We start from the raw sequence: 57671 nt of genomic DNA, 5'->3' as shown, positions 1-57671 counted from the left end.
GTTCTGCGGGACAGCGCTGGCCGTCGGTTCGAGCGCCAGCACCTGCTGATTGTCTTCGCTGTTTTTCTGCGCCTTGGCCAATACGGTTCTGGCTGCCGCTGGGTCAGCCAGCAGCTTTTCCACTTCGCCGGGTTGGCGCAGGAACATCACCGGCGCCCGACCCGAGCGCTCGGTAAACTTGAGCACCAGGCTCTGCTTCCAGTCGCTGACCTGGGCAGCGGGCAACCAGCCGTCACTGCGGCCATCGGTGGCGGCGCCGACGCGTACCCACGGGCTGCCATCCACATCTTTACGTTGGTACACATACAGCACGGAGAACGCTGGCAAGGCTTTGCCGGGCGCGGCACCGACATCGCTGGAAAGCTTGGCGCCGGGCTTGCTGAGCACGCGCTGGAACAAGGTCTTTTTGCCCGCCATCAGCAAGGGGCGCTGACCGCCATCCGCGTCGGAAGCAACAGCGGGTTTCAACTCAGGTGGCGGCGTTTTCGGTACGACGGCAGCGGGCGGCTCAACAGGCTTGTCGCCACCGCTCAACCACCAGTAACCGGCCCCGCCGATGGCCAGCGCAACCGCCACGGCCACCGCGGCCAACGCCAGCACCGGCCCTCGACGTTGTTCGCTGTGCGAGGTCGAGGCAGGCGTCACCACCGGTTGGCGGACGGGCTGAGGCGCTGCTGTCGGGATCTCAATGGACTCCGGGGTGATGCCGCCCAGATCGAAGTTCATCGGGATCGGCAAAGGCCGCACCAGCGTGGCTTCCAGCGAGTCCGCCGGCAGTTGGTCGAGCGCCAGCAGCAAGGCCGCCGCATCAGGGAAACGATCAGCCGGGTCCTTGGCCAACAACTTGCGCAGCACGCCTTGATAACGGCCATGGTGCACCGGCAGTTCCGGCAACGGTTCGGTCAGGTGCGCCAGCGCCGTGGAAAGCGCATCGGTGCCGTTATAAGGCAGTTTGCCGACAAGGATTTCATAGAGCACCACGCCCAGGGCGTACAGGTCGGCGCGGCCATCAATTTCCTGGCCACGCGCCTGTTCCGGGCTCATGTAGCTGGGTGTGCCCACGGCGAAACCGGCCTGGGTGAACTGGGTACGATCATCCAGGGACTTGGCGATGCCGAAGTCCGACAGCACCGCCGTGCCATCAGCGCGGAACAGAATGTTGGCGGGTTTGACGTCGCGGTGAACCAAGCCTTGGGCATGCGCATAGCCCAACGCCGAGGCGATCTGGCGGATCAGCGTCACACCTTGCTCCGGCGTCAGGCCAGCGGCAATGCGCTCCTTGAGCGTGCCATTAGGCAGGTATTCCATGGCCATGTAATACAGCTCACCGACGTTGCCGATGTCATGGATGGTCACCGTATGCGGGTGCGACAGCCGCGCCAGGGTCTTGCCCTCGCGCAGGAAACGCTCGCAAAAAGTCGGGTCGGCCGCCAGTGCCGCAGCCATCACCTTCAACGCAACCTTGCGCTCCAGCGAGCGTTGGGTCGCCAGGTACACGCTGGCCATGGCGCCTTCACCGATCTCGCCTTCGATGTCATAGCCCGGGATCAGGATGTTCATGGCGACACCTTAACGACGATGGTGGTGATGTTGTCCGGCGCACCCCGGTTAAGCCCCAGGTGCACCAGGCTGCGCACGATTTCGTCCGGCGCGTCATGCCCCAGCACTTCGCGGATTTCATGGTCTTCGACGGTTTTGTTCAGACCGTCGCTGCACAGCAGGTAACTGTCGCCGGGGGCGATCAACAGATCGACAATGGCCACCTCCAACTGGGCTTCCACGCCCACCGCGCGGGTGACGATATTGGCGCGTGGGTGCACGCGGGCGTCGGCTTCGCTGAGCAGGCCGCTGTCTTGCAGGTCCTGCACATAGCTGTGGTCGCGGGAGATGCTTTCCAGCACGCCGTCGCGCAGGCGGTACAGGCGACTGTCACCGGCCCACAAACACACGCCGCGCAAGCCGCGCGCGGCCAGCACCACCACGGTGCTGCCCATCATGGTCACGCCACGGTTGGCGGTTTCTTCGCGCACGGCGGTGTTGATGCGAATCAGGTCATTGCGCAATGCCGCCGAGTATTCATCGAGGGAGCGCCCCACCGGCACATGACGCAGGCTGTCGACAATCAGGCTGCTGACGTAGTCACCCGCCGCATGCCCACCCATGCCGTCGGCCACCACCCAGAGGCGGTTTTCCGGCAGGTCCAGGCATGCATCTTCATTGACCTGGCGCACCATGCCTACATGGCTTTTGCTCGCGGATTTGAACGTCGACCCCATCTACACCACACCTTCTTGTCCGAGCAGAAACTGCGCAAAATCGTCGGTGGCAGGCAAGCCCTGACACCGCAATAATCCAGGGGAAATACGTTGCGAACCGCGGCCCCACCAGAGGCTGGAACCGGAGCAGGCGTGTTCGGCGAGCGCGCTCATCCGGTCGTGAGGCTGCGTGGCGTTCATCCGCTGCAAACCGGCGAAACGAGTGTCTACCGCTCGCGGCTCGCTGGGCGGGAGGCCCAGGGTGTCGACGCCATCGTTGAAGCGCTCGAACGTGGCCTCGGCATCCAGGGTGCTGAGCAACAGCTCTTCGGTCTGCTCAAACCAGGTATCCGGCCCGCCTACAAGGGACGCAAGATTGGTGTCGTGATCCAGCAAGGCCACCACCGCCAACGGAAAATAACGCCCGACCCGATCGATACTCGGCATCACCACACCCGCCGCCGCATCCGGCCCGCACACGCCCGGTGCGAGCACAAAGCGCCACAACGGGCTGACCAGGTAGACGTTGAGCCAGTCGCCGCCCAGACTGTTCTGGCTGGCGAGCAGACCTGCCGCCAGCCAACCGTCCCACGGGCCGATAAAACTCTGGGGCAAGGCGCGGCTGACGAAGTCACCGCGGCTGGCCAACTTGCCGTAGAAACCCAGCGTGGTCATAACCGCTCCGGCAGGCTGAACCCGCTGAGCACGCGGCTCTTGAACGGGTTGAAAGCGCTGTTGGCACGCAACTCGTAGGCAATGCTCGCGCCGTCGACCCGCAGGCGCAGGTTGAAGCGGTCCGGCGAGTTGCCGGCCGTCAGGTCCGACTGCTCCAGCAAGCGGAACCAGGCCCACGGCCCATCCAAGGTCACACCGGAACGCCCAGTGGCCGACGGCGGCATGATGGAAATACGCACCACACCGATACTGCCGGGGTTAGGCCATTGCATCGCAACCGGGCGGCTGGGGCCATGGTCGTAGCTCAATTGCTGGCCGTCGAGGTCAAGCAGGAACTGGGTGATGGTCGGGTCCATCGACACCGGCTTGAGTTCGAAACGCACGATAGGCTGGGTGCCCCCGGCGCGGAAGAACGCATCCCGGATCGCCGCCGCGCGTTGGAAGGTTTGCAGCACACCCGGCGCAATCCCCAGCTTTTGTGCCGCGCCCGGCTGCCAGCGCCAGGTCTGGGTAGACGTGTCGACGTACGGCTGCAGGTACTTGCGGAAGTAGTTGTCCATCACCCCGCCCACGCCGAAGAACTGACCGAAGTCATCCAGGGTCGCATCACGCGCACTGCCCGGCGACATCGGGTATCGCCCGGCCAGAGACTGGCGATACACGTTGACCACTTCGCTGACCCAGGCCGCGTTCAGTTGGTTGCGCACCCCGCCCATCATGCTGTTGGTGGTGGAGTTGACCACAGACTTGACCATGCCCTGCACCAACGGCGGCTGGCGTTCGGCATTCAGGCTGACCCGCGTGGCCGCCGCAGCCGCCTGGTTCTTCGCCTCACCGAGCAAGGCGTCGCCACTGGCGCCGACCATGGCGCTGACTTGCACATACAGCGCGTTCATGTCCGCGAGCAGACCGTCGATGGCCGCCGGTTCGCCTTCGTTCTTGCTGACGATGCCGTTGAGTTCGGCAAAGTGCGCAGTCACCGGATCGTCCGCCACTTGCGGCTGGCTGGCCGTCTGTTGCTCCTGGCCGAGCAGGCTGCCCAGGCGCTCCTTGAGCTTGTCGACGCCACCTTCCACCGGCACACCTTTGGCCGCCAGCTGGCGCTCTTCGGCTTGCAGGTCGGTTTCCTTGGCCACCGCCACCAGCAACTTCTTCAATGGCGAGGTCGGCCCGGAAATCACCCGCAGTACATCAGCCGCCTGGGCCACGCTGGTGATCGGTACAAAGTCGATGTCCGCCAACAGCGCGTCCCACTGGCGCTGGTAATCCTGGAAATACAAGCGGCGCACGTCAGCGGCCAGGCTCACCACGTTCTGCTGATCGGCCTGCTCATGGCCCAACACCCATTGCTCTTCGGCGAGTGTGCCGGTCTGGTTCAGGCTGCTCAGCAAAAACGCCTGGCGATAACCCTTGGCGGTGAAGAAACCACTCAGCGGCTCGCCCAGCGGCTTGCCGCTCTTGCGACTGAATACCAGCGCCGCATCGCGACCGGCGGCTTCATTGATGCGGAAATCCGGGATACCGTCCGGCAGTTTCTGGCGTTTGACCCGGTCGTAGACACGCTGGGCCACCGGCAACTGTTGCAACTGGCGACGCAGGTCGTCGATCAGCCGCGGGTCGAGGCGCGCGCTCGGCGGATGGCGGTCAAACAATGCCTGCAAATGCCCGCTCAGTGCCTGGCGCTGATCGGCCGGCAAGTCACGTGGCAGGTTGCGATCCCAGTCCAGGGCGATCCAGGCCTTGATGAAGTCCGGGTCGTAGTGCTCGCTGTCGGCAAGCATCAGGTAAGCCTTGAGGCCTTCGTACAGGAAGTCGGAGTTACCACCACCGTGCAGTTGCTCTTCGATGCGCGTCACCAGACGCGGTGCGAACACCGCGATCAGCAGTTTGCGGTACACGCTGCTGGATTCGGCTTCGAGCATATCGCCCTGGTACAGGCCCAGGCCCTCGGCCCAACTGGGCGAATCACCGGCAAGGTTTTTCGTCGCGTTGAGCAACGGCAGTACGGCGAGCACTTCGCGCTGGGCCGGGCTCAGGTTCTGTACCGCCTGGCCCAGTGGCGCAACCTTCTGGTCGACCTGGGCGATATAGGCCTGATTGGCGCGATAACTCACCCACCACAAGCTGCTGACCACCACCACCAGGGCCACGGTGGCCGCCAGTACGCCGCGTGCAACCCACTTGCGCCGGCGCTCGACCTTCGGGTTCACCCCCACCAGCCCACGCTCGGCAAAAGCCACGGCGCTGAAGAGTTTTTCGATGAAGTAACTGCGCCCGGTACCGCTCTGGCGTGCCAACTGCTGTCGGTCCAGGTTCATGCTCTGGGCCATGGCACCGATCAGGCGATCAATCGGGCTGCCTTCCTGAGTACCGCTGGTGAAGTACACACCGCGCAGCAGCACGCGTTCTTCGAAGGCGTTGGGTTTGAACACACCTTCGAGGAAGCTTTGCAGGCAGTCCTTCAGGGCACCGAACTGCTGCGGGAAGCCGTAGATCAAGTCGCGCCGCGCCGGGTCGCGTTCTTGTTGCAGGCGCTCTACCAGGCGTTCGTTGAGGCGTTGTTCCAGACCTGCGAATTCGCTTTGCAGGTGCGCCAGCGGGCTGTCGCTGTTCTTGCCGTCGTCCAGGGCGAAGGTCATGCCCCACACCTGGGCGCGGTCTTCCTTGCTCAGGTTGTCGAAGAACTCCATGAAGCCGGGCACCAAATCGAGCTTGGTCAGCATCAGGTAGACCGGGAAACGCACGCCCAGCTGGGTGTACAGCTCCTGGATACGCAGACGGATCGCCGCCGCATGGGCGGCGCGCTCGGCCTCAGTACCGAGCAGTAAATCCGACAGGCTGATCGCAATGAACGCACCGTCGATTGGACGACGTGAGCGTTGTTTTTTCAGCAGGTCGAGGAAACCCAGCCACGCGGCTTTATCCACCGTGGAGTTGCTGTCCTGAGTGGTGTAGCGGCCAGCGGTATCGAGCAGCACGGCTTGATCGGTAAACCACCAGTCACAGTTACGCGTCCCCCCGACGCCACGCACGGCACCGGCGCCCAACTGGGCCGCCAGCGGGAAATGCAGCCCGGAGTTGACCAGCGCAGTGGTCTTGCCCGAACCCGGCGGGCCGATGATCACGTACCACGGCAGTTCGTAGAGGTTGCGCCGCTCATCGCCACCCAGCTTGGCTTTTTTCAGCAGTGCCAGGGCCTCGTCCATGCGCTGGCGCAGGGTGCTGAGTTCTTCGGCAGTGGCGACACTGTTGGGGTCGACCGGGGTTTGCGCCGCCAGGCTGCGCATCACTTCGGCGGCCTGCCGCCGCGCCTGGATAATGCGGAACACGCGGTAGGCGATCCACACCGCAAACACCAGGATGATCAGTGCCCAGCGACGTCCTTCCGGCATCAACACATCGAGCAACGGCCCGACAAACCAGATGATCAGGCTCAGGGCGATCAGGCCCAGCACCGGGATCACCCAGCGAATCATGAAACTGAAAAACGCCTTCACTCGACGCCCTCCGCCAATACGGTGATTTCAACCCGACGATTACGGGCACGGCCTTCGGCGGTGGCGTTGGTAGCCACCGGCTCGGTGTCGCTTCTACCCTCGGCGCTGAAGCGCTCGGCCTGGCCGGTCTTGGCGGCCAGGATCTCCAGCACCGACTTGGCCCGTGCTTCGGACAGCGCCCAGTTGGACGGGAAACGCAGCGTGGCAATCGGGCGGTTGTCACTGTGCCCGGTCACGCGCACCTGGCCTTTGACTTTGCGGATGGCGTCGGCGATGCGCAGCATCAGCGGCTGGTAGTCATCAACGATGCTGGAACTGGCCGATGCGAACAGCTCGTCACCGCGAATGGTCACTACGGAACGGTCGACTGCATCCTCCACCGCGACACGACCGGCCTTGATGTCTTCCACCAGGAAGCCTGCCAGGCGTGGGCGTTCGATGACTTTGGGCTGTGCCACCGGACGGTCGATCGCTTGCACCGGGATCTCTCCCAACGCATGGATATTCTTGAACACCGGCTCGGCATCCGACGCCAGCTTCAGGCGCAAGCCGAACAACAACGCCAGCAGCAGCGCCAGGCCGATGGCCACGGCAATCCACGGCGGCATGAATTGCGCCAGGCGATCCCGCGCCACGGTCACGCCGCGCCAATGCGGTGACAGCTCGCGTTCGTGTTCGCCACGGGCGCTGCGAATGGCTGCCGCGGTGCGTTCCCGCAAGGCGTCCAACTGGCTGCGCCCGTCGTTCATCACCCGGTAACGGCCTTCGAAGCCCAGGCACATGCACAGGTACAGAAGCTCCAGCAGGTACAGGCGTTCCCGTGGGCTTTGCAGGCAGTGGTCGAGCAGTTGGAAGACTTTTTCGCCGCCCCAGGCTTCGTTGTGCACGGTGATCAGCAGGCTTTGCTTGCCCCAGTCACTGGTGCTGCCCCATGGCGTGCTCAGCACCGCTTCATCCAGGGCGGTGCACAGCGCGTAACGCGCCAGCAGCACTTCGTTGCGCGGAATGCCGGCGGCTTCGGCACGCTCTTCGAACTGGCGCAGGTAAGCCAGCAACTGCGCGCGCAGGCTGGCCGGCGCCGGGTGAGCGATGGTGTTGCGCAGGCGCGTCAGCAGCGCCAACAAGGGGCCGGCGGCACTTTCCAGCGGGTTGAGGCCCTGGCTTTTGCCCGTGAGCATCGGCGCAGCCGGCATCGACAACGGTGCAGGTTCGGCACGCACAGGTTCCGGCGCCCGGCCACCCGGGCGCGGCATGAACTGGGTGCGGTCATCATCATTGGGATGCATCGCGGATTATCCTCGGATCGCCCAGAAGGCCAGGTTCAAGCCTGGGAACTGCCCGGCGATATGGAAGGCAAATCCACCGGAGTTGTTCAGTTGCTGCCAGTGCTCGCTGCCCCGGTCCAACTCGTAGTACGTACTGCCTGCGTGATAAGGAATCTGCCGTGGCGCCACCGGCAACGGCAGCAGGCCGATGCCCGGCAGCTGCAGGTTGACCATGTCACGGATGTGCTCCACCGAGCCGACCTTGCTCTGCTGGCCGAAGCGCGCACGCAGGGTTTCGCCGGGTACGTCGGCGCGCACCACCAGGATGAAGCTCGCGCTGTCGAGCAGGGTTTTGTCGGCAAGCATGGCCACGTGGATGCCATAGGCTTTTTCCACAATCGGAATCGGCGTGGCCTTGCTGTCGATCAACATCGACAGCGCTTCACGCAACGCCTGCATCACCGGGGCAAAGCTCAGGGCCAGGTCGTCATGCTGGTATTGCGGATATTCCTGGGGGCGACGGCCCGAGGTCGAAAAGGTCGAGAACTCGCCGGCCAGGCTCACCAGTTCGCTGAAGAAGCGCTCCGGGTGCAACGGGCTCAACTGGCTGAAATGCTGGAGCAGCGGCTGGGCGCGGTTGACCAGTTGCAACAGCATGAAGTCGGCGATCTCCGACGCACCCCCCGCACCCGAGGCGACCACGCGGCCAGCCAGGGCTTCGCCACGCTGGTGCAGCAGGCCCAGCAGCTCACTGCGAAAGGCCGTCAGCGGTTTGCTCGCGGCAACGTCGAGTACCGGCGGGATGTAAGTGTCATCCAGCACCAGGGCGCGGTCGGCGCGTTTTTCCTTAATGCGCACAAGGCCCACGGCGGCGTAATCACTGATGCCATCCTGGGCGGTGAGCAGGCGCAAGGCGCGAGAGCCGACAGCCACTGGCGCACGGTTCTCGAACGGGGCGTTGTCATCCCGCACTTCGCGCACCTGGCTTACATAACGCGCGGCTTCCAGGGCTTCGCCTGCCTCCACGGTATCGCGGGCACCGGCGCGCTTGAGCGGCAAGGCCAGGTACACCAGACCGTCGCGCAGGTTGTCGTCGATATTCAACGGGCTCGGCGCGAGGTCGTCCTGGGGGATATTGAACGGTGTGCCATCAGGCAACAGGCCGCGCGCCGAAACGATCGCCAGCTTGCCCTGGGCCAGCAGCCCCTGGTCGATCAGCAACTCGGAAAAGCCCCAGGCACCGGCATTCAACGGGCGGCTGCGGGCGTCGATCAGGTTTTCCAGGTAACGGTCATGCTGCTGGAAGTGCTGCGTTCCGATGAACATGCCTTCCGACCAGACCACGCGATTGTTCCAGGACATGGGGGCTCCGAGGGTTTCTTATTGGGCAGGGCTGGATGGGGGAACCACGACGTCGGCACGTACGGCGCGCACATCGAGGCTGATCTGATATTCGGTGTATTGGCGCGGTGGCACGTTGATCACCGTGCGCCATTGCGCACGGTCCAGCTCGCGATAGCCCACCAGCAAGCCGATCTGGCGCGTGGCAGGGTCGAGGTCGCGCTGGATGCTCAGTTGCTGGCCGGGTTGCACCATCACTTCGTCCTGGTCCAGCAGGTCGAGGCCGAGGGTCGATTGCGCACGATCCGCCAGGGCGAAGTAGTCGGAGCGCCCGAAGGTAGCGGCATTTTTCAGCTCGAAGATGCGCACCCGTACCGGTGCGGCCTGGCCGTTGGCGCCCGGGTTGAGCCCGGCTATGGCATGAAAGTGCAACTCGACGGCGGCGGTGTCCGCCTCCGTTTCGCCCGCTACTTCGGGTTTGACCGCGTCCTTGGCACACGCCGTCAACAGCAACGCGGTAGCGGCTGCGAGTAAAAACCTGGGAATCATCCTGCGTCCTCAATGACGTACTTAGCTATCCGTTAAATCCATGTACTGCGTGATCAGCGACGCTGTCGTGCGCTGTGTTCTTCGTAGGCTCGGCTGAATTCGCGGCCGAACAGGTCCTGGAAATCTTCCTGGGCCTCGCGGGAAATATTGCTGTAGAGCTCAGTGAACTGCTGCCAGTACTGGGCCTGGCGCGAGCCGTTGAACAGGCTCGATAACCCGGCGGGTTTGCCCATGCGCTCCTCCAGTTGCGAGGGTTCAAAGCGGGTCAGCAGGTGCTTGATCGCGGCCTCCACGCCTGCCATCACGGCCAGCTGGTGAGCGCGCAGATCGTCGAAACTGTCGCGCACGGCGGCGTCCGGTGCCATAAACGCCTGGTTGCCGTGGCGAAGCAGCAACAGTAAGGCTTCGTCGGCATTCGGCGCGAATTTCAACGGATTGTTTTCGGCCGGGCGGATCATGGTCTGTTGCATGCGGAACTCGCCTTTGAGGCTGGCGCGAGCACGCAATACGTCGATCAGGCCCTCGACCATCAAGCGGTAGCTGCGGCCGATGTTTTCCATCTGGGCGCAGGCGTCGGCTTTGTCGAGACGCAACTGCTCCAGGCCGGCGCCACGCAGGAACGCTTGCAGCAGGTCGGGCGATTGCAGGGTTTCGGCCACCGGGCGCGCCGGCTCCAGCACAGGCGGCGGCTGAATCACCGGCGGTGCTGGCGGTGCTGGCGGCGGCGGTGCGGCCGGTGCCGGTGTGTCGGCAAACAGGTCCCAATCATCGGGAATCAGCCCGCCGGATACCACGGGTTTTTCGACGGCCACCGGCGTCGGTGGCCGGAAATCGTGCTGCTCGGACGGCACATGATCCGCCACGGTCGGTGGTGGAACGGCCGTGGGGCTGAGGAAGTCGAACAGGTCCGGCAGGGTATCCATTGCCGAGGCGCCCTGGAACTGCGGCGCGATCACAGGCGCAGGCACAGGTGCGGGCGGGCTGGCGACGGCGCCCATCAGGGCTTCGAAGCTGTTGGATGAGTCACCGGCAAACGGTCGGCTATCCACGGCTTGCACATTGAAATCGATGCGCGCCTGGATCTCGTAGTCGCCGATGCGGATCAACTCACCATCCTGCAACGGCTCGCTATTACCGCGGCGCAAACGGATACCGGCGTGAACCAACTCCACCCCGTTCGTACTGTTATCGGTTAAATAATAACGGCCATCTTTGTACTGAATAACGCAATGCTGTGAAGAGACAAGACGCTCCGGATCAGGCAATACCCAGTCATTATCCGAACTGCGGCCAATAGCCATCACGCCCTGGTCCATGGACTTTTCCGAGCACTGCCCAGGGGTAATCTTGTGATAACTAGTGATAGTCAAACACAGCGACATCTTGCCTCCTTGCTGATTACATCGCGCGCGGTAGATCCCGGGTCTACGCTTCCCGGGAGATGCCCGCCAGGTCACACAAAATGACCCTGAATCTACCTAAACCCGCAAGATCGCTGATCTTAGCTGGCTTCCATGACAAAAATCCTGCTTGGCGGGCGCCGTTCGACCCACCAGTCGCGCAGGTTGTTAAACACCGCACATCTGTCACAGAGGACGAATAGCTTACCTTGACAAGGCATAAGTACTACACCAAAAATGCACAACTTCTTGAACATCACTGATGTCACAGTAGTGGCACTCTGACTATATGACCAAGAAAACATGCAAAGTTCCTCAGACAACTAATGCATGCATTGCCCGCCATCTATCGGGCTGATAAGGAGATCAAACTCAGTGGATGTGCCGTTGCTGCTCGCCGCCGTTTCCCCGAACTCGCCGTGTGGCGAAGACATGGAGTATGACGCGCAATTTCTCCAACTGGAGCGTGACGCCAAGGGCCAACCCGAGCGCAGCATGGGCGATTCGATCCTGCCCGCCGAACCGCCGGAATGGCGCAGCATCCAGCAGCAGAGCCTTGACTTGCTGCAACGCAGCAAAGACCTGCGCATCACCCATTTTCTGCTGCAAAGCACCCTTGCCCTGCAAGGCGTGGCCGGGCTGGCTGAAGTCCTTTCGTTGATCAACGCCCTGCTGCGCGACTATTGGACCGACCTGCATCCACGCCTGGATGCCGACGACGATAACGACCCTACCGTGCGCATCAACGCCCTGTCCGGCTTGACCAGTGACACAACCATTCGCCTGTTGCGCGAAAGCGTCCTCACGCGCTCGCGCACCTTCGGCCCCGTTACCCTGCGTGCGGCGCTCAACGCCAGCGGCCTGCAGATTTTTGCCGACGAGCAGCTCGGAGCCCAGCAACTGCACGCCGCATTCCTCGACAGCGACCCCGAGCACCTGCAAGCCACCCGCGACGCCTTGAGCGCAGCGCGTGCTGCCTGCGAGGCCATCGAACAGCAGGTCAATGACCAGGTCGGTTCAGCCCGGGGCGTGGATTTGAGTGCCTTGAAGCAACCGCTCAAGCAGGCGCTGCAGATACTCAATCAAGCGGTGCCAGGCACCGACAGCAGTGGCGAACCCGAGGCCGTCAGTGACGACAATGCCCCCTCGGTCGATTTCGCCGCTGCGCCCGCAGCACCACGCCCGGCCGGCGACATCGCCAGCCGCGATGACGTGTTGCGCAGCCTCGACAAAATCCTTGCGTACTACACCCGGCACGAGCCCTCGAGCCCGCTGCCGGTGCTGTTGAACCGCGCCAAGAACCTGGTGCACGCCGATTTCGCGGCCATCGTGCGCAATCTGATTCCCGACGGCATGTCCCAATTTGAAAACCTGCGCGGCCCGGACAGCGAGTAAGCCACCGGGCTATGCAGTAACAACACCGTCGCTCAAGCGACCAGGAGCAGCAACGTGGCGAAGCAAAGTTCTCAGAAATTCATTGCGCGCAACCGTGCGCCTCGAGTGCAGATCGAGTACGACGTCGAGCTTTACGGCGCCGAGAAGAAAGTCCAGCTGCCCTTCGTGATGGGCGTGATGGCCGACCTCGCCGGCAAACCTGCCGAGCCGCTCGCCCCCGTGGCGGACCGCAAGTTCCTTGAAGTGGACGTCGACAACTTCGACTCGCGCCTCAAGGCCATGCAGCCGCGCGTGGCCTTCCACGTACCCAACGAGCTGACCGGCGAAGGCAACCTGAGCCTGGACATCACCTTCGAGAGCATGGACGACTTCAGCCCGGCCGCCGTGGCGCGCAAGGTCGATTCGCTGAACCAATTGCTCGAAGCCCGTACCCAGCTGGCCAACCTGCTGACCTACATGGACGGCAAGACCGGCGCTGAAGAAATCATCATGAAGGCGATCAAGGACCCGGCACTGCTTCAGGCACTTGCCAGCGCGCCCAAGCCTGCAGGGGACCAATAATCATGACCGACAATAACGCCCGCGAAGGCAGCCAGATCCTCGGCACCCAGACCGAAGAAGCCAGCGAGTTCGCGAACCTGCTGCTGCAGGAATTCAAGCCAAAGACCGAGCGTGCCCGCGAAGCCGTGGAAACCGCGGTGCGCACCCTGGCCGAACAGGCCCTGGCGCAAACCGACCTGGTGTCCAACGATGCGATCAAATCGATCGAATCGATCATCGCGGCCATCGACGCCAAGCTCACCGCCCAGGTCAACCAGATCATCCACCACCAGGATTTCCAGCAGTTGGAAAGCGCCTGGCGTGGCCTGCACTACCTCGTCAACAACACCGAGAGCGATGAGCAGCTCAAGATCCGCGTGCTCAACATCTCCAAGCCGGACTTGCACAAGACCCTGAAGAAGTTCAAGGGCACCGCGTGGGATCAGAGCCCGATCTTCAAGAAGATGTACGAAGAAGAATACGGCCAGTTCGGCGGTGAACCGTACGGCTGCCTGGTGGGCGACTACTACTTCGACCAGTCACCACCCGACGTGGAACTGCTGGGCGAACTGTCGAAAGTCTGCGCCGCCATGCACGCCCCTTTCATCGCTGCGGCCTCGCCGACCGTGATGGGCATGGGCTCGTGGCAGGAACTGTCGAACCCGCGCGACCTGACCAAGATCTTCACCACTCCGGAATACGCCGGCTGGCGCTCGCTGCGTGAATCGGAAGACTCACGCTACATCGGCCTGACCATGCCGCGCTTCCTGGCGCGCCTGCCGTATGGCGCCAAGACCGACCCGGTGGAAGCCTTCGCCTTCGAAGAAAACACCGACGGCGCCGACAGCTCCAAGTACACCTGGGCCAACGCCGCCTACGCCATGGCCGTGAACATCAACCGCTCGTTCAAACACTACGGCTGGTGCTCGCGCATCCGTGGCGTGGAGTCCGGCGGTGAAGTGGAGAACCTGCCGGCCCACACGTTCCCTACCGATGACGGTGGCGTGGACATGAAGTGCCCGACCGAAATCGCCATCAGCGACCGCCGTGAAGCGGAACTGGCGAAGAACGGTTTCATGCCACTGCTGCACAAGAAAAACACCGACTTCGCCGCCTTCATCGGTGCCCAGTCGTTGCAGAAACCGGCCGAATACGACGACCCGGACGCCACCGCCAACGCCAATCTGGCCGCGCGCTTGCCGTACCTGTTCGCCACCTGCCGTTTCGCTCACTACTTGAAGTGCATCGTGCGCGACAAGATCGGTTCCTTCAAAGAGAAGGACGAAATGCAGCGTTGGTTGCAGGACTGGATCCTGAACTACGTCGACGGCGACCCGGCCCACTCCACCGAAACCACCAAGGCCCAGCACCCATTGGCTGCCGCTGAAGTGATCGTGGAAGAAGTGGAAGGCAACCCGGGTTACTACAACTCCAAGTTCTACCTGCGCCCGCACTACCAGCTCGAAGGGCTGACCGTGTCGTTGCGCCTGGTATCGAAGCTGCCTTCGGCGAAAAGCGCTTAAACATTCGGGACCGGCTCGTTCCTGCAGGAGCGGGCTTGCTCGCGAAAAACTTAAAGGCGCCGCGTTCATTCAGGATGTCAGCGTCAGCGTCAACGACCTTCGCGAGCAAGCTCGCTCCTACAGGGGTCGGGGACGTCAACACATTCTGTGGCTGAGACCACACAGGGAGAAAACATGGCTGTTGATATTTTCATCAAGATCGGCGACATCAAGGGCGAGTCCATGGACAAAGCCCACAAGGACGAAATCGACGTACTGAACTGGAGCTGGGGCATGTCCCAGTCCGGCAACATGCATGTCGGCGGTGGCGGTGGCGCGGGCAAGGTGAATATCCAGGACCTGTCGCTGACCAAGTACGTCGACAAGGCGTCGCCTAACCTGATGATGCACTGCGCCAGCGGCAAGCACATCGACAAGGTCAAGCTGACCGTGCGCAAGGCCGGTGGTGAAAGCCAGGTCGAGTACATGGTGATCAACCTGGAAGAAGTGCTGGTAACGTCCCTGAGCACCGGCGGTTCGGGCAGTGATGATCGCCTGACCGAGAACGTCACCCTGAACTTTGCCCAAGTGATGGTCGACTACCAGCCGCAGAAAGCCGACGGCACCAAAGACGGCGGCGCGATCAAGTTTGGCTGGAACATCCGTTCCAACACCAAGCGCTAATAGCCCTCGGGCCGTGGCCTCACGCCACGGCCCCCGGCACCCTGCCCCTCACGAAGCCCGTCCCTCTCACAACCCGTCCGTGGAGCTGCTTTGGTGGTAACTGAAATCGCTTCCCGCGACCGTCTGCAACCGTCCCTGCTGGACCGGTTGACCGACGACGACCCGACCAATCCCAAGGAAAGCGCCGACAAACGCGTGCTGTCCCTGACCCAATTGAAAGCCTCGGTACTACGCGACCTGGCGTGGCTGCTCAACACCACGTCGTTGCTGGACGCCGATGCCACGCTGCACACCCCAGCCGGTACGTCGGTGATCAATTACGGCCTGCCGGCACTGGCCGGGAACAGCGCTTCCAGCGTCGATATCAAAGCGCTGGAAGCCCTGATCTACCAGGCCATCGCCACCTTCGAGCCGCGAATCCTGCGCCACACCCTGCGCGTCAAAGCCCGCGTCAGCCACGGCGAGATGAACCACAACGCGCTGAGTTTCGAGATCGAAGGCGACCTGTGGGCCCAGCCGGTGCCTTTGCGTCTGTTATTGCAAACCGACCTCGACCTGGAATCCGGCCATGTGCGTGTGATTAACGCCGACCAGCGGAGACGGACATGAACCCGCGCCTGCTGGAGCTGTATAACCAGGAACTGCACCATGTGCGCGAAAGCGCCGCAGAGTTCGCCAAGGAATACCCGAAGATCGCCAGTCGGCTGACCCTGTCCGGCATGGACTGCGCCGACCCGTACGTCGAACGCCTGCTTGAAGGCTTTGCCTACCTGACTGCCCGCGTGCAGCTCAAGCTCGACGCCGAGTACCCGACCTTCACCCACAACCTGCTGGAAATCGCGTACCCGCACTACCTCGCGCCAACGCCGTCGATGACGGTGGTGCAACTGCAGACCGACCCCGATGAAGGCTCCCTGGCCAGCGGTTTTTCACTGCCCCGCGATACGGTATTGCGTGCGGCATTGGGCCGTGAAACCCAGACCTGCTGCGAGTACCGCACCGCTCACCCGGTGACGCTGTGGCCGTTGCAGGTGACCAACGCCGAGTACTTCGGCAACCCCGCCGCCGTGCTCGGCCGCCTAGCCGCCAGTGAGCCGAAGGCCAAGGCTGGTTTGCGCCTGACTCTGCGTACCGGCGCCGAGTTGCCGTTTAACAGCCTCGACCTGGACAGCCTGCCGCTGTACCTCAGTGGTGCCGACGAACAACCGTTCCGCCTTTACGAGCAACTGCTGGGTAACGCCTGCGCCGTGTTTGCACGCAAGCCGGGTGGTGACTGGGTCGAGCGCCTGCCGCAAGACGCGCTGCGCTCGCGAGGTTTTGATGACGCCGACGCCGCCATGCCGGTCGTGGCGCGTGCGTTCCAGGGCTATCGCCTGCTGCAGGAATACTTCGCCCTGCCCCACCGTTTCCTGTTCGTCGAGTTCGCCGAGCTGAGCCGTGCGGTCAAACGCTGCGACGGCCAGGAGCTGGAGTTGATCGTATTGTTCGATCGCCATGAGCCCAGCCTGGAAGGCAGTGTCGGCGCCGCACAATTCCTGCCGTTCTGCACCCCGGCCATCAACCTGTTCCCGAAACGCCTGGATCGCATTCACTTGTCCGACCGGGTCCACGAACACCATGTGATCGCCGACCGCACCCGACCGATGGATTTCGAGGTGCACTCGCTGAGCGGCCTCACCGGCCACGGCACGGGGCCAGAGCAGCCTTTCCTGCCGTTCTACGCTGTACGCGACCCGTCGCGCTACGGCCGCGACCAGGCCTATTACACGGTGCGCCGCGAGCCGCGGGTGCTGTCCAGCGACCAGCGCCGCAACGGCCCGCGCTCCACGTATGTGGGCAGCGAAACCTTTGTCAGCCTGGTGGACAGCAAGCAAGCGCCCTACCGCCACGACCTGCGCCAACTCGGCGTGACCGCGCTGTGCACCAACCGTGATTTGCCGTTGTTCATGAGCGTGGGCAACGGCAAGACCGACTTCACCCTGGCCGACAGCGCGCCGGTGATGGCCGTGCGTTGCGTGGCCGGCCCGAGCCGCCCGCGTGCCAGCCACGCGCATGACGCCAAGGCCTGGCGTCTGATCAGTCAGCTGTCGCTCAACTACCTGTCGCTCAGCGAACAGGGCCAGGGCGCGGGCGCCTTGCGTGAACTGCTGCGCCTGTATGGCGACAGCAACGACGCTGCCCTGCAATTGCAGATCGAGGGCCTGCGTGAAGTCAGCAGCAAAGCCGTGACCCGGCGCCTGCCGATGCCCGGGCCGATCGTGTTTGGCCGTGGCCTGGAGATCACCCTGGAATTCGATGAAAACGCGTTTCGCGGCACCGGTGTGTTCCTGCTCGGTGCGGTGCTGGAGCGCTTCCTGGCACGCTATGTGTCGATCAACAGTTTTACCGAGACGGTGATCCGTACCACCGAACGCGGCGAGATCATGCGATGGAAAGCCAAGCCCGGGCGTCGTCCGACCCTTTGAACACACTGGATGCGATGCATCAGGAACCCTGGGAATACGATTTCTTCCAGGCGTTGCGGCGTATCGAGTGCGAATCGCCCGACCTGCCGCGCCTGGGCCACTCCCTGCGCCTGGCGGATGATCCGCTGCGCCTGGGCCAACAAGCCGATTGCACTTTCGCCCCGGCCACCTTGGCCTCGGTCGATCCCGGTGGTGACGGTAAGCCGGCGCGCCTGGAGCAGTTCTTCTTCGGTCTCGGTGGCCCCAATGGCCCCCTGCCGCTGCATATCACCGAGTACGTACGCGAGCGCCAGCGCAACAACGCCGACAGCACCAGCAAGCAGTTCCTGGATGTGTTCCACCACCGCTTGCTCAGCCTGTTCTATCGGGCCTGGGCCGAGGCGCGGCCTACCGTCAGCCATGACCGCCCGGACGACGACTACTGGTCCGCCCGCCTCGCCGCCCTGAGCGGCCGTGGCATGCCAAGCCTGCTCAACCAGGGGCTGATTGCCGACGCCGCAAAGCTGCATTACAGCGGTCACTTGTCGGCGCAGACCCGCTACCCGGATGGTTTAAAGGCGATCCTCAGCGAGTATTTCGGCTTGTCGGTAGAGATCGAAGAGTACGTCGGCCAATGGCTGGAGTTGCCCGAACGCAGCCGCGTGGGCGTCAGCGCCAACCAACTGGGCGTGGACTTTTGCCTGGGTAGCCATGTCTGGGACCGCCAGCACAAATTCCGCATTCGCCTGGGGCCGCTCAAGCTCGATGACTACATGGGCATGCTGCCCGGCCACCCGCCATTCAATGAGCTGGTGGCGTGGGTGGCCGAGTACCTTGGCCACGAATTGGACTGGGACTTGAACCTGGTTCTGCAACAACCTGAAGTACCGGCGCTGCAACTCAATGGCCAGTTCCGCCTGGGCTTCAATACTTGGCTCGGCAAACCCGCGCACGACGCCAACGACCTAATCCTGGCCCGGCATTACGCCGATCAGGCCACCACCTCAAGGAATCCAGAGCATGGGTGAAATCAGTCGCGCCGCACTGTTCGGCAAACTCAACAGCGTGGCCTACAAGGCCATCGAAGCTGCCACCGTATTCTGCAAGCTGCGGGGTAACCCGTATGTGGAACTGGCCCACTGGTTTCACCAACTGCTGCAACTGCAGGACTCGGACCTGCACCGCATCATTCGCCAGTTCAACGTCGAACCGGCGCGCCTGGCCCGCGACCTGACTGAAGCCCTGGACCGCCTGCCCCGTGGCTCGACCTCGATCACCGACCTGTCCTCCCATGTGGAAGAGGCCGTGGAACGCGGTTGGGTCTACGGCAGCCTGATGTTCGGCGAAAGCCAGGTGCGCACCGGTTACCTGGTGTTGGGCATCCTGAAGACTCCGAGCCTGCGCCATGCGCTGCTGGGTTTGTCTGCCGAGTTCGACAAAATCAAGGCCGAGGCCCTGAGCGAACGTTTTGATGAATATGTCGGTGACTCGCCCGAAAACGCATTGAGCGCCAGTGACGGTTTCAACGCCGGTGCCGTGCCCGGCGAGGCCAGCGGTGCCATGGCTCCGAGTGCAATGGGCAAGCAGGAAGCCCTCAAGCGCTTTACCGTCGACCTGACCGAGCAGGCCCGTAGCGGCAAGCTTGATCCCATCGTTGGGCGTGACGAAGAGATCCGCCAACTGGTCGACATCCTCATGCGCCGCCGCCAGAACAACCCGATTCTCACCGGTGAAGCCGGAGTGGGCAAAACCGCCGTGGTCGAAGGTTTCGCCCTGCGCATCGTCGCCGGTGACGTACCGCCTGCGCTCAAGGATGTGGAACTGCGCAGCCTCGATGTCGGCCTGCTGCAAGCCGGTGCCAGTATGAAAGGCGAGTTCGAGCAACGCCTGCGCCAAGTGATCGAAGACGTCCAGGCGTCGCCCAAGCCGATCATCCTGTTTATCGACGAAGCTCACACACTGGTCGGGGCCGGTGGGGCCGCCGGCACGGGCGACGCCGCCAACCTGCTGAAACCTGCGCTGGCCCGTGGCACCTTGCGTACCGTGGCCGCGACCACCTGGGCCGAATACAAGAAGCACATCGAAAAAGACCCGGCCTTGACCCGCCGCTTCCAGGTGGTACAAGTGGCCGAGCCATCGGAAGACAAGGCGCTGCTGATGATGCGCGGCGTGGCCTCGACGATGGAACAGCACCATCAGGTGCAGATCCTCGATGAAGCCCTGGAAGCGTCGGTGAAGCTGTCCCACCGTTACATCCCGGCGCGCCAATTGCCGGATAAATCCGTGAGCCTGCTGGACACCGCCTGCGCCCGCGTCGCCATCAGCCTGCACGCGGTGCCGGCGGAAGTCGACGACAGCCGCCGCCGTATCGAAGCCCTGGAAACCGAGCTGCAAATCATCGCCCGCGAGCATGCTATCGGCATTGCGATTGGTGCACGGCAAACCAACACCGAAGCCCTATTGAGTGCTGAGCGTGAGCGTCTTGCGACGTTGGAGAACCGTTGGGCCGAAGAGAAAGCGCTGGTTGATGAGTTGCTCGCCACCCGTGCCACCCTGCGTGAAAAGGCTGGCGTGGTAGACAGTGGCAACGATGAATTGCGCGCCCGACTGGTCGACCTGCAACAGCGTCTCAGCGTATTGCAAGGCGAGACCCCGCTGATCCTGCCGACCGTGGATTACCAGGCCGTGGCCTCGGTGGTCGCCGACTGGACCGGGATTCCGGTGGGCCGCATGGCCCGCAACGAGCTGGAGACCGTGCTCAATCTCGATCAGCACCTGAAGAAGCGCATCATCGGCCAGGACCATGCCCTGCAGATGATCGCCAAACGCATCCAGACGTCCCGCGCCGGTCTCGACAATCCGAGCAAGCCAATTGGCGTGTTCATGCTGGCCGGCACCTCCGGCGTAGGCAAGACCGAAACGGCCCTGGCCCTGGCCGAAGCCATGTACGGCGGCGAGCAGAACGTCATCACCATCAACATGAGCGAGTTCCAGGAAGCTCACACAGTGTCCACGCTCAAGGGCGCGCCACCGGGTTATATCGGTTACGGCGAGGGCGGCGTGCTGACCGAGGCGGTGCGGCGTAAACCGTACAGCGTGGTGCTGCTGGACGAGGTGGAAAAAGCCCACCCCGACGTGCACGAGATCTTCTTCCAGGTGTTCGACAAGGGCGTGATGGAAGACGGCGAAGGCCGGGTGATCGACTTCAAGAACACCCTGATCCTGCTGACCACCAACGCCGGCACCGAGCTGATTTCCCACGTGTGCAAAGACCCGGCGAACATCCCCGAGCCGGAAGACATCGCCAAGGCGCTGCGCCAGCCGCTACTGGAGATTTTCCCGCCGGCGTTGCTGGGCCGCCTGGTGACCATTCCGTATTACCCGCTCAGCGACGAGATGCTCAAGGCAATCACCCGCCTGCAGCTCAACCGCATCAAGAAGCGCGTGGAAAGTACCCACAAGGTGGCTTTCGACTACGACGACGCGGTGGTCGACCTGATCGTCTCGCGCTGCACCGAGACCGAGAGCGGTGGCCGCATGATCGACACCATCCTCACCAACAGCCTGCTGCCAGACATGAGCCGTGAGTTTCTCACCCGCATGCTCGAAGGCAAGGCGTTGGCCGGTGTGCGGATCAGTAGCCGGGATAACGAACTGCACTACGACTTCAGCGACGCCAGCTGACGGAACGCCATTCAACTGTAGGAGCCGGCTCGCCGGCGATAGCGGCCTGACATTCAACATTGAGGTTGACCGGGCCACCACTATCGCTGGCAAGCCAGCTCCTACAGGGGGTTCGGTTCGTCAGGTACAACGACATTTACGGGTTAACCGATGCTATTCAACCAAGCCTCACGCCTGGCCAAGATCACCAGCCCCCTCGGGCCGGATGTACTGCTGCTCAATGAAATGGGCGGCGGCGAAGAGCTGGGCAGGCTGTTCAACTACGAGCTGCAACTGACGTCCCTGGACGCCAACATCGACCTTAACCAACTGCTCGGCAAGCCGATGAGCGTAGGCCTGCAATTGGCGGACGGTGGCGAGCGATACTTCCACGGCATCGTTGCCCGTTGCAGCCAGAACATCGACCAGGGCCAGTTCGCCAGTTACCAGGTGACGCTGCGCCCATGGTTGTGGTTGCTCAGCCGTACATCGGACTGCCGGATTTTCCAGAACCTGAGCATCCCGCAGATCATCAAGCAGGTGTTTCGCGACCTGGGCTTTTCCGACTTCGAGGACGCCCTGAGCCAGCCGTACCGCGAGTGGGAATACTGCGTGCAGTACCGCGAGACCAGTTTCGATTTCGTCAGCCGCTTGATGGAACAGGAAGGCATCTACTACTTCTTCCGCCACGAACAGGACCGCCATGTGCTGGTGCTGGCCGATGCCTACGGCGCGCACACCACCGTGCCGGGCTACGCGTCGGTCCCGTACTACCCCAAGGACGAGCAGCAGCGCGAACGCGACCACATGCACAACTGGCACCTGGCGCACGAAGTGCAGCCGGGTTCGCTGGAACTCAACGATTACGACTTCCAGCGCCCCAGCGCCCGTATCGACGTGCGCTCGGCCATGCCGCGCCCGCATACCGCCGGCGACTACCCGCTCTACGACTACCCCGGCACCTACGTGCAAAGCGAAGATGGCGAACACTATGCACGCACCCGCATCGAAGCCCTGCAAACCCTGCACGAGCAGATCGAGTTTGCCGGCAATGCGCGGGGCCTGGGTTCGGGCCATCTGTTCAGCCTCACCGGCTTCAGCCGTCAGGACCAGAACCGCGAATACCTGATCGTGGGTTGCCGCTATTACATCGTCCAGGAAAGTCTGGAAAGCGGCGGGGGTTCGGGTTCGGCGCAGTTCGAAAGCAGCCTCACCTGCATCGACGCCCAGCAAAGTTTCCGCCCAATGGCCAACACCCATCGGCCCATCGTCAAAGGCCCGCAGACCGCACTGGTGGTCGGCCCCAAAGGCGAGGAGATCTGGACCGACCAGTACGGCCGCGTGAAGGTGCACTTCTACTGGGACCGTCATGACCAATCCAACGAAAACAGCTCGTGCTGGATCCGTGTGTCGCAATCCTGGGCGGGGAAAAACTGGGGCTCGATGCAGATTCCGCGCATCGGCCAGGAAGTGATCGTCAGCTTCCTGGAAGGCGACCCGGACCGGCCGATCATCACTGGCCGCGTCTACAACGCCGAGCAGACTGTGCCCTACGACCTGCCGGAAAACGCGACCCAGAGCGGCATGAAAAGCCGCTCCAGCAAAGGCGGCACGCCGGCCAACTTCAATGAAATCCGCATGGAGGACAAGAAGGGGCTGGAGCAGTTGTACATCCATGCCGAAAGGAATCAGGACATCGTAGTGGAGGTGGATGAAAGCCACTCCGTCGGGCATGACCGCAACAAGAGCATCGGCCATAACGAGACGGTGACCATCGGCAACAACCGCCTGCGCATCGTCAAGCAGGAAGACATCCTCTCGGTGGGCCAGAGGAAGACCGACAGCATCAGCCAGAGCTACGTTATCGAGGTGGGCGAGAACCTGCGGCTGGTCTGCGGCGAAAGCATCCTGGAGTTGAACGCCAGCGGGCAGATCAACCTGAGCGGCGTGCAAATCAGCTTCTACGCCAGCGGCGATGCCGAGTTCAACACTGGCGGCGTGCTGCACCTGAACAACGGCGGCGGCCCCGGCGCCACGCCCGATGGCCAAGGCGTGAAAGCCAGCATCGACGCGAATATCAAAGCTGCGTTCCCCGCGCCTAAAAGCTCCTGACGAGACCTGTTTCCATGACGTACCGAATCAACGAATTCCAGTTCCAACTGCCGGCCGCCGAGCTGCAGGACGCGACGATCAATATCCTCAAGTTCCCTGAATTGGGCACTTCCCTGATTGTCAGCCGCAGCCTGCTCGCCGAGGGTGAAACCCTGCACAGCAACTTCAATGACCAACTCCAGCGCCTGGAAAAACAGGTGCAGGATTTGCGCTATCAACCGGGTGTTGACGTGCGCCTGGGCGCAGCGCAAGAGGTAGAAGGGATCGAGCTGCGCAGCCAGTTCAACAAGGGCAATGACAAGGTGTTCCAGTACCAACTGGCACTGGTGATTCCGGGCACGCGCAAGATGCTCGCCTTGAGTTACGTGAAGGCCGACAAGCTAGGGGATGCCGAAGCGGCGCACTGGGCGTTGATCAAAAACTCGCTGTCGTTCGACGCTATTTCCTGATGAGCAACTTGAATGTCTGACGCGTTATGGGCGGCCCGGATGGGCGATGCGCTGTCCCACACCTCGATGATGGCGGACATCCTTGGCGGTGTGCTGGAAGTGGCGGCCAATATCGCGATCACCGCTGTGGCGACCGCTGCCGTGGTGGCTGCCACCGGCATTACCGTGGTCACCGGCGGGCTCGGCTGCTTCCTGCTGGGCGCGGTGGTGGGCACGATTGTCGGCCTGGCCATGAGCAAGAGTGGGGCCGATAAGGGCCTGACGAAGTTATGCGATGCCTTTAGCAACGCATTGTTTCCGCCCACGGTACAGGCAAACATTCTCACCGGATCCACCAACACCCTCACCAACAATATCCCCGCTGCCCGCGCCGCCGGGGCTATCAGCTCCCATGTCGCGCCAGCTGGCACCGAGCTGGAAGAAACCAAGCCTGAACCCGACCCCAGTTACCTGGATATGGCCGAGAGTTTCTTCTCGCAGATGTGGCGCCCTACGGTCGCGACGCCCGCGCCGGGCGCCGTGCCCAAGCCGTTGGACATGGTCGTGTGCATGAAGCACCCACCGATGCCGCCACAGTTTCTGGCCGAGGGCTCGGAAAAGGTCACGGTCAACGGTCAACCGGCGGTGCGCAGTGGTGACCGTAGTACCTGCGATGCGACGGTGGTGTCATCGGGGCTGATTTCCTCCAATGTCACCATTGGCGGCGGCTCGGTAGTGGTGCGTGAAATTCGCAGCGGCAAGACCCCGGGCGTCGGGCTGGCGGTGACGGCGCTGCTGATGCTCAAGGGCGGCAAGGGCAAGTTCTTCAGCAAGTTGCCGTGCATGTTGATTGGTGGGGCGACCTCGATGGCCGTCAGCAGTGCGATGGGCGCGCTGGCCAACGCGGCGCTGGGCTCGTCGAACCCGGTGCATGCGGCGACAGGCGCGAAGGTGCTGGGCGATGTCGAGGAGCTGGATTTCGTACTGCCCGGCACTCTGCCAATCGACTGGCAGCGCTTCTACAACAGCCGCGATGAACGCCCGGGCACACTGCTCGGGAAAGGCTGGAGCGTGGCCTATGAAGTGTGCGTCGAGATCAGGCCCCATCCGGAGGGCGGTGAGACGCTGATTTATACCGATGAGCAAGGCCGGCCCATCGACATGGGCTCCATTCCTTTAGGCGGCGCAGTGTTCAGTGCCGGTGAAGGGCTCGCGGTGCGACGCCGCCTCAATGGGCAGTTGTTGATCGAAAGCGATGACGGGCTGTATCGCCTATTTGAACCCTCTGCCAACCCATCATTACTGCGTCTTAGCCAACTCGGCGACCGCAATGACAACCGCATCCATGTCGACTACGACGAAGCCGGCCATCTGGTACGGCTGCGCGATACGTTCGATCTGGTGCAGGTTGAGTTGATCCGCGATCAAGGCCACCTGGTGCGGATCGAACGCCTGTACCCCGATCAGCGCCGCGAAACGCTCGTCAGCTATGGCTTCGATGCGCAGGGAAACCTCGCCGAAGTGCGTGATGCCACTGGCCAGGTTCAGCGGCGTTTCGCTTACGACAGTGGTCGCCGAATGGTGGAACATCAACTGCCCACCGGATTGCGCTGCTTCTATGAGTGGGCTTTGGTTGAAGGTCTGGAATGGCGTGTGGTGCGACATTGGACCGATGAGGGCGACGCTTACCAGTTCGAGTATGACTTGCAGGCCGGTATCACCCGCATCACCGATGGCTTACAACGCGTCAGCACCCGGCACTGGAACAGTCAACACCAGATCATTCTGTACAGCGACAATCTCAACCATAACTGGCTCTTCGAATGGAATGATGAACGCCAGTTGCTCAGCGCCACTGACCCTCAGGGTGGGCGCTTCGAATACAGCTACGATGAGGCCGGCAACCTGATCGGCGAAACCGACCCATTGGGCCGCAGCGACTCGACCCTGTGGCTGGAACACTGGGCGTTGCCGCTGGTGGAGACCGATGCCGCCGACCACAGTTGGCAGTACCGCTACGATCCGCGCGGTAACTGTATCGCCGAGACCGACCCACTGGGCAACATCACTCGCTACCGGTACGACGCCCACGGACAGGTCGTGGAAATCATCGACGCCACCGGCAAAAGCAAAAAGCTGCGCTGGAACCCGTTCGGGCAACTGGTCGAGCATATCGATTGTTCGGGTTACCCAACGCGGTTCAGCTACGACGAGCGCGGTTATCTGCAGGTCATTATCGATGCGCTCGGTGAGCGCACTCAATTCAGCTACGACGCCCAGGGGCGTTTGCTCACCACTCAATTGCCGGACGGCCGTACCGAGCAGTACCAACGCGATGCAAGTGGGCAACTGGTCGGTTACACCGACCCGGCAGGGCACACCACGCTGTATCAGCACAACCGTCGCGGGCAGGTACGCCAGCGCATCGACGCCCATGGCCGGCAGGTGCAGTTCGGCTATGACAGTTATGGGCGGCTGCAAGCGTTGATCAACGAGAACGGCGAGCGTTATCGCTTCGCGTGGGATGCCGGCGACCGTTTGGTCGAGCAGCAAGACCTCGATGGCAGCGCCAGGCGCTACGGCTACGATGCGTTGGATAACATCACGACGGTGACAGCTGTACCCGCGCCTTACGGCAATGGCCTGGCCCTGGTACCCGACACGCCGCCCGATCCTATCGTGCATCGACTGGAACGCGATGCGGTCGGTCGACTGGTGGCCAAAACCACCGACGATGGTCGCACCGATTACAGCTACGACGCGGTGGATCAGCTCACCGCTGTAACCTTCACCGACCTGCAAGGCAATACCCAGGCGCTGGGCTTCGCCTACGACGCCCTTGGCCAGTTGACTGCTGAACACAGCGCTGCAGGTGCCCTGCAACACCACTACGACGAACTGGGCAACCTGATCCAGACTCAGTTGCCGGACGGCCGCTGGCTCAACCGCCTGTACTACGGCAGCGGCCACCTGCACCAGATCAACCTCGACGGCCAGGTCATCAGCGACTTCGAACGCGACCGCCTGCACCGCGAAGTGCTGCGTACCCAGGGCCAGCTCAGTACCCGCAGCGAATACGACCGCAGCGGCCGCCTGCGTTCACGCCAACGCCGTCTCGCCAGCCAACCCTCATTGATGCCGGCAGCGGCGCAAAAGCAGTTCGAGTACGACCCCGCCGACAACCTGATCGGCAAACTCGACCAACAACCCGCCGCGCAACATCGCCAACTGCTGCACTACGACGCCACCGGCCGCATCATCGCCAGCCAGGACAGCCTGCACGGCCAACGCGAAACCTTCGCCTACGACGCCGCCGCCAACCTGCTGGACGGCCCGCAATCCGGCGCCGGGCTGGTGGTGCACAACAAGCTGCTGACTTATCAGGACAAGCGTTATCGCTACGACGCCTTTGGCCGCACGATTGAAAAACGCAGCGCCAAACGGGGCATACAGCGATTTGCCTACGATGCCGAAAGTCGGTTGGTTGAAGTGCGTAACGACGACGGCAGCGTAGTGCGAATGACCTACGATCCGCTGGGCCGACGCATCGGAAAAACTGAGCATGGCAGTGATGGATATCCACTGGGCGAGTCTCGGTTCACATGGGACGGCCTGCGATTGTTGCAGGAGCATAAACACAGCCAGACCAGCGTCTATGTTTATGACGATGAAGGCTATGAACCCATTGCCCGCGTCGACGGCATGGGTCCGTTGCAGAAGATTCGCTATTACCACAACGACCTGAACGGATTGCCCGAGCAACTGACCGAGGCCGACGGGCATAACGTCTGGCGCGCTACGTATCAGGTCTGGGGCAATACCGTTGAGGAAGTGCGTGAGCCGTATTACATCGAAGAGCAGAACCTGCGGTTTCAGGGGCAGTATCTGGATCGGGAGACGGGGCTGCATTTCAATACGTTCAGGTTTTATGATCCGGATGTGGGGCGGTTCACGACGCCGGATCCGATTGGGTTGCTCGGTGGTTTCAACCTCTATCAGTACACTCCTAATCCATTCACATGGATGGACCCGCTCGGGTTAAGTTGCTCGAGCGATGCGAAAAAACTTGGAGGACGCCTCGGTAAAGCCCCAAGCAAAGACTACCGTGCCCACCACATTGTGATGTCCAACTCGAAAGACTTACGTATGCGCTGGTTGAGAAGACGCATGGACAGACTTGGTATAGATATAAACCAAAAAGAAAATGGAATCTGGCTACCTGCCAATTCAAAATCTCGCCTGCCAAATACAAAAGCCACCGCTCATGCTGGAGAGGGCGTCCATGGCAACGCATACAAAAAACATGTATGGGAGACTTTAAAAGGTGCAAAAACAAAATCCGAATTCGAGCAAGGACTAAAGACACTCAACCTCGAACTTAGCGGCGGCAAAACCTTTCCGTTGGCCAAATAGGACACTCTAATGAAAGACCTTTTGCTCTCACTACTTGATGAATACAAGGATAAATATTCCGAGCTCATATCTTTCGTAGAGCATGCCCACAAAACAAAGCAGTGGGGCATGGGTATCATGCCCTCATACAATCCAGCGCCTTATACCTGCGAGCTACAAGGTTGTAAACCAGGCCGCTTGCTTAAAAAGGACTGCGAACCGGCTAAAGACAGGCAATGCTATTTTTTTGATGAGCACAAAAAAATAATTGGTGAAGTTCAATACGCCAAGCATGTGAAGTTTAAAAACCAATGGATTATTTATAGAAGATTTTTTCTGAATAAACCAGACAGCATCATAGAGTTGATATTCGGTAGTGACCTCGAAGGCGGCAGGGAGGCTAATCTTGACTCGGTCGCTATCACGGTGTTCGAACTCGACCAAGCGACAGCCCACTACAGCTTGCTCAATACCGGCGAGTACTTTGAAACGCTGTATCAGTACAAGGCTAAAAAAATCGCCTCAGTCACAGAGAATATATGGCGAGAGACTTTCACAACAAGACACTATGAAATACAGCATACGGATAATGACACTACTATATTTGAAGTGCTTCCGGACAATAATAAGATAGTAATTTTCCCGGAAAACTGAGACGGCGTCAGAAACGCGTGGGCTGGTTTGATAACAACATTTTGTTCCACAAAATCACTATCGGCAATTCGACGATATTATGGAAGTCTGATTCTTATCCAATAAAAATGGGCACCCGACCCAGTCGACGTACCCATTTTCTTACCAACCCGCCTCCCTTCAGACGGCCCCGCGATTAAGGGTTGACGCTGTCTTTGAGCGACTTGCCCGGCTTGAACGCAACGGTGTTGCTCGCCTTGATTTTCACCGGTTCGCCGGTTTGTGGGTTTTTGCCGGTGCGGGCGCCGCGGTGGCGTTGCAGGAAGGTGCCGAAACCCACCAGGGTGACGCTGTCCTTGCGGTGCAGGGCGCCGGTGATTTCTTCGAGAACGGCGTTGAGGACGCGGTTGGCCTGTTCTTTGGTGAGATCCGCTTTTTCAGCGATGGCGGCTGCGAGTTCTGGTTTACGCATATGTGAAGCCTCTTTGACGGTTTTTTGTTGTTATGTCCGTGCTGCTCTCTTACGGAGCAGCGCCCAAGGCGCCGCAGGCTCTACTCTGCGGCAGACGGGAGTGAGGATGGCATGCCCTCGAACGCCGCGCCAGCCTCGCAGCGACCTTTCTGAGGGTAGGAATGTGCTGATTCCGACAGAACGACCGCCATTTACGCCAACAAAGGCGGAAGTTCTTTGTTGAGGGCCAGTTTTTCCATGACTGCGCTGCCGGTCAGCGCGTAACCCAGCAGGCGACCGTCGGCATCGCGGCACAACGCCTTGATGTCGGCGCCTTCGCCTTCGACGCTCCAGGCACCCTCGCTGCCCCGAGGCGGTGGCGACACCACCAGCGGGCAGATCGGGGTTTTCACGGTAATCGGCATCGGCCCGTAGCTGACGGCGGTGGCGTTGCCGGCCAGGGTCTGGGCCAGGGCGCGAGCGCAGCTCATCAGCGGCATCACGTACAACAGGTTCAGCCCATCGACCTCGGCGCAGTCGCCCAGGGCGTAGATGTTGGCGTGAGAGGTCTTGAGATAGCGATCCACCATGATCCCGCGGTTGGTCTGCAAGCCGGCGGCGGCGGCCAGGTCGACCCGCGGGCGCAGACCGACGGCCGAGACCACCAGGTCGCAGTTGATCACTTCACCATCCGACAGATGGGCTTCCAGGCCATCTGCCGTGCGCTGCAGGCGGGTGAGCACCGGACCCAGGTGGAAACGCGCGCCGAGACCTTCCAGCCCAGCCTGCACGGCGGCGGCCGCCGCCGGGTGCAGCAGGGTCGGCATGACTTGTTCACACGGCGCCACCAGGTCGATTTCATAGCCGCCAAGGATCAGGTCGTTGGCGAATTCACAGCCGATCAGGCCCGCACCCAACAGCAGCACGCGGCGCTTGCCGGCGGCGGCGGCGCGAAAGCGTGCGTAGTCTTCAAGGTCGTTGATCGGGAAAATCATATCGGCCGCATCGCCTTCGACAGGCACACGCACAGTCTCTGCGCCCCAGGCCAGGATCAAGTCGCGATAAGCCACCGCTTCCTCGCCGATCCACAGGCGCTTGTGGCCGGGGTCGATGCCGCTGATGCGGGTGTGAGTACGCACCTCGGCCTTGAGTTGCTCGGCCATGGCGCCGGGTTCAGCCATGCTCAGGCCATCGGCTTCCTTGTTCTTGCCAAAGCCGGTGGAGAGCATGGGCTTGGAGTAGGAGCGCCCGTCATCCGCGGTGATCAGCAGCAATGGGGTCTCGCTGTCGAGCTTGCGAAACTCTCGGGCCACGTTGTAACCGGCCAATCCTGTGCCGATGATCACGACAGGTGCGTTCATTCCTTTCTCCTAAGTCATACATTGCTTAAAAATTCAGATCAGCCGATTTCGATCATCTCGAAATCCATCTTGCCCACGCCGCAGTCCGGGCACAGCCAATCTTCCGGGACGTCTTCCCAGCGGGTACCCGGCAGGATTCCATCATCCGGCCAACCGTCTTTTTCGTCATAGATCAGGCCGCAGACTACACATTGCCACTTCTTCATTACTTACTTCCTCAGGGTCCAGGCATCTTGGCCGACGGTCGATAGACCAACGTTGCCGTGCGGCTCACGGCGTTTTGTACTGATCGGGGCCGGCAGATGCAAGCATGATCGACGCACAAGGCCGGTTCACCCCGGCAAAAGTTCAGGACGCCATGGTAAGCTCGCCGCCTCTTTTGCTGCCAATACTGACTCACCGTGCCGCACTCAATCGCCCTTCCCGATGCTTGCCAATGGCTGCCCCAGAGCCTTCTGAGCCCGTTGCCCGAGCCCCTGATCCTCAATTGGCTGTTCAATGAAGACTCGCTGACACGCCGGCTGACGCGACTGTCCAACGACGGCTTCAGCGTTACACCGTTGTTCGAGGGCTGGCAGCCGTTGCGCGATGATGAATGCGTGGCGCTGGGCTTGCCTGCAGCCACCGTCGGCTGGGTGCGCGAGGTGTATCTGCGCGGTGATGGCCAGCCGTGGGTGTTTGCCCGCAGCGTGGCGGCACGCAGTGCCCTGCAAGGCGATGGCCTGCATATGGATGAGCTGGGTAGCCGTTCCCTGGGGGAATTACTGTTCTGCGACCACGCTTTCGTCCGTCAGGCCATCGAAGTGTGCCACTACCCCAGACAGTGGCTACCCACTGCGCATCAGGCCGATGGCCTCTGGGGCCGTCGCTCGCGCTTTGATCGCGGGCCACTGAGCGTGCTGGTCGCGGAAATTTTCCTGCCCAGCGTCTGGCATGCGCTGCATGATCATCCGGAGAACCGCTGATGTATCAACGTCTGCTCAAATCCTTGAACCACCTGAACCCCAGGGCCTGGGACTTCATTCAGTTGACCCGCATGGACAAGCCCATCGGCATTTACCTGCTGCTGTGGCCGACGTTATGGGCGCTGTGGATCGCCGGCAAGGGCTCGCCGTCCTTTATCAATATTGTGATCTTCGTGCTGGGCGTGGTGCTGACTCGCGCTGGCGGCTGCGTGATCAACGACTGGGCCGACCGCAAGGTTGACGGCCATGTGAAACGCACCGAGCAACGCCCGCTGGTGAGCGGAAAGATCAGCTCCAGGGAAGCGTTGGTGTTTTTTGCCGTCCTGATGGGGATCAGCTTTCTGCTGGTACTGCTGACCAATGCCACCACCATCCTGCTGTCCCTCGGTGGCCTGGCACTGGCGGCCAGCTATCCGTTCATGAAGCGCTACACCTATTACCCGCAAGTCGTGCTGGGCGCGGCGTTTTCGTGGGGTATGCCGATGGCGTTCACTGCTGAAACCGGCCACCTGCCTGCCACCGCGTGGTTGCTGTACATCGCCAATCTGCTGTGGACGGTGGGTTACGACACTTATTACGCCATGACCGACCGCGACGATGACCTGAAGATCGGCGTGAAGTCCACGGCCATCCTGTTCGGCGATGCCGACCGCGTGATCATCCTCACGCTGCAGGGCCTGTCGCTGGCCTGCCTGCTGCTGGCGGGTGCCAGGTTCGAACTGGGGGGCTGGTTTCACTTGGGATTGCTGGCCGCGGCGGGCTGTTTTGCATGGGAGTTCTGGTACACCCGGGACAAGGACCGGCTGAAGTGCTTCAAGGCGTTCCTGCACAACCACTGGGCAGGGTTGGCGATTTTTGTGGGCATTGTCGCGGACTATGCGTTGCGCTGAGGTTGTTGTGGCGGCTGCCCCGCCGCCATCGAGGACAAGCCCGCTCCCACAGTTGCAATGTGTTCCCCTGTGGGAGCGGGCGATTTCAGCGGCCCCGCGTCATCAAGGCTTGATCACGTGCCACGCGCCGCCCTTGCCATCCCCGGCCTTGTCACCCGCCTTTTTGTCGTCCTTGTAGGTGTACACCGGCTTGCCTTTGTAGGCCCATTGGCTGCTCTGGTCATCACGGGTGATCACCGTCCAGTCACCCATCGACTTATCGGTGGACTCAGCCTTCAACGGTGGCCAATTGGTCGCGCACTGGTCCTTGCACACTGACTTGCCGTCGGCATCCTTGTCGAAGGTGTAGAGCGTCATGCCCTTGTGGTCGACCAGCATCCCGTCTTTGGTCATCGCCGGTTCCGCCGCGAATGCCAGCGTCGGCAGCGTCAGCGCAGCCGTGACCAGCAGGGCTTTCCAGGAAAACGTACTTTGAGTCATCGGAACCTTCCTTTTGTGGTTGTCAGGATTCGGTCCCAAAGCGTAGCCCAGAGCGACGCAAATTGCCCAAACGACTAAATTACTGTCACACGACTGCAATAATTCCGTTATCTAATGCGGCGCAAGACAGTTAAATGACAAGAGGATTTAGGCATGGTTGGCAGGAGCATTCTGATCGTCGACGACGAAGCGCCCATCCGCGAGATGATCGCCGTTGCGTTGGAAATGGCCGGCTATGACTGCCTGGAGGCGGAAAATTCCCAGCAGGCCCATGCCATTATCGTCGACCGCAAGCCGGACCTGATCCTGCTGGACTGGATGCTGCCCGGCACCTCCGGTATTGAACTGGCCCGCCGTCTCAAGCGTGATGAGCTGACCGGGGATATCCCGATCATCATGCTCACCGCCAAGGGCGAAGAAGACAACAAGATCCAGGGCCTGGAAGTGGGCGCTGATGACTACATCACCAAACCCTTTTCCCCACGGGAACTGGTAGCGCGCCTGAAGGCCGTACTGCGCCGCGCCGGCCCCACCGATGGCGAAGCCCCGATTGAAGTCGGCGGCCTGCTGCTGGACCCGATCAGCCACCGCGTGACCATTGACGGCAAGCCTGCCGAAATGGGCCCGACCGAATACCGCCTGCTGCAGTTTTTCATGACCCACCAGGAGCGCGCCTACACTCGCGGCCAATTGCTGGACCAGGTGTGGGGCGGCAACGTGTATGTGGAAGAGCGCACCGTGGACGTGCATATCCGCCGCCTGCGCAAAGCCTTGGGCGATGCCTACGAGAATCTGGTACAAACCGTGCGCGGCACTGGCTATCGGTTTTCAACCAAAGGTTGAGCTGCAAGCCCTCAGCCAGGAGCGGCAAGATAACAGCCGCACCGCTCTAACTTGAAGCTTGCAGCTTGAAACTTGCTGCTTTGAAGGATTCAAAGTGAACCAAAACTGGCATGGCACCCTGATCCGTCACATGCTTTTGCTGATCACCGGCTGCCTGCTGGTAGGCTTGATCAGCGGTTATTACGGCTGGAGTCTGGCTGTCGGTCTGGGCCTGTATCTGGGCTGGACCCTCAAACAATTGCTGCGTCTGCATGAGTGGCTGCGCCAACACAAACCCGACGAAGCACCACCCGACGGCTATGGCCTGTGGGGCGAGGTGTTCGACAGCATCTACCACCTGCAACGCCGCGACCAACGGGTGCGCGGGCGACTGCAAGCGGTGATCGACCGGGTGCAGGAATCCACCGCGGCGCTCAAAGACGCGGTGATCATGCTCGACAGCGATGGCAACCTGGAATGGTGGAACCGCGCCGCCGAGACTCTGCTGGGCCTCAAGACGCCTCAGGACAGTGGCCAGCCGGTCACCAACCTGGTGCGTCATCCCCGCTTCAAGGAATACTTTGAGCAGGACAATTACGAAGAAGCCCTGGAAATTCCCTCGCCCACCAATGACCGTGTGCGCATCCAACTGTACTTGACCCGCTACGGCAACAACGAACACTTGATGCTGGTGCGCGACGTGACCCGCATCCACCAGTTGGAACAGATGCGCAAAGACTTCGTCGCCAATGTCTCCCACGAGCTGCGCACGCCGTTGACGGTGATCTGCGGTTATCTGGAGACGCTGCTGGACAATGTCGACGAGATCAACCCGCGCTGGAACCGCGCCCTGCAACAGATGCAGCAGCAAGGCTCACGCATGCAGACCCTGCTCAACGATCTGTTGCTGCTGGCCAAGCTTGAGGCGACCGATTACCCCTCGGACAACCACCCGGTGACCGTGCAGAGCCTGTTGCAGACCATCAAGAATGATGCCCAGGCTCTCTCCGGCGAGCGCGGCCAGCACATCACCCTGGAAGCCGACCCGTTGCTGCTGCTCAAAGGCAGCGAAGGCGAATTGCGCAGTGCGTTCTCCAACCTGGTGTTCAACGCCGTCAAGTACACCCAGGACAATGGCAATATCCGCATCCGCTGGTGGGCCGACGAACACGGCGCGCACCTGAGCGTGCAGGACTCCGGCATCGGTATCGACGCCAAGCACCTGCCACGCCTGACGGAGCGCTTCTACCGTGTCGACTCCAGCCGCAACTCCAACACTGGCGGCACGGGGCTGGGCCTGGCCATCGTCAAACATGTGCTGCTGCGCCACCGCGCACGACTGGAAATCAGCAGCGTACTGGGCCACGGCAGCACCTTTACCTGCCATTTCCCGCCGGCCCAGGTGACCCGCTCGCGAGCGATCGGCGCAGATGAATAACCTGAAAACGATGCTGGACTGAATGTGGGAGCAAGCCCGCTCCCCTACTGAGTCTGCATCGTCCAGGATTGCCTTCCTTATCCCGCCCGGCAGCGGGTACTAGGCAAGCGCCCCGTCAGCCGCTACATTGGCCGACTTGCGCCGACCTTTGCGGCTCACCTTTCACCTCTTATTGAACACACGGAACCTGCAAAACTCCATCATGGACCCTTCCCCTGGTATCACCCTCGCTTCACTCTTCGCCGACTTCGGCATGATTCTTTTCGCACTGGTCCTGGTACTGCTCAACGGTTTCTTCGTTGCGGCGGAATTTGCCATGGTCAAACTGCGCGCCACCCGGGTCGAGGCCATCGCCCACAAGAACGGTTGGCGCGGGCAGATCCTGCGCACCGTGCACAGCCAGCTCGACGCTTACCTGTCGGCCTGCCAGCTGGGTATCACCCTCGCCTCCCTGGGCCTGGGTTGGGTCGGTGAGCCGGCCTTTGCGCATATCCTTGAGCCGTTGCTGGATGCCGTGGGCGTGCAGTCGCCAGAAGTGATCAGGGGCGTGTCGTTCTTTGCGGCCTTCTTCGTGATTTCCTACCTGCACATCGTGGTCGGCGAATTGGCCCCCAAATCCTGGGCCATCCGCAAACCCGAGCTGCTGTCGCTGTGGACAGCGGTGCCGCTGTACCTGTTCTACTGGGCCATGTACCCGGCGATCTACCTGCTTAACGCCAGCGCCAACGCCATCCTGCGCATCGCCGGCCAAGGCGAGCCCGGCCCGCACCATGAGCACCATTACAGCCGCGAAGAGCTCAAGCTGATCCTGCACTCCAGCCGCGGCCAGGACCCGAGCGACCAAGGCATGCGCGTACTGGCCTCCGCCGTGGAAATGGGCGAGCTGGAAGTGGTGGACTGGGCCAACTCCAGGGAAGACATGGTCACCCTGGACTTCAACGCCCCGCTCAAGGAAATCCTCGCACTGTTCCGCCGCCACAAATTCAGCCGCTACCCGGTGTACGACGCAGTGCGCAACGAGTTTGTCGGCCTGCTGCACATCAAGGACCTGCTGCTGGAATTGGCGGCCCTGGACCACATCCCCGAGTCGTTCAACCTCGCCGAGCTGACTCGACCATTGGAACGCGTGTCGCGGCATATGCCGCTGTCGCAGTTGCTGGAGCAGTTCCGCAAAGGCGGCGCGCACTTTGCCCTGGTGGAAGAAGCCGACGGCAAAGTCATCGGCTACCTGACCATGGAAGACGTGCTTGAAGTGCTGGTGGGCGATATCCAGGACGAACACCGTAAGGCTGAGCGCGGCATCCTCGCCTACCAGCCCGGCAAACTGCTGGTGCGCGGCGATACCCCGCTGTTCAAGGTGGAACGCCTGCTGGGTGTGGACCTGGACCACATCGAAGCCGAAACCCTGGCCGGCCTGATCTACGACACCTTGAAGCGGGTGCCCGAAGAGGAAGAAGTGTTGGAAGTGGAAGGCTTGCGCATCATCATCAAGAAAATGAAGGGGCCGAAGATCGTGTTGGCCAAGGTCCTGCTGCTGGATTGATCCCTCAATTGCCCAACGCAAAGTTGGGCAATGTGCCTACCGGCTGGTTGAACTCATAGGGGATCGACACCAGCCCCGCCTCGGTAGCGCGCTGCACCACGAAATGCAGATGCGGCCCGCTGCTGTTGCCGGTATTGCCCGACAACGCCAGCGGTGTGCCCAGCCCGACACGCTGCCCGACCCTGACACTCACCGAGCCTTGCTTGAGGTGCAGGTATACGCCCTCGGTACCGTCATCGTGTCGCACCCGCACGAAATTGCCGGACGCGTCGTTGCCGCGTCCGGCCTGGTTGTTTTCGGTCTTCACCACGACTCCGCTACGCGCTGCAATGATGGACGTGCCTTCGGGCATGGCAATGTCCATGGCGTAGCGACTCTTGGCGTCGGTGTGGCTGAAGCTGCCGTTGGGGCCCTGCGACAGGCGAAACGGACCACCACGCCAGGGAAAAGGGTAACGGTAGGCCTGCTGTGGATAACTCGGCATAGGCAGTTCCCGCACAGGCCGCTTGACCCGCTCGATCCGGCGTTCCTGGATTACGAACGCCTGGGCGCCGGGGGTGTGCCGATCACTGAAAAACACCTCGCCATTGGCATCGGTGGATTTGTAGAGGGTCATGGCCTGGGTCGACAGGGCGACCGTTGCCAGCCCGCAGCAAAGCAGAAAGCGCATGATCATCGCGTGAACCTGCCGGAATGACTGATCGGCAGGCTAACAAGCGATCATGACAATGCTGTGTGCCGCGATGAAAATCGAATGCCTCGGGTTGCTCTCGATGCGGGGCGTCAGGCACTGGATGAGTTGACGGGTACACCCTCATCCAGCAAGCCCTTCCACACAGGCAGGTGTAGCCCGGTCAGCTACGCACCTGGCACAAAGTGCTTCTGCGCCGTGCCCCGGGCGATCAGGCGCGAGATGTAGTCGAGCTTCTGCGCATCCTGGTCGATAAACCGAAAGGTCAGTTGCAGCCAGTCACTGTCGGGCTTGGGCTCGTAAGCGACGATCGCGTGCAGGTAGCCGTTCAAGCGGGCGACCTCGGCGTTTTCGCCTTGTTCAAGGTCGAGTACCGCGCTTTCCAGTACCTGAGGCAGGATCTCGCCGCGACGCACCACCAACAGCGCTTCCTTGATGCTCAGCGCCTTGATCACGCACTGCTGGCTGCCACTGGACAGTCGTAGTTGGCCCTGGCCGCGGCTACCGGTCGGCGCGGCTGCAGGCGCCTGTACAGGCGGGTTGTTGAGCAAGCCTTTGCTCGGGGTGGCGACGGCGGCGGCGACGGGAGAGGCACGCGTGGCCTCAGGTTTACCGCCGGTCAGGGCGCTCAGGGAGTCGTTGCCGAACGCCGAGCTCACTTTGGTCGGTGCGCTGGCGATCAACGCGTCGAGACGGCCGACCTTGTGCAAAGCCTGCTTGACCTTGTTCAGCAGTTGCTCGTTGGTGAAGGGTTTGCTGACGTAGCCGGAAACCCCCGCCTGGATCGCCTGAACCACGTTTTCCTTGTCGCCACGGCTGGTCACCATCACGAACGGCATAGCCTTGAGGTGGGCCTGTTCACGGCACCAGGTCAGCAGCTCAAGGCCGGACATTTCGGGCATTTCCCAGTCGCACAGCACCAGGTCGAAGGTCTCGCGCATCAGGATGGATTGCGCCTTTTTACCGTTTACCGCGTCTTCGATCTTGATCCCGGGGAAGTAGTTGCGCAGGCACTTCTTCACTAGGTCGCGGATAAACGAGGCGTCGTCCACCACCAATACACTGACTTTACTCATCGACCCTTCATCCTATAAAAACTTCGGCACGCAAAACGCCTGACTGGTGGCATTTTGCCAAAACTCGCGGGTCACAGAAGGACTTTATTACTCCAGCTGTGCAAAAAATTCGAGGCCACAAACAAAAACGCCCGACCAAAGGCCGGGCGTTAATTTCTCGGGCAACCTTACTTATCGTCAGTTTCGCCTGGAACATTAGGGATTTGATCAACAGTACCTTCAACTTCGGCTTTCATGCGTTTGAGGCCCATGTGCCGTACGTCGGTGCCGCGTACCAGGTAAATCACCAGTTCCGAGATATTGCGCGCGTGGTCGCCGATACGCTCCAGGGAGCGTAGCACCCAAATGATGTTCAAGACCCGCGAGATAGAGCGAGGGTCTTCCATCATGTAGGTCGCCAGCTCGCGCAGCGCCGTCTTGTACTCACGGTCGATGACCTTGTCGTACTGCGCCACCGACAACGCCAACTCGGCATCGAAGCGCGCAAATGCGTCGAGTGCATCGCGCACCATGTTGCGCACCTGGTCGCCGATGTGGCGCACTTCCACGTAACCGCGTGGCGCTTCACCCTCTTCACACAACTGAATGGCGCGACGGGCGATCTTGGTGGATTCGTCTCCGATGCGTTCCAGGTCAATCACCGACTTGGAGATGCTGATGATCAAACGCAGGTCGGACGCCGCCGGCTGGCGACGTGCCAGGATCCGCAGGCATTCTTCGTCGATATTGCGTTCCATCTGGTTGATCTGTTCATCGATCTCGCGCACTTGCTGGGCCAGGCCCGAGTCGGCCTCGATCAACGCGGTGACGGCGTCGTTGACTTGTTTCTCCACCAACCCGCCCATCGCCAGCAGGTGGCTGCGCACTTCCTCAAGCTCGGCGTTGAACTGCGCAGAGATGTGGTGGGTTAAGCCTTCCTTTGAAATCATGGTTTTGCTCCGCAAAAGCTGTAAGCCGCAAGCTACAAGCTGCAAGCTGATGTGTGTCGTTGATCAAACTGCTTTGACTTGCCGCTTGAAGCTTGCGGCTTGCGGCTAGGGCTAGCCGTAACGGCCAGTAATATAGTCTTCGGTCTGCTTCTTCGCCGGGTTGGTGAACAGGGTATCGGTGTCGCCGAACTCCACCAGCTTGCCCATGTACATGAACGCGGTGTAGTCGGAAACCCGTGCCGCCTGCTGCATGTTGTGGGTCACGATGACGATGGTGAACTTGGACTTGAGCTCGTAGATCAGCTCTTCGACCTTCAAGGTCGAGATCGGGTCGAGAGCCGAGCACGGTTCGTCGAGCAGCAACACTTCCGGCTCCACGGCGATGGTACGGGCAATCACCAGACGCTGCTGCTGGCCGCCGGACAGGCCGAGCGCCGAGTCGTGCAGGCGGTCCTTGACCTCGTCCCACAGGGCTGCGCCTTTCAAAGCCCACTCAACCGCTTCGTCGAGGATGCGCTTTTTGTTGATGCCCTGGATGCGCAGGCCGTAGACCACGTTTTCGTAGATGGTCTTGGGGAACGGGTTCGGCTTCTGGAACACCATGCCCACGCGACGGCGCAACTCGGCCACATCTTCGCCCTTGCGGTAGATGTTGCTGCCGTAAAGGTTGATGGCGCCCTCCACACGGCAGCCGTCCACCAGGTCGTTCATGCGGTTGAACGTACGCAGCAGCGTGGACTTGCCGCAACCGGACGGGCCGATAAAGGCAGTCACGCGTTGCTTGGGAATGTTCATGCTGACGTCGAACAGCGCCTGCTTCTCGCCGTAGTACAGGCTCAGGCCCGGCACTTCGATGGCTACGGTCTCCTGGGCCAGGCTCAGGCTCTGCTTGTCGCGACCCAGGGCCGACATGTTGATGCCGTGGGTGTGGGTTTCGTGTTGCATGGTCTCACTCCGTTCGTAGCTGCCAGCTTCTAGCTGCAAGCTGCAAGATTTGGGCAAAAGCGGCTTGTAGCTTGCCGCTCGTGGCTAACAGCTTTAGCTATCCAACGCTTTGTATTTTTCGCGCAGATGGTTACGAATCCACACCGCCGACAGGTTGAGCGTGGCGATCACCAGCACCAGCAGCAAGGCAGTGGCATACACCAGCGGCCGCGCGGCCTCGACGTTCGGGCTCTGGAAGCCGACGTCGTAGATATGGAAGCCCAAGTGCATGATCTTCTGGTCCAGGTGAAGGTACGGGTAGTTGCCATCCAGCGGCAGCGACGGTGCCAGTTTCACCACACCGACCAGCATCAGCGGCGCCACTTCACCAGCGGCACGGGCCACGGCGAGGATCATGCCGGTCATCATTGCCGGGCTGGCCATCGGCAGCACGATCTTCCACAGCGTTTCCGCCTTGGTCGCGCCCAGCGCCAGCGAGCCTTCACGCACGGTGCGGGGAATCCGCGCCAAGCCTTCTTCGGTGGCCACGATCACCACCGGCACCGCCAGCAGTGCCAGGGTCAGCGAGGCCCAGAGCAGGCCTGGCGTACCGAAGGTCGGAGCTGGAAGGGCTTCGGCGAAGAACAAGCGGTCGACCGAGCCACCCAATACATACACGAAGAAACCGAGGCCGAACACGCCGTAAACGATGGCCGGTACGCCCGCCAGGTTGTTCACGGCGATGCGGATCACGCGAGTCAGAGCGTTTTGCTTGGCGTATTCACGCAGGTACACCGCCGCCAGCACGCCGAACGGCGTCACGATCATCGCCATGATCAGGGTCATCATCACGGTGCCGAAGATCGCCGGGAAAATCCCGCCTTCGGTGTTGGCTTCCCGTGGGTCATCGCTGAGGAATTCCCAGACCTTGCTGAAGTAGAAGCCGATCTTGGTCAGGGTGCCCATGGCGTTCGGCTGGTAGGCATGTACCACTTTACCAATGCCGATTTCGACTTCCTTGCCGTTGGCGTCGCGAGCGGTCAGGCTGTCGCGGTTGAACTGGGTGTGCAGGTCGGCCAGGCGTGCTTCGACTTCTTTATAGCGATTGTTCAGCTCGGCACGACCAGACTCCATATCAGCCTGGGCCGTGGCGTCGAGCTTGCCTTCCAGCTCCAGCTTGCGGCCGTGCAGGCGGATGCGCTCCAGGCCTGCGTTGATCGCGCCGATATCAGACTTCTCCAGCGTCTTGAGCTGGGCAGCCAGCTTGTTGACGCGCTCGACACGGGCTTGCAACTCAGGCCACGCCGCCTCGCCTTCGGCAACAACTTTGCCATCCTCCTTGACGTTGACCAGAGTGCCATAGAAGTTGCCCCATTCACGACGCTCGATGGCCATCAGGTCGACCGGTTTGGTCTGGTCCTTCAACCAATCGCCGACGATCCAGGTGAAATCGTTGCCGTTCAGGTCACGGTTGCCGACCTTGATCAGCTCGCGGGTCATGAATTCCGGGCCCTGGTCGGGCACCGGCAAGCCGGCGCTTTTCAGACGCTCGCGGGGCACTTCTTCCTTCTGCACCACTTCGCCGACGACGATATGGTTTTCCTGGCCGGGCACGCTGTAGTTGGCCTGGATCAGGTCCGCCGGCCAGAAGTGGCCCAGGCCGCGCACCGCAATCACGGCCAGCAAGCCAATAGTCATGATGACCGCGATGGACACCGCGCCACCGCTGATCCAGACGCCGGGGGCGCCGCTCTTGAACCATCCATTCAGGGAGTTCTGTTTCACAGACTTCTACCTTTCTTAAAGCGACGAGTATTTCTTGCGCAGACGCTGACGGATCAACTCGGCGAGGGTGTTCATGATGAAGGTGAACAGCAGCAGTACCAGCGCCGAGAGGAACAGCACGCGGTAATGACTGCCGCCCACTTCAGACTCCGGCATTTCCACTGCGACGTTGGCTGCCAGGGTGCGCAGACCTTCGAACAGGTTCATTTCCATCACCGGGGTATTACCGGTGGCCATCAGCACGATCATGGTCTCGCCTACGGCACGGCCCATGCCGATCATCAGCGCCGAGAAGATACCCGGGCTGGCGGTCAGGATGACCACGCGAGTCATGGTCTGCCATGGCGTGGCGCCCAGGGCCAGCGAACCCAGGGTCAGGCCACGCGGCACGCTGAACACCGCGTCTTCGGCGATGGAGTAGATGTTCGGGATCACGGCAAAGCCCATGGCCAGGCCGACGACCAGAGCATTACGCTGGTCGTAGGTGATGCCCAGGTCGTGGGAGATCCACATGCGCATGTCGCCGCCGAAGAACCAGGTCTCCAGGTAGGGGCTCATGTACAACGAGAGCCAGCCCACGAACAGGATCACCGGGATCAGGATCGCGCTTTCCCAGCCATCCGGCACCCGCAGGCGCAGCGATTCAGGCAAGCGGCTGAAGATGAAACCGGCGACCAAGATGCCAATCGGCAACAGCATCAGCAGGCTGAAAATACCCGGCAGATGCCCTTCAACATAGGGTGCCAGGAACAGGCCGGCGAAGAAGCCGAGGATCACCGTCGGCATAGCCTCCATCAACTCGATCACCGGCTTGACCTTGCGGCGCAGGCTCGGCGCCATGAAGTAGGCAGTGTAGATCGCAGCGGCCACAGCCAGCGGTGCGGCCAGCAACATGGCGTAGAACGCCGCTTTCAGCGTACCGAAAGTCAGCGGCGCCAGGCTCATCTTGGGTTCGAAATCGGTGTTGGCAGCGGTCGATTGCCAGACGTATTTAGGCTCGTCGTAGTTTTCGTACCAGACCTTGCTCCACAACGCGCTCCACGACACTTCCGGGTGCGGGTTGTCCAGCAACAGCGGTTGCAGTTTGCCGCCGGCTTCGACGATCACATGGTTGGCGCGCGGCGACAGGCCGAACAAGCCTTGGCCATCAACCACCGGGTCCACCAGCAGGGTGCGGTGGGCAGTACTGTGGAACACGCCGAACTTGCCGGAGGCGTCGAGGGCGGTGAAGCCTTTGCGGCGCTCTTCAGCAGTGATTTCCACGATCGGCGCGGTGCCCATCTGGAAGGTGCGGATCTGTTTCAGGCGCTGTTCGCCATCCGGGTCGCGGGCCATGAACCACTGGGCCAGGCCACCCTTGGAGTCACCGACGATCAGCGAGATGCCACCCACCAACTGCGTACTGGCAGTGATTTCGGCGGTGCCGTCTTCAAGCAGCTTGTAGCGCCCGTTGAGGCTCTTGTCGCGCAGGCTGAACACATCGGCCAGGGCGCGACCGTTGACCACATACAGCCACTGCTGACGCGGGTCGATGAAGATCGCCTTCACCGGCTCAGTCATTTGCGGCAGCTCGATGCGCTTCTGCTCGCTGGTCACTTCGCCGGTCATCATGTTTTCTTCGCGGCTCAGGCTCAGCACGTTCAAGAAGGAACCCGCGGAACCGGCAACCACCAGCGTAGAGTCGGTAGCGTTGAGCGCGACGTGCTCCAGTGGGCGACCTTGATCGTCGAGGACAATCGGCGTTTCACCGTAAGGGTATTCCACAGCCGGGTTGATGGTTTTCTTGCCGTCCGGGTAAGACACCTTATAGGTGTGGCGGAATACCAGGGCCTGGCCATTGGACAAACCGAGGATCACCAACGGGTTGCCTGGCTGGTCTCGACCGATAGACACCACTTGGCTGCCGGCCGGCAGCGGCAGGTCGACACGCTTGAGCTCGGCGCCGGTCTGTACATCGAAGAACAGCGCCTGGCCCTTGTCGGAGACCCGCATGGCGACTTGGTTCTGTTCTTCGATGGCGAACATCAGCGGCTTGCCGGCGTCCTGCATCCATGCAGGCGTCAACGCGGCTTCCTTGGTCAGCGAAGCACCTTGGAACAGCGGCGCAACAACGTAGGCCAGGAAGAAGAAAATCAGGGTAATGGCGCCGAGGACGGCGAGACCGCCGACCAGTACGTACCAACGGGTCAGGCGATCTTTGAGCGCGCGAATGCGGCGCTTGCGTTGCAGCTCAGGCGTATTGAAATCAATGCGCTTGGGGGGGGAAGTCGTCGTCATGGTGGAATTGGCCAGATCATTCATGCGCACACCCTAGCGATCCTGTATGACAGAAAGATGACAATGCAGTGACGCAAGAAATCCGCCGCGTAGCAGGGCTTGCAGCGGATTAAAAATTGGGAGGCGAGGTCCAGGTCTTACAGACCTCGCCTGGGCCTTGAACCGTGGAGCGAGCCCGGTTCAAGGCAGCTTTACCGAAGGCTTACTTGGCGCCTTCTTTCAGACCCAGGTCAGCCAGGGCCTTGGCGGCAACTTTGGCTGGCAGTGGGATGTAGCCGTCTTTCACTACAACTTCCTGGCCTTGCTTGGACAGCACCAGCTTCACGAACTCAGCTTCCAGCGGAGCCAGAGGCTTGTTCGGGGCTTTGTTGACGTAGACGTAGAGGAAGCGCGACAGCGGGTATTTGCCGTTCAGGGCGTTTTCTTCACTGTCTTCGATGAAGTCGGTGCTGCCTTTCTTGGCCAGCGCAACGGTCTTCACGCTTGCAGTCTTGTAGCCGATGCCCGAGTAACCGATGCCGTTCAGCGAGGAGCTGATCGACTGCACGACCGAAGCCGAACCTGGTTGTTCGTTCACGTTTGGCTTGTAGTCGCCTTTGCACAGGGCTTCTTCTTTGAAGTAACCGTAAGTGCCGGACACCGAGTTACGACCGAACAGTTGCACTGGCTTGTTGGCCAGATCGCCGGTCACGCCCAGGTCGCCCCAGGTTTTCACGTCGGTTTTAGCGCCGCACAGACGAGTCGAGGAGAAGATCGCGTCGACTTGTTCCATGGTCAGGTGCTGGATCGGGTTGTCCTTGTGTACGAAGACGGCCAGGGCATCCACGGCAACCGGGATAGCGGTTGGTTTGTAGCCGTACTTCTGCTCGAAGGCAGCCAGTTCGGTGTCCTTCATCTTGCGGCTCATCGGGCCCAGGTTGGAGGTGCCTTCAGTCAGCGCAGGTGGCGCGGTAGCAGAGCCAGCGGCTTGAATCTGGATGTTGACGTTCGGGTATTCCTTTTTGTAACCCTCAGCCCACAGGGTCATCAGGTTAGCCAAGGTATCGGAACCGACGCTGGACAAGTTGCCCGACACACCAGTGGTCTTGACGTACGCCGGAATTGCCGGATCAACACCAGCGGCCACCGCGTTGGCGGTCGCAACGCCAGCAGCGACAAAAGTCATTGCCGCCATCAAACGTTTCAGTTTCATGCCTTGCTCCTAGCAGATAGGGATAGTTGGATCGGGGCCAAGTATCAGTAGGCCGTGTGAACACTCTATGTCTGTAATATGACAATTAGATGAAAGGCCAGCATTTATGGAAAACCTGACAGGAGGGATAAAGCTCAATGAATGCGGGAGTTGCGAGGAATTAAAAGCGCATGAAGCGAGGTTGCAGAAACACTCTGTAATCTATGACCCTCCCTACGCGACTACGTAGGAAGGATCTTCAAATGCCGATCAGCGTGCACGTCTCCAGAGATACCCGCCTACGGCCATTCCCATCACGCACAGAACAGCAACGTAATAAGCCGGGCCCATTGGACTTTCCTTCATCAGCAGCGACACCGCCAATGGGGTCAGGCCACCGAACACGGCGTAGGCGACGTTGTAGGAAAATGACAGACCACTGAAACGAACCACGGGCGGGAAGGCTTTCACCATCACGTAAGGCACTACACCGATGGTGCCGACAAACAGACCGGTCAAGGCATACAGCGGGAACAGCCAGTCGGGATGGGCAAGCAGGCTGTGATACAGCGTCCACGAAGTCGCCAGCAACAGTGCGCAACCGCTGACCAGCACACGGCCGGCACCGAAGCGGTCGGCCAGCGCGCCGGAGGCAATGCAGCCCAGGCTCAAGGTGACGATGGCCAGGCTGTTGGCTTGCAGGGCCACGGTCGGGCTGAAGTGGTAGATGGTCTGCAGCACGGTCGGGGTCATCAGGATCACCACCACGACACCCGCCGACAGCAACCAGGTCAACAGCATCGACAGCACGATGGCGCCACGGTGATCGCGCAGTACCGCACGTAAAGGCAACTCGGCAGCCAGAGTCTTGCGCTGCTGCATCTCGGCGAAGATCGGCGTTTCATGCAGCCAACGACGCAGGTACACCGACAGCAGGCCGAACACACCGCCAAGCAGGAACGGGATACGCCAGGCGTAATCCGAGACCTGCTCCGGGCTGTAGATTGTGTTGATGGCCGTGGCCACCAGCGAGCCCAGCAGAATACCGGCGGTGAGGCCGCTGGTCAGGGTACCGCAGGCGTAGCCGATATGCCGGGACGGAACGTGCTCGGAGACGAACACCCAGGCGCCCGGAACTTCGCCACCAATTGCCGCGCCCTGGATGACGCGCATCAGCAGTAACAGAAGCGGCGCCCACAGGCCTATCTGCGCGTAGGTCGGCAGCAGCCCCATGATCAGGGTCGGCACGGCCATCATGAAGATACTCAAGGTGAACATCTTCTTGCGGCCCAGCAAGTCGCCGAAGTGCGCCATGATGATGCCGCCCAGCGGACGTGCCAGGTAGCCCGCGGCGAAGATGCCGAAAGTCTGCATCATGCGCAGCCATTCAGGCATGTCGACAGGGAAGAACAGTTTCCCCACCACCGTGGCGAAAAACACGAAAATGATGAAGTCGTAGAACTCCAGCGCCCCGCCCAAGGCAGACAGCGACAGGGTTTTATAGTCGTTGCGGGTCAGCGGGCGCGAAGGTTGCGCACTGCTTGCGGGCACGGAGGACATGGCAAGGCTTCTCTTATAGTAATCAGAACGGCAAGCCCGGGACTTGCATCGGGCCTGGCAAGATAGCAAATCGCCTGGAAAAGCACAGCGCCCGTCGAATAACACTTCGGCTGGGCAAAATACGCCTGGTTCATACGCTCTAACCGCAATAAGAAGCACAGTTACCGGAAAAAGCCGCATTACAGACGCTAATTGCCGACCAAATGAGCGTCGGGAGGTCGTCGCGACGCAATCGTCTCGATATACTCGGCCCTTGCAAGCGCCAGACCCGCTGTCTTGAGGGGCTGCTGTGCCAAAACGTCGTTGGGTGCCATCCAGCCGATTTGGCAGAGTTTCCCTTTAGTACGCCTTACGAGAAATGCATTGAGCGGTGTATGTTGGTGCTGAAACGTTTTTTTCGAAGACGGCTATCCACTTGAAATACCCATGAAGCGTTACAGGTCAGAGGCACCCTCGGCATGATCGAACTCGAACAAGAAGATCCTATCCCGCAAGGCGATCTCGCTCTGCAAATCACTGCGCTCCCGCGTGAAACCAACGGCTTTGGCGACATCTTCGGCGGCTGGCTGGTCGCGCAGATGGACTTGGCCGGCACCGCCATGGCCAGCAAGGTCGCAGGTGGGCGCGTAGCCACCGTAGCGATCGATCGCATGGCGTTCCTGGTGCCCGTGGCTGTGGGCGCGCAGCTGTCCTTCTATACCCAGGCCCTGGAAATCGGCCGCAGCTCGATCCAGATGATGGTCGAAGTGTGGAGCGACGACCCGCTGTCCAGCGAATGGCGCAAGGTTACCGAGGCGGTGTTTGTATTCGTCGCCATCGATGGCAGCGGCCGTACACGGTCGGTGCCGCCGCGCGCGCGTTAAACCTCAGCGGTTTTTGACGGTCAATTGCCCCATTGCCTGCCTTTTGAGAGTGTTGCCATGCCTACGCCCCACATTGAAGCCGTGAAACTGGACGAGCTGGATTGCTGGCGCATCCGCCATAACGATGCCGAACTGGTGGTTGCTCAGCAGGGCGCACATATCGTCAGTTATCAGCGCCGGGGCGGGCAGCCGTTGATCTGGCAGAACCCTGAGGCGATGTTCAAGACAGGCAAAGGCATCCGTACCGGTGTACCGGTGTGCTGGCCGTGGTTTGGCATATTCGACCGCAACCCGCAAAGCGTGAAGGCGATGCGTCAAAGCGAGCAGCCGGCCGGTGCCCATGGTTTTGTGCGCACAGCACTCTGGACACTGGGTGAGGTGACCCCAATTGCCGATGCCTTGCAGCTGGATTTCTTACTCCCAGTGCCTGCAGGCGGCTTTCCCGGCTGGCCCCATCAGGTCGACCTGAAGCTGAGCCTGCTGCTGGACGATCAACTGCATATCCGCCTGACCAGCCATAACCGTGGCACCGACACTGTCACCCTCAGCCAGGCGCTGCACACCTACTTCGCCGTGAGCGATGTGCGCAACGTGCAGGTTGAAGGTCTGGATAAGCATTCATACATCGATACAGCTGACGGTTGGACGAAGAAACACCAAGCCGGGCCGCTGCACTTCACCGCCGAGACCGACCGCATCTACCTCGATACGCCTGCGCAGCTGAACCTTGTCGATAAAGATTGGCAGCGCCGCATCCAGCTTACCAGCCAGGGCTCGAAGTCAACCGTGGTGTGGAATCCCTGGACCGAGCGCGCCAAGGCATTAGATGACATGGCCGACGATGGCTGGCAGGGCATGTTGTGCATCGAGACCGCGAACGTGCTGGACGATACAGTGGCGTTGGCTCCGGGTGAAAGCCACACCCTGGGTTTGAGCATCGCCGCTATCGCCTTATAGACCCGATCAACTATGTGAGAGGGGGCTTGCTCCCTCCCACATACGGTTATGTGTCGTGCCTCAGAGATCGGACTCCTTCACCACCCGCACCTTCGCCGCATCCAGCGCATACGCGGCGTCGGCCAAGTCGTTATTCACTTTCTCCACCTTCAGCGTGCCCGTGACCCACAGCGGCGTGTAGATATCATCCAGCTTCAGCCCCTTGGGATAACGCACCAGCACCAACTGGTTAGGCGGCGGAGGCGGCACGTGGATGCAGGCGCCCGGGTAAGGCACCAGGAAGAACAACGTGCTACGACCCTTCGCATCAGTTTCCAACGGCACGGGATAGCCGCCGATACGGATGTTCTTGCCGTTCATGGCCGCCACGGTCTTGGTGGAATACATCACCGCAGGCAAGCCTTTGCTCTGCTTCAAGCCGCCTTTGTCGGTGAAGGTGCCTTGCGCTTCAGGAGAGTTGTGATCGATTTCGGGCATGGCTTCGAGCGCTTTCTGGTCCGAAAGCGGCATCAGGTCGAGCCAGTCGGTTTCCGGCAGTTCGCCAGCGTGCGCCAGGCCAGAGCCCAGCAAGAGAAGCGTTAACAGAAGTCGGCGCATAGGGAAGCTCGGCAATTGCGAAGTGGCGAGCATTCTAACCCTCTGCACCTGCGCAGCGCAGAGGGTTCAAAGCTTGGATTATTTCTTTTTCAGCAGGCCGTAGATCACCAGCAGCACGATCGCGCCGATCAACGCACCCAAGAAGCCCGCACCTTGACCTGCCTGGTAAATGCCCAGAGCCTGACCACCGTAGGTGGCGACCAGCGAGCCTGCAATACCCAGCAGGATGGTCATGATCCAACCCATGCTGTCGTCGCCGGGCTTGAGGAAGCGCGCCAGCAGGCCGACGATCAGGCCGATAAAGATGGTTCCGATGATACCCATGGCATTTCCCTCTGAATGTAGGTGAGCTATGCCAAAGCCTAGCTAGGCTTTGGCATCCTGCAATCAGAGGATGGCGGCCCCCAAATGGTTCCCGACGATCCCAGGCTTATTGTTCGGCGATCAGCGCTTCAACCTTGAGGATCTGCGCTTGCAACGTTGCGCGATCCTTGCAGCGCAGGTTGGCGTGACCGACCTTGCGCCCGGCCTTGAAGGCCTTGCCATAGTGATGCAGATGGCAGTCGTCGATAGCGATGACGCGTTCGACCGCAGGTACCGTGCCGATGAAGTTCAGCATGGCGCTCTCGCCGACCTTGGCCGTAGACCCCAGCGGCAAGCCCGCGACGGCCCGCAGGTGGTTTTCGAACTGGCTGCACTCAGCGCCTTCGGTGGTCCAGTGCCCGGAGTTGTGCACACGCGGGGCGATTTCGTTGGCCTTGAGGCCGCCGTCGACTTCAAAGAACTCGAACGCCATTACGCCGACGTAGTCCAGTTGCTTGAGCACGCGGCTGGAATAGTCTTCAGCCAGGGCCTGCAGCGGGTGGTCAGTGCTGGCCACTGACAACTTGAGGATGCCGCTGTCGTGGGTGTTGTGCACCAACGGGTAGAAGCGGGTTTCGCCATCACGGGCACGCACGGCGATCAGCGAGACTTCACCGGTGAACGGCACGAAGCCTTCCAGCAGGCAGGCGACGCTGCCCAGCTCGGCAAAGGTGCCGACCACATCGGCTTCGGTACGCAGGACCTTCTGGCCCTTGCCGTCGTAACCCAGGGTGCGGGTTTTCAACACGGCCGGCAGGCCGATGCTGGCGACGGCAGCGTCCAGGTCCGCCTGGGACTGGATGTCGGCGAAGGCCGGGGTCGGAATGCCCAGGTCCTTGAACATGCTTTTTTCGAACCAGCGGTCACGGGCGATGCGCAGCGCTTCGGCACTCGGGTACACCGGTACGAACTGCGACAGGAACGCCACGGTTTCGGCCGGGACGCTTTCGAACTCGAAGGTCACCAGATCGACTTCGTCGGCCAGTTGGCGAAGGTGTTCCGGGTCGCTGTAGTCTGCACGCAAATGTTCGCCAAGCGCTGCCGCGCAAGCGTCAGGCGCCGGGTCCAGGAAAGCGAAGTTCATCCCCAGCGGCGTTCCCGCCAGGGCCAGCATGCGGCCCAATTGGCCGCCACCGATTACACCGATCTTCATCGTCAACAAACCTCAGGCGATACGTGGGTCTGGATTGTCCAGCACGCTGTCTGTCTGCTCAGCGCGGAATTTTTTCAGCACCGTGTGGAATTGCGGGTGCTTGGCGCCCAGGATGCTGGCGGACAGCAAGGCTGCGTTGATCGCACCGGCTTTGCCGATCGCCAGGGTCGCCACCGGAATGCCAGCCGGCATTTGTACGATGGACAGCAGCGAATCCACGCCCGAGAGCATCGACGACTGCACCGGCACACCGAGCACCGGCAGGTGGGTCTTGGCCGCACACATGCCCGGCAGGTGTGCTGCACCGCCAGCACCGGCGATGATCACTTCGATGCCACGGGATTCTGCTTCATCGGCATACTGGAACAGCAAGTCCGGAGTGCGGTGGGCGGAGACCACTTTCACTTCGTAGGGAATGCCGAGTTTTTCCAGCATATCGGCGGTGTGGCTAAGGGTGGACCAATCGGACTTGGAGCCCATGATCACGCCAACCAATGCACTCATCGTCGTGCCTCTTCTCTCTGGGCGCCCGCAGGCGCGTCAAAAAACAACAAGCCACGCGGGAGACCGGCGTGGCTTGTTGTACGAAATTCAGGCCGGTTGGACCGGCCGAAGGCCGCGCAGTATACCGTAATAATCCAGATAAACAGCCCCTGGAATGACCATCTGTCTTACCGGCCAAACCGGCGGTTTTATTGACTTAAAAGTCAGTCCAGGACGCCGCTGAACCCACCTTTGCTCTGTGTACGGTTCAGGTACTTTGCGCCGCCCCGCCTTCCAGCTTGCGCCACAACAACCTTACATTCGCCTTGCGCACCAGAGCGCAGCGATACAGGCGGATTTCCAGCGGAACGTGCCATTGCGGGCCGCCGCATACCACCAGTTCGCCCCGGGCCAGCTCCGCCCGCACGCTCAATTGCGGCACCCAGGCGATGCCCAAGCCTTCCAGGGCCATGCTCTTGAGGCTATCGGCCATGGCGGTTTCATAAATGGTGGTGAAACGCAGGGCCCGCTGGCGCAGCAGCAAATTCACCGAACGCCCGAGGAACGCCCCGGCACTGTAGGCGAGCAGCGGCACACTGCCCTCGCCTTCCAAATCGAACAGCGGCTTACCGTCAGTATCGGCGGCGCACACCGGGAGCATTTCGGTGTTGCCCAGGTGCAGGGACGGGAAGATCTCTGCGTCCATCTGCATCGCCGCGTCCGGATCGTAGAACGCCAGCATCAGATCGCAGCCCCCCTCGCGCAGGGCATGCACCGCGTCGCCGACGTTGGTGGCAACCAGCCGTGTGGCGATGTTCAAACCTTCATTGCGCAGTTGCGCGATCCAGCGTGGAAAGAAGCCCAAGGCCAGAGAGTGGGCGGCCGCCACTTGCATGACCTCGCCCTGCCCGCCTTCCAGGTGATGCAAATGGCGCAGCACTTCGCCGAGCTGCTCGACCACCGTACGCGCGGTAACCAGGAACAACTGCCCCGCCGCCGTCAGTTCCACCGGCGTACGCGAGCGGTTGACCAGGGTCAGGCCCAGCGCGGCTTCCAGGCTACGGATACGGCGACTGAATGCCGGCTGGGTTACAAAGCGCCGCTCCGCCGCCTGGGAAAAACTGCGGGTCGCCGCCAGGGCGCTGAAGTCTTCCAGCCACTTGCTCTCAAGGTTCATCACTTCCTCCCACGGACATGCACCATTTTGGCACACACGCCCGCCATCATAGCTGGGTCACATCCACATTATGCCGTTTGTGCATGGGCCAGCGATGAACAGCATTGGCCCAAAAATTTACAGAAGCCTAGCATTCGCAGCGTTCCGGCCAGTTCCGGGTCCATATCGAGATGATTTCCGTCATGTCCTCCGCTGCATCTTTCCGTACCGAAAAAGACCTGCTTGGCGTACTCGAAGTACCCGCTCAAGCGTATTACGGCATCCAGACCCTGCGAGCGGTGAATAACTTCCGCCTCTCGGGCGTTCCGATTTCGCATTACCCGAAATTGGTGGTCGGTCTGGCAATGGTCAAGCAAGCGGCGGCTGACGCCAACCGCGAGCTGGGTCAGCTCAGCGAAGCCAAGCACGCTGCCATCAGCGAAGCCTGTGCCCGCCTGATCCGCGGCGATTTCCACGAAGAGTTCGTGGTGGACATGATTCAAGGCGGCGCCGGCACTTCAACCAACATGAATGCCAACGAAGTCATCGCCAACATCGCGTTGGAGGCCATGGGCCACAACAAGGGCGAATATCAATACCTGCACCCCAACAACGACGTGAACATGGCGCAGTCGACTAACGACGCCTACCCGACCGCGATCCGCCTGGGTCTGCTGTTGGGCCATGACGCGCTGCTGGCCAGCCTCGACAGCCTGATCCAGGCATTCGCCGCCAAGGGCGTCGAATTCAGCCACGTGCTGAAAATGGGCCGCACCCAATTGCAAGACGCCGTGCCGATGACCCTCGGCCAGGAATTCCGCGCCTTCGCCACCACCCTCGGTGAAGACCTGGCCCGCCTGAAAACCCTGGCACCGGAACTGTTGACCGAAGTGAACCTGGGCGGCACCGCGATCGGCACCGGCATCAACGCCGACCCGCGCTACCAGGCCCTGGCTGTACAACGCCTGGCCGTAATCAGCGGCCAGCCGGTCGTACCGGCCGCCGACCTGATCGAAGCCACTTCCGACATGGGCGCCTTCGTACTGTTCTCCGGCATGCTCAAGCGTACCGCGGTGAAGCTGTCGAAGATCTGCAATGACCTGCGCCTGCTGTCCAGCGGCCCGCGTACCGGCATCAACGAAATCAACCTGCCGGCACGCCAGCCAGGCAGTTCGATCATGCCCGGCAAGGTCAACCCGGTGATCCCGGAGGCTGTGAACCAGGTAGCGTTCCAGGTCATCGGTAATGACCTGGCACTGACCATGGCAGCCGAAGGCGGTCAACTGCAGTTGAACGTGATGGAGCCGCTGATCGCCTTCAAGATCTTCGACTCGATCCGCCTGCTGCAACGCGCCATGGACATGCTGCGCGAACACTGCATCACCGGCATCACCGCCAACGAAGCCCGTTGCCGTGAGTTGGTAGAGCACTCTATCGGCCTGGTCACCGCGCTGAACCCGTACATCGGCTACGAGAATGCCACCCGCATCGCGCGCATCGCCCTTGAAAGCGGTCGCGGTGTGCTGGAACTGGTGCGCGAGGAAGGCTTGCTCGACGACGCCATGCTCGATGACATCCTGCGCCCCGAAAACATGATTGCCCCACGTCTGGTCCCACTGAAGGCCTGATGTTTGTTGCACCGCTCACCAGGTTGAGAGACTAGACACCTCTCACCTTTTGAGGGCTTGGAGAACCATTCTCCAGGCCCTTTTTTTTGCCTGCCGTAAAGTCCCGGCAGGTACAAAAGCAAGCGCCCTCCTTTTAGTGCGTGAAGCTCTGCGCGGACTTCGCAGACAATGAAAAATTCTTAATTTCTACCCATTGTTAAACATGCGATGTTCGGCCATAAACACTGTGCACGTGTGCCGAAGGGAACCTGCAACGAAAACGTCATCATGCCTGGCCAAACGGTACGCAACGTGCATGACAATCGAAAAGGGATTTCCACTTTCGCAATAAAAAGGGTCAAGGAGGACACCACCGTGAAAAAAGCCAGGATTGAACTCGATTCGGTTGATATGAAAATTTTAAGCCTCATACAGGCCGACTGCCGGATCACCACCTCCAAACTTGCTGAAGTCATGTCGATGAGCGAAACCCCCTGCTGGCGCAGAGTCAAACGCCTTGAAGCAGAAGGCTTTATTTCAGCTTATCAAGCAGTTCTGAATAAAGAGGCGTTAGGCTTTCAAATTACCGCTTTCCTGCATGTTTCCGTCGACACTCATACCGAAGAAGTGACACGCCAACTGGAGCGCAAGATTACATCGTGTCCCGAAGTAATGGGTTTATATAACGTCACTGGCGACTATGATTTCTTAATACAACTGGTCTGCAGAAACATTCAGGAGTGTACGTTTTTTATAGAGAACACACTGCGCGATATCGAATGTGTGAAGCAAATAAAAACCTCCATTACATTGCGCGAAGTGCATAAAAGCAACTTACTGCCATTGGCCGAGTGCGTGTAGCTGCAGCCGTGTAAACACACTGAACAGCGCTGCTTTTCGTCAGGAGGAGCAGCCGGATGCAGCACCTTTCGTAACCCATTGTTACAATTAGAAAAAAACAAAAAGCAGGAAGAACATTCCAGATAAGTGCACCAAGATGAAATGCTTTTGCTGATTTCCAGTTTTTTATGCCGAATTTAGCAATTTTATTTTTTTCAGCGTGTGGAAGTATTTCGAGTGAGCCGGGGTCAGGTATTGCGTAGCGAACCTGTGTATGTGAGCTACGCAGATAGCGCCCGTTGAAGGTGGCTCGCCCATAATCTATCTGATGAGGAATACTCAATGTCCAAGACTACAGAAGTTCAGCGCCCTCAAGAGCCCGTTGTTGCCACGCCGAAAAAGATTGTGATCAAAGCCAAAAGCGATCGTCCGATCCTGATGGCCGCCCACCTGTAACGTAGCGCCGTGCCGGGCAACTTATGTTGCCCGGTTTATCCAAGGAAAATAGGATGGACCGTCATGGGCGATAGGTATGTAACTTACGGTCGTTTCTCAAAAAGCAACGACGACGCAGTAAAGCTTTATGTGGCTTCTGGCATCGAGCATGAAATACACAACCTGCAGGGCGACTACCTGGAATGGAACAGGGCACTCTCCATGTTTGATGGCGAGCACGCGACTTCAACAGTGTGCGAGCAAAACAAGCAACTCGACCCCCATGAAATCCATGATTTGATCACGGCTCTGGGCGACGCCAATCTGGCGTTCAAGCAAGCGTCCGGGGCGCAGTTTGTCAGTGGTGATGAAGCGATTCTCGAGATCGAAGATCTGCAAGCACAACTGCTTCATGATCATCTGTATAAGAATAAGTTCTGGTTGGCCATGCAGCAACCCGAGACGGTCCCCCAGAATGTCTACTATGGCATGGCCATAGAGAACTTTCATTTTCTCTTTCGAGAAAGCTGGTTTGATTCTCCTGTTCTAAACTTCGTAGCGTCCACAAAAGCACGTTTAATAATGAACGCGTTTTACGCCGAAGAATACGGCCACGACGAGCTGATATTTAAAGCCTTGCAAACCCTCGGCGTGTCGCGCGAAAGTATCAAAGAAACGATCCCTCTGCCTGAAACCCTTGCACTTTGTAATGCGCTGGCTTACTGGGCGGCAAACGACCCGCTGTTTTTTTTCACCACGATGGGTGTGCTCGAAGGCAAGGATATTGAGGTTGATAGTTTTATCCTTGCCATGCAGAACAGCAAAAAAATAAGCCCCGAATTCATCAAGCCCATCCTCGACCATGCCAACATCAACATTGGTGCCGAGCATGGCGTCCTGACCCGAGAACTGTTCAGGGAAATCCCCGTGGTCACCCTCGAGCAGCTACGACAAATGCGCGCCAACACTCATATTTTTGTAGAGCTGTACGACAATTTCCATACAGCCGTCTGGAATCATTACTCCACCTCACATGAGCTATTAAGAACGCTGTCAGGCTTGACACTCGGGGGACCCGCGCATGCAAACCAGCGCTAAACGCTTCAACTACCCAAAACTCCGCCAGGGTGTTGTTTACACCCAAATAGCCAATGAACATCATTTGGACTATCGAAACCAAAGTCTTATTTTAGAGCAAACCGATGCGACGTCACTTACCTTGGTCATTCAGGATCTCCAGCAAGGTACACTGACGACCGAAGCATTTTATGCCAAGCACGCAGAGCACTACCCTGACGAGCAGTTGGAAGTCTTGATTGCCGACCTCGACAAAAATTATTTGCTCACCGAAGGTCAATACCCGCTGATACAAGGCGTACTGTCAGGCGTGGAGTTTTCGAAAAAACTCAAACTGCTGACCTCCGCGCTTCATGGAAGGCTTGGCAACTCGGCACTCTATGAAAAGATGCGTGATGGCTCAGCCACTCGCTCCCAGTTAATCGGGTTTGCCATTGAGTATTATCATATTGTCAAAAGTGCTCCCAAAGTGATTTCCCCGGCACTGGCACACAACAGCCCGCCCGAAGTTTATCAGGGTATCAAACAATTATTCCTTGAGGAACATGACCATGAATCGTTGTTGGCCAACGCCTTGAGCCATGTGGGCGTTGAACGCGCACAGTTAGCCCAGACGTCGCCGTTGGACACAACGTTCGCCATTTACTCAACGCTGGGGGTGTATGCCCGCCAGCACATCATCAGCTTCATCAGCGCTTTGTTCTTATTTGAAGAGCCGTACCCCGAGTTCAATAAACTGTTTATTGAATCCTGTTCACGACTGGGGCTACCAGAAGCTTTCTGGAAACCTATTATCGGGCATTCCGAAGTGAACAGTGATGCCGACCACGGGGCCATTACTGACTCGCTGCTGGTTCATTATTCGGCAATTTCCGAAGAGGAATGCAGAGTCACACTGATCCATACCTGTGCGCTCTTAGAGTTGATGTCGGCCTGGGACAGGCAAATTTGTACGCATTATGACAATGCCGTCACTCTTAGACTCTTCAACTAATGCGAGGA

Annotated in this window: 48 protein-coding genes (1 of these 48 cut by a window edge); 23 read left to right on the top strand and 25 right to left on the bottom strand. The window is 60.6% G+C overall.

What is annotated here, in order from left to right; genetic code table 11:
* The 8 genes in view from EXW71_RS13770 to tagH are tightly spaced (at most 53 nt apart) and all read right to left on the bottom strand, a layout consistent with a single transcriptional unit that may run on beyond the window.
* A protein-coding gene (locus EXW71_RS13770; protein ID WP_134659452.1) for a serine/threonine-protein kinase crosses the window boundary here: on the bottom strand, positions 1–1560 show its 5' portion. 1410 nt of this gene lie to the left of the window's left edge; the window shows 1560 of its 2970 coding nt (coding positions 1–1560); the start codon lies at positions 1558–1560; the stop codon falls past the left edge of the window.
* The gene (locus EXW71_RS13765) at positions 1557–2276 is read right to left on the bottom strand and encodes a PP2C family serine/threonine-protein phosphatase (protein WP_134659454.1); all 720 of its coding nucleotides are present in this window, start codon (positions 2274–2276) and stop codon (positions 1557–1559) included. The genes EXW71_RS13770 and EXW71_RS13765 overlap by 4 nt, the downstream gene beginning before the upstream one ends.
* Entirely contained in the window at positions 2277–2930 is a 654-nt protein-coding gene (tagF, locus tag EXW71_RS13760) for a type VI secretion system-associated protein TagF (RefSeq protein ID WP_134659457.1), read from the bottom strand.
* Positions 2927–6427: a type VI secretion system membrane subunit TssM gene (tssM, locus tag EXW71_RS13755; protein WP_134659459.1), complete on the bottom strand. Its 3501-nt coding sequence runs from the start codon at positions 6425–6427 to the stop codon at positions 2927–2929. The genes tagF and tssM overlap by 4 nt, the downstream gene beginning before the upstream one ends.
* Entirely contained in the window at positions 6424–7713 is a 1290-nt protein-coding gene (locus EXW71_RS13750; protein WP_123716570.1) for a DotU family type VI secretion system protein, read from the bottom strand. The genes tssM and EXW71_RS13750 overlap by 4 nt, the downstream gene beginning before the upstream one ends.
* A 6-nt stretch (positions 7714–7719) precedes the next feature.
* Complete coding sequence (tssK, locus tag EXW71_RS13745; protein WP_123716571.1) at positions 7720–9054, bottom strand: type VI secretion system baseplate subunit TssK; 1335 nt, start codon at positions 9052–9054, stop codon at positions 7720–7722.
* An 18-nt stretch (positions 9055–9072) separates the two neighbouring features.
* Positions 9073–9582: a type VI secretion system lipoprotein TssJ gene (gene tssJ, locus EXW71_RS13740; RefSeq protein WP_123716572.1), complete on the bottom strand. Its 510-nt coding sequence runs from the start codon at positions 9580–9582 to the stop codon at positions 9073–9075.
* 53 nt (positions 9583–9635) lie between these two features.
* The gene (gene tagH / locus EXW71_RS13735; RefSeq protein ID WP_134659461.1) at positions 9636–10964 is read right to left on the bottom strand and encodes a type VI secretion system-associated FHA domain protein TagH; all 1329 of its coding nucleotides are present in this window, start codon (positions 10962–10964) and stop codon (positions 9636–9638) included.
* Between the two features lie 393 nt (positions 10965–11357).
* Between tagH and tssA the strand changes: the two genes are divergently transcribed.
* The 12 genes from tssA to EXW71_RS13675 all read left to right on the top strand — a co-directional run bounded on the left by tssA (position 11358) and on the right by EXW71_RS13675 (position 28796).
* Positions 11358–12377, top strand: coding sequence for a type VI secretion system protein TssA (gene tssA / locus EXW71_RS13730; RefSeq protein WP_134659463.1), 1020 nt, complete (start codon positions 11358–11360; stop codon positions 12375–12377).
* A gap of 54 nt (positions 12378–12431) precedes the next feature.
* Entirely contained in the window at positions 12432–12938 is a 507-nt protein-coding gene (gene tssB / locus EXW71_RS13725; RefSeq protein WP_010207547.1) for a type VI secretion system contractile sheath small subunit, read from the top strand.
* Positions 12939–12940: 2 nt separating this feature from the next.
* Positions 12941–14440: a type VI secretion system contractile sheath large subunit gene (gene tssC, locus EXW71_RS13720; RefSeq protein WP_134659465.1), complete on the top strand. Its 1500-nt coding sequence runs from the start codon at positions 12941–12943 to the stop codon at positions 14438–14440.
* Between the two features lie 174 nt (positions 14441–14614).
* The gene (locus EXW71_RS13715) at positions 14615–15103 is read left to right on the top strand and encodes a type VI secretion system tube protein Hcp (protein ID WP_003195562.1); all 489 of its coding nucleotides are present in this window, start codon (positions 14615–14617) and stop codon (positions 15101–15103) included.
* A gap of 93 nt (positions 15104–15196) precedes the next feature.
* Positions 15197–15712, top strand: a complete 516-nt coding sequence (tssE, locus tag EXW71_RS13710; protein WP_134659467.1) for a type VI secretion system baseplate subunit TssE — start codon at positions 15197–15199, stop codon at positions 15710–15712.
* Positions 15709–17568: a type VI secretion system baseplate subunit TssF gene (gene tssF / locus EXW71_RS13705; protein ID WP_134659469.1), complete on the top strand. Its 1860-nt coding sequence runs from the start codon at positions 15709–15711 to the stop codon at positions 17566–17568. Before tssE ends, tssF begins: the two co-directional genes overlap by 4 nt.
* Complete coding sequence (gene tssG, locus EXW71_RS13700; protein WP_134659471.1) at positions 17532–18575, top strand: type VI secretion system baseplate subunit TssG; 1044 nt, start codon at positions 17532–17534, stop codon at positions 18573–18575. The genes tssF and tssG overlap by 37 nt, the downstream gene beginning before the upstream one ends.
* Positions 18568–21231, top strand: a complete 2664-nt coding sequence (tssH, locus tag EXW71_RS13695; protein ID WP_134659473.1) for a type VI secretion system ATPase TssH — start codon at positions 18568–18570, stop codon at positions 21229–21231. The genes tssG and tssH overlap by 8 nt, the downstream gene beginning before the upstream one ends.
* 150 nt (positions 21232–21381) lie before the next feature.
* Complete coding sequence (locus EXW71_RS13690; RefSeq protein ID WP_134659475.1) at positions 21382–23322, top strand: type VI secretion system Vgr family protein; 1941 nt, start codon at positions 21382–21384, stop codon at positions 23320–23322.
* Between the two features lie 14 nt (positions 23323–23336).
* On the top strand, positions 23337–23771 hold the full coding sequence (locus tag EXW71_RS13685) for a DcrB-related protein (RefSeq protein ID WP_123716580.1): 435 nt from the start codon (positions 23337–23339) through the stop codon (positions 23769–23771).
* Positions 23772–23783: 12 nt separating this feature from the next.
* Positions 23784–28163, top strand: a complete 4380-nt coding sequence (locus tag EXW71_RS13680) for an RHS repeat-associated core domain-containing protein (protein ID WP_134742634.1) — start codon at positions 23784–23786, stop codon at positions 28161–28163.
* Between the two features lie 9 nt (positions 28164–28172).
* Positions 28173–28796: a hypothetical protein gene (locus EXW71_RS13675; RefSeq protein ID WP_134659477.1), complete on the top strand. Its 624-nt coding sequence runs from the start codon at positions 28173–28175 to the stop codon at positions 28794–28796.
* A gap of 175 nt (positions 28797–28971) precedes the next feature.
* On the opposite strand, the gene EXW71_RS13670 is transcribed toward EXW71_RS13675, so the two are convergent.
* From EXW71_RS13670 to EXW71_RS13660, 3 genes are all read right to left on the bottom strand, one after another.
* Positions 28972–29247: an HU family DNA-binding protein gene (locus tag EXW71_RS13670; protein WP_003213368.1), complete on the bottom strand. Its 276-nt coding sequence runs from the start codon at positions 29245–29247 to the stop codon at positions 28972–28974.
* A gap of 191 nt (positions 29248–29438) precedes the next feature.
* Complete coding sequence (locus EXW71_RS13665; protein ID WP_123716582.1) at positions 29439–30587, bottom strand: NAD(P)/FAD-dependent oxidoreductase; 1149 nt, start codon at positions 30585–30587, stop codon at positions 29439–29441.
* Positions 30588–30625: 38 nt separating this feature from the next.
* On the bottom strand, positions 30626–30793 hold the full coding sequence (locus EXW71_RS13660; RefSeq protein WP_015886569.1) for a rubredoxin: 168 nt from the start codon (positions 30791–30793) through the stop codon (positions 30626–30628).
* Positions 30794–30988: 195 nt separating this feature from the next.
* Between EXW71_RS13660 and EXW71_RS13655 the strand changes: the two genes are divergently transcribed.
* Together EXW71_RS13655 and ubiA are read left to right on the top strand one after the other, a co-directional pair.
* Positions 30989–31552: a chorismate lyase gene (locus tag EXW71_RS13655; RefSeq protein WP_134659479.1), complete on the top strand. Its 564-nt coding sequence runs from the start codon at positions 30989–30991 to the stop codon at positions 31550–31552.
* Positions 31552–32442: a 4-hydroxybenzoate octaprenyltransferase gene (ubiA, locus tag EXW71_RS13650; RefSeq protein WP_123716584.1), complete on the top strand. Its 891-nt coding sequence runs from the start codon at positions 31552–31554 to the stop codon at positions 32440–32442. The genes EXW71_RS13655 and ubiA overlap by 1 nt, the downstream gene beginning before the upstream one ends.
* A 102-nt stretch (positions 32443–32544) precedes the next feature.
* Here the strand turns inward: ubiA and EXW71_RS13645 are convergent, their stop codons facing one another.
* Positions 32545–32922 carry a hypothetical protein gene (locus EXW71_RS13645; RefSeq protein ID WP_123716585.1) on the bottom strand — a complete coding sequence of 126 codons (378 nt, stop codon included), beginning with the start codon at positions 32920–32922 and terminating at the stop codon, positions 32545–32547.
* Positions 32923–33075: 153 nt separating this feature from the next.
* Between EXW71_RS13645 and phoB the strand changes: the two genes are divergently transcribed.
* The 3 genes from phoB (at position 33076) to EXW71_RS13630 (ending at position 36725) form a co-directional block, all read left to right on the top strand.
* Positions 33076–33765 carry a phosphate regulon transcriptional regulator PhoB gene (phoB, locus tag EXW71_RS13640; RefSeq protein ID WP_003176964.1) on the top strand — a complete coding sequence of 230 codons (690 nt, stop codon included), beginning with the start codon at positions 33076–33078 and terminating at the stop codon, positions 33763–33765.
* 130 nt (positions 33766–33895) lie between these two features.
* Complete coding sequence (phoR, locus tag EXW71_RS13635; RefSeq protein WP_248731520.1) at positions 33896–35182, top strand: phosphate regulon sensor histidine kinase PhoR; 1287 nt, start codon at positions 33896–33898, stop codon at positions 35180–35182.
* A 202-nt stretch (positions 35183–35384) separates the two neighbouring features.
* Positions 35385–36725: a hemolysin family protein gene (locus EXW71_RS13630; RefSeq protein ID WP_134659481.1), complete on the top strand. Its 1341-nt coding sequence runs from the start codon at positions 35385–35387 to the stop codon at positions 36723–36725.
* 4 nt (positions 36726–36729) lie between these two features.
* Here the strand turns inward: EXW71_RS13630 and EXW71_RS13625 are convergent, their stop codons facing one another.
* From EXW71_RS13625 to EXW71_RS13590, 8 genes are all read right to left on the bottom strand, one after another.
* Positions 36730–37401 carry a peptidoglycan DD-metalloendopeptidase family protein gene (locus EXW71_RS13625; protein ID WP_123716588.1) on the bottom strand — a complete coding sequence of 224 codons (672 nt, stop codon included), beginning with the start codon at positions 37399–37401 and terminating at the stop codon, positions 36730–36732.
* Between the two features lie 182 nt (positions 37402–37583).
* Positions 37584–38492, bottom strand: a complete 909-nt coding sequence (locus EXW71_RS13620; protein WP_123716589.1) for a response regulator — start codon at positions 38490–38492, stop codon at positions 37584–37586.
* Positions 38493–38659: 167 nt separating this feature from the next.
* A complete protein-coding gene (gene phoU / locus EXW71_RS13615; RefSeq protein ID WP_123716590.1) occupies positions 38660–39421 on the bottom strand; it encodes a phosphate signaling complex protein PhoU in 762 nt (253 codons plus the stop codon).
* Positions 39422–39532: 111 nt separating this feature from the next.
* Positions 39533–40366, bottom strand: coding sequence for a phosphate ABC transporter ATP-binding protein PstB (pstB, locus tag EXW71_RS13610; protein ID WP_134659483.1), 834 nt, complete (start codon positions 40364–40366; stop codon positions 39533–39535).
* 93 nt (positions 40367–40459) lie between these two features.
* Positions 40460–42130, bottom strand: a complete 1671-nt coding sequence (gene pstA / locus EXW71_RS13605) for a phosphate ABC transporter permease PstA (protein WP_123716592.1) — start codon at positions 42128–42130, stop codon at positions 40460–40462.
* Between the two features lie 15 nt (positions 42131–42145).
* Entirely contained in the window at positions 42146–44179 is a 2034-nt protein-coding gene (locus tag EXW71_RS13600) for an ABC transporter permease subunit (RefSeq protein WP_177421596.1), read from the bottom strand.
* Positions 44180–44609: 430 nt separating this feature from the next.
* Positions 44610–45599 carry a phosphate ABC transporter substrate-binding protein PstS gene (locus tag EXW71_RS13595; protein WP_123716594.1) on the bottom strand — a complete coding sequence of 330 codons (990 nt, stop codon included), beginning with the start codon at positions 45597–45599 and terminating at the stop codon, positions 44610–44612.
* 249 nt (positions 45600–45848) lie between these two features.
* Complete coding sequence (locus tag EXW71_RS13590; RefSeq protein WP_123716595.1) at positions 45849–47138, bottom strand: MFS transporter; 1290 nt, start codon at positions 47136–47138, stop codon at positions 45849–45851.
* Between the two features lie 458 nt (positions 47139–47596).
* Between EXW71_RS13590 and EXW71_RS13585 the strand changes: the two genes are divergently transcribed.
* Together EXW71_RS13585 and EXW71_RS13580 are read left to right on the top strand one after the other, a co-directional pair.
* Positions 47597–48001: an acyl-CoA thioesterase gene (locus tag EXW71_RS13585; RefSeq protein ID WP_007896491.1), complete on the top strand. Its 405-nt coding sequence runs from the start codon at positions 47597–47599 to the stop codon at positions 47999–48001.
* A 57-nt stretch (positions 48002–48058) separates the two neighbouring features.
* Positions 48059–48958, top strand: a complete 900-nt coding sequence (locus tag EXW71_RS13580; RefSeq protein ID WP_134659485.1) for a D-hexose-6-phosphate mutarotase — start codon at positions 48059–48061, stop codon at positions 48956–48958.
* 60 nt (positions 48959–49018) lie between these two features.
* Here the strand turns inward: EXW71_RS13580 and EXW71_RS13575 are convergent, their stop codons facing one another.
* The 5 genes from EXW71_RS13575 to EXW71_RS13555 form a co-directional block, all read right to left on the bottom strand.
* Positions 49019–49555, bottom strand: coding sequence for a DUF3299 domain-containing protein (locus tag EXW71_RS13575; protein ID WP_134659487.1), 537 nt, complete (start codon positions 49553–49555; stop codon positions 49019–49021).
* Between the two features lie 78 nt (positions 49556–49633).
* On the bottom strand, positions 49634–49879 hold the full coding sequence (locus EXW71_RS13570; protein WP_058424295.1) for a GlsB/YeaQ/YmgE family stress response membrane protein: 246 nt from the start codon (positions 49877–49879) through the stop codon (positions 49634–49636).
* A 106-nt stretch (positions 49880–49985) separates the two neighbouring features.
* Positions 49986–51071, bottom strand: a complete 1086-nt coding sequence (locus EXW71_RS13565; protein ID WP_123716597.1) for a 5-(carboxyamino)imidazole ribonucleotide synthase — start codon at positions 51069–51071, stop codon at positions 49986–49988.
* A gap of 12 nt (positions 51072–51083) precedes the next feature.
* The gene (purE, locus tag EXW71_RS13560; protein ID WP_078827523.1) at positions 51084–51575 is read right to left on the bottom strand and encodes a 5-(carboxyamino)imidazole ribonucleotide mutase; all 492 of its coding nucleotides are present in this window, start codon (positions 51573–51575) and stop codon (positions 51084–51086) included.
* Positions 51576–51822: 247 nt separating this feature from the next.
* On the bottom strand, positions 51823–52731 hold the full coding sequence (locus tag EXW71_RS13555; RefSeq protein ID WP_134659489.1) for a LysR substrate-binding domain-containing protein: 909 nt from the start codon (positions 52729–52731) through the stop codon (positions 51823–51825).
* Positions 52732–52913: 182 nt separating this feature from the next.
* On the opposite strand from EXW71_RS13555, the gene aspA reads away from it, so the two are divergent.
* The 4 genes from aspA to EXW71_RS13535 all read left to right on the top strand — a co-directional run bounded on the left by aspA (position 52914) and on the right by EXW71_RS13535 (position 57663).
* Entirely contained in the window at positions 52914–54338 is a 1425-nt protein-coding gene (aspA, locus tag EXW71_RS13550; protein ID WP_123716599.1) for an aspartate ammonia-lyase, read from the top strand.
* Between the two features lie 267 nt (positions 54339–54605).
* Positions 54606–55178, top strand: coding sequence for an Lrp/AsnC family transcriptional regulator (locus tag EXW71_RS13545; protein ID WP_256657124.1), 573 nt, complete (start codon positions 54606–54608; stop codon positions 55176–55178).
* A gap of 498 nt (positions 55179–55676) precedes the next feature.
* Positions 55677–56690, top strand: a complete 1014-nt coding sequence (locus EXW71_RS13540; RefSeq protein ID WP_177421591.1) for an iron-containing redox enzyme family protein — start codon at positions 55677–55679, stop codon at positions 56688–56690.
* Positions 56674–57663 (top strand): iron-containing redox enzyme family protein, encoded by a 990-nt coding sequence (locus EXW71_RS13535; RefSeq protein WP_134659491.1) that lies wholly within the window; start codon positions 56674–56676, stop codon positions 57661–57663. The genes EXW71_RS13540 and EXW71_RS13535 overlap by 17 nt, the downstream gene beginning before the upstream one ends.
* The last annotated feature ends 8 nt before the right edge of the window (positions 57664–57671 follow it).

This window comes from Pseudomonas sp. BCA17, from assembly GCF_004519405.1.
Taxonomy (GTDB): Bacteria; Pseudomonadota; Gammaproteobacteria; order Pseudomonadales; family Pseudomonadaceae; genus Aquipseudomonas.
Note: the sequence above shows the minus strand (reverse complement) of the source record. Positions and strands in the feature narration are given on the sequence as shown.

Excerpts from the sequence above, each read along its gene's own strand:
- EXW71_RS13765 (WP_134659454.1), bottom strand. The coding sequence starts at position 2,276 with ATGGGGTCGACGTTCAAATCCGCGAGCAAAAGCCATGTAGGCATGGTG.
- tagF (WP_134659457.1), bottom strand. The coding sequence starts at position 2,930 with ATGACCACGCTGGGTTTCTACGGCAAGTTGGCCAGCCGCGGTGACTTC.
- EXW71_RS13750 (WP_123716570.1), bottom strand. The coding sequence starts at position 7,713 with ATGCATCCCAATGATGATGACCGCACCCAGTTCATGCCGCGCCCGGGT.
- tssK (WP_123716571.1), bottom strand. The coding sequence starts at position 9,054 with ATGTCCTGGAACAATCGCGTGGTCTGGTCGGAAGGCATGTTCATCGGA.
- tssJ (WP_123716572.1), bottom strand. The coding sequence starts at position 9,582 with ATGATTCCCAGGTTTTTACTCGCAGCCGCTACCGCGTTGCTGTTGACG.
- tagH (WP_134659461.1), bottom strand. The coding sequence starts at position 10,964 with ATGTCGCTGTGTTTGACTATCACTAGTTATCACAAGATTACCCCTGGG.
- tssC (WP_134659465.1), top strand. The coding sequence starts at position 12,941 with ATGACCGACAATAACGCCCGCGAAGGCAGCCAGATCCTCGGCACCCAG.
- EXW71_RS13715 (WP_003195562.1), top strand. The coding sequence starts at position 14,615 with ATGGCTGTTGATATTTTCATCAAGATCGGCGACATCAAGGGCGAGTCC.
- tssF (WP_134659469.1), top strand. The coding sequence starts at position 15,709 with ATGAACCCGCGCCTGCTGGAGCTGTATAACCAGGAACTGCACCATGTG.
- tssG (WP_134659471.1), top strand. The coding sequence starts at position 17,532 with ATGGAAAGCCAAGCCCGGGCGTCGTCCGACCCTTTGAACACACTGGAT.
- tssH (WP_134659473.1), top strand. The coding sequence starts at position 18,568 with ATGGGTGAAATCAGTCGCGCCGCACTGTTCGGCAAACTCAACAGCGTG.
- EXW71_RS13690 (WP_134659475.1), top strand. The coding sequence starts at position 21,382 with ATGCTATTCAACCAAGCCTCACGCCTGGCCAAGATCACCAGCCCCCTC.
- EXW71_RS13685 (WP_123716580.1), top strand. The coding sequence starts at position 23,337 with ATGACGTACCGAATCAACGAATTCCAGTTCCAACTGCCGGCCGCCGAG.
- EXW71_RS13680 (WP_134742634.1), top strand. The coding sequence starts at position 23,784 with ATGTCTGACGCGTTATGGGCGGCCCGGATGGGCGATGCGCTGTCCCAC.
- EXW71_RS13675 (WP_134659477.1), top strand. The coding sequence starts at position 28,173 with ATGAAAGACCTTTTGCTCTCACTACTTGATGAATACAAGGATAAATAT.
- EXW71_RS13670 (WP_003213368.1), bottom strand. The coding sequence starts at position 29,247 with ATGCGTAAACCAGAACTCGCAGCCGCCATCGCTGAAAAAGCGGATCTC.
- EXW71_RS13665 (WP_123716582.1), bottom strand. The coding sequence starts at position 30,587 with ATGAACGCACCTGTCGTGATCATCGGCACAGGATTGGCCGGTTACAAC.
- EXW71_RS13660 (WP_015886569.1), bottom strand. The coding sequence starts at position 30,793 with ATGAAGAAGTGGCAATGTGTAGTCTGCGGCCTGATCTATGACGAAAAA.
- ubiA (WP_123716584.1), top strand. The coding sequence starts at position 31,552 with ATGTATCAACGTCTGCTCAAATCCTTGAACCACCTGAACCCCAGGGCC.
- EXW71_RS13645 (WP_123716585.1), bottom strand. The coding sequence starts at position 32,922 with ATGACTCAAAGTACGTTTTCCTGGAAAGCCCTGCTGGTCACGGCTGCG.
- phoB (WP_003176964.1), top strand. The coding sequence starts at position 33,076 with ATGGTTGGCAGGAGCATTCTGATCGTCGACGACGAAGCGCCCATCCGC.
- phoR (WP_248731520.1), top strand. The coding sequence starts at position 33,896 with ATGCTTTTGCTGATCACCGGCTGCCTGCTGGTAGGCTTGATCAGCGGT.
- EXW71_RS13630 (WP_134659481.1), top strand. The coding sequence starts at position 35,385 with ATGGACCCTTCCCCTGGTATCACCCTCGCTTCACTCTTCGCCGACTTC.
- EXW71_RS13625 (WP_123716588.1), bottom strand. The coding sequence starts at position 37,401 with ATGATCATGCGCTTTCTGCTTTGCTGCGGGCTGGCAACGGTCGCCCTG.
- EXW71_RS13620 (WP_123716589.1), bottom strand. The coding sequence starts at position 38,492 with ATGAGTAAAGTCAGTGTATTGGTGGTGGACGACGCCTCGTTTATCCGC.
- phoU (WP_123716590.1), bottom strand. The coding sequence starts at position 39,421 with ATGATTTCAAAGGAAGGCTTAACCCACCACATCTCTGCGCAGTTCAAC.
- pstB (WP_134659483.1), bottom strand. The coding sequence starts at position 40,366 with ATGCAACACGAAACCCACACCCACGGCATCAACATGTCGGCCCTGGGT.
- EXW71_RS13600 (WP_177421596.1), bottom strand. The coding sequence starts at position 44,179 with ATGCAGGACGCCGGCAAGCCGCTGATGTTCGCCATCGAAGAACAGAAC.
- EXW71_RS13595 (WP_123716594.1), bottom strand. The coding sequence starts at position 45,599 with ATGAAACTGAAACGTTTGATGGCGGCAATGACTTTTGTCGCTGCTGGC.
- EXW71_RS13590 (WP_123716595.1), bottom strand. The coding sequence starts at position 47,138 with ATGTCCTCCGTGCCCGCAAGCAGTGCGCAACCTTCGCGCCCGCTGACC.
- EXW71_RS13585 (WP_007896491.1), top strand. The coding sequence starts at position 47,597 with ATGATCGAACTCGAACAAGAAGATCCTATCCCGCAAGGCGATCTCGCT.
- EXW71_RS13580 (WP_134659485.1), top strand. The coding sequence starts at position 48,059 with ATGCCTACGCCCCACATTGAAGCCGTGAAACTGGACGAGCTGGATTGC.
- EXW71_RS13575 (WP_134659487.1), bottom strand. The coding sequence starts at position 49,555 with ATGCGCCGACTTCTGTTAACGCTTCTCTTGCTGGGCTCTGGCCTGGCG.
- EXW71_RS13570 (WP_058424295.1), bottom strand. The coding sequence starts at position 49,879 with ATGGGTATCATCGGAACCATCTTTATCGGCCTGATCGTCGGCCTGCTG.
- EXW71_RS13565 (WP_123716597.1), bottom strand. The coding sequence starts at position 51,071 with ATGAAGATCGGTGTAATCGGTGGCGGCCAATTGGGCCGCATGCTGGCC.
- purE (WP_078827523.1), bottom strand. The coding sequence starts at position 51,575 with ATGAGTGCATTGGTTGGCGTGATCATGGGCTCCAAGTCCGATTGGTCC.
- EXW71_RS13555 (WP_134659489.1), bottom strand. The coding sequence starts at position 52,731 with ATGAACCTTGAGAGCAAGTGGCTGGAAGACTTCAGCGCCCTGGCGGCG.
- aspA (WP_123716599.1), top strand. The coding sequence starts at position 52,914 with ATGTCCTCCGCTGCATCTTTCCGTACCGAAAAAGACCTGCTTGGCGTA.
- EXW71_RS13545 (WP_256657124.1), top strand. The coding sequence starts at position 54,606 with ATGCCTGGCCAAACGGTACGCAACGTGCATGACAATCGAAAAGGGATT.
- EXW71_RS13540 (WP_177421591.1), top strand. The coding sequence starts at position 55,677 with ATGGGCGATAGGTATGTAACTTACGGTCGTTTCTCAAAAAGCAACGAC.
- EXW71_RS13535 (WP_134659491.1), top strand. The coding sequence starts at position 56,674 with ATGCAAACCAGCGCTAAACGCTTCAACTACCCAAAACTCCGCCAGGGT.